Annotated in this window: 54 protein-coding genes (1 of these 54 only partly in view); 27 read left to right on the forward strand and 27 right to left on the reverse strand. The window is 66.5% G+C overall.

Translation table 11 applies throughout. The annotated features are described in order from the left end of the window. Positions 1–75: 75 nt before the first annotated feature. The 3 genes from glnK to RAN53_RS08165 form a co-directional block, all read right to left on the reverse strand. Positions 76–414, reverse strand: coding sequence for a P-II family nitrogen regulator (gene glnK / locus RAN53_RS08155; protein WP_023004277.1), 339 nt, complete (start codon positions 412–414; stop codon positions 76–78). A 145-nt stretch (positions 415–559) separates the two neighbouring features. Continuing rightward, complete coding sequence (locus RAN53_RS08160) at positions 560–1810, reverse strand: ammonium transporter (protein ID WP_305796321.1); 1251 nt, start codon at positions 1808–1810, stop codon at positions 560–562. A 40-nt stretch (positions 1811–1850) separates the two neighbouring features. Further along, positions 1851–2189 carry a P-II family nitrogen regulator gene (locus RAN53_RS08165; RefSeq protein WP_305796322.1) on the reverse strand — a complete coding sequence of 113 codons (339 nt, stop codon included), beginning with the start codon at positions 2187–2189 and terminating at the stop codon, positions 1851–1853. 268 nt (positions 2190–2457) lie between these two features. Here RAN53_RS08165 and RAN53_RS08170 point away from each other — a divergent pair, with 268 nt between their 5' ends. Both RAN53_RS08170 and RAN53_RS08175 read left to right on the forward strand, forming a co-directional pair. Next, positions 2458–2814, forward strand: coding sequence for an accessory factor UbiK family protein (locus RAN53_RS08170; protein ID WP_305796323.1), 357 nt, complete (start codon positions 2458–2460; stop codon positions 2812–2814). A gap of 61 nt (positions 2815–2875) precedes the next feature. Next, entirely contained in the window at positions 2876–4378 is a 1503-nt protein-coding gene (locus RAN53_RS08175; protein ID WP_305796324.1) for a YifB family Mg chelatase-like AAA ATPase, read from the forward strand. Positions 4379–4391: 13 nt separating this feature from the next. Here the strand turns inward: RAN53_RS08175 and RAN53_RS08180 are convergent, their stop codons facing one another. Next, the gene (locus tag RAN53_RS08180) at positions 4392–4898 is read right to left on the reverse strand and encodes a hypothetical protein (RefSeq protein WP_305796325.1); all 507 of its coding nucleotides are present in this window, start codon (positions 4896–4898) and stop codon (positions 4392–4394) included. After that, positions 4895–5878 (reverse strand): alpha/beta hydrolase, encoded by a 984-nt coding sequence (locus tag RAN53_RS08185; RefSeq protein WP_305796326.1) that lies wholly within the window; start codon positions 5876–5878, stop codon positions 4895–4897. Before RAN53_RS08185 ends, RAN53_RS08180 begins: the two co-directional genes overlap by 4 nt. A 232-nt stretch (positions 5879–6110) precedes the next feature. Here RAN53_RS08185 and RAN53_RS08190 point away from each other — a divergent pair, with 232 nt between their 5' ends. Continuing rightward, positions 6111–8285 carry a malate synthase G gene (locus tag RAN53_RS08190; protein ID WP_305796327.1) on the forward strand — a complete coding sequence of 725 codons (2175 nt, stop codon included), beginning with the start codon at positions 6111–6113 and terminating at the stop codon, positions 8283–8285. A 147-nt stretch (positions 8286–8432) separates the two neighbouring features. Next, positions 8433–8846, forward strand: a complete 414-nt coding sequence (locus RAN53_RS08195; protein ID WP_305796328.1) for a PaaI family thioesterase — start codon at positions 8433–8435, stop codon at positions 8844–8846. Between the two features lie 5 nt (positions 8847–8851). On the opposite strand, the gene RAN53_RS08200 is transcribed toward RAN53_RS08195, so the two are convergent. Then, complete coding sequence (locus tag RAN53_RS08200; protein WP_305796329.1) at positions 8852–9226, reverse strand: DUF423 domain-containing protein; 375 nt, start codon at positions 9224–9226, stop codon at positions 8852–8854. 263 nt (positions 9227–9489) lie between these two features. Here RAN53_RS08200 and trmB point away from each other — a divergent pair, with 263 nt between their 5' ends. The 4 genes from trmB to RAN53_RS08220 all read left to right on the forward strand — a co-directional run bounded on the left by trmB (position 9490) and on the right by RAN53_RS08220 (position 13915). Further along, positions 9490–10230: a tRNA (guanosine(46)-N7)-methyltransferase TrmB gene (gene trmB, locus RAN53_RS08205; RefSeq protein WP_305796330.1), complete on the forward strand. Its 741-nt coding sequence runs from the start codon at positions 9490–9492 to the stop codon at positions 10228–10230. A 236-nt stretch (positions 10231–10466) separates the two neighbouring features. Next, complete coding sequence (gene ubiT / locus RAN53_RS08210; RefSeq protein WP_305796331.1) at positions 10467–10961, forward strand: ubiquinone anaerobic biosynthesis accessory factor UbiT; 495 nt, start codon at positions 10467–10469, stop codon at positions 10959–10961. 38 nt (positions 10962–10999) lie between these two features. Continuing rightward, positions 11000–13111 carry an adenosylcobalamin-dependent ribonucleoside-diphosphate reductase gene (locus RAN53_RS08215; RefSeq protein ID WP_305796332.1) on the forward strand — a complete coding sequence of 704 codons (2112 nt, stop codon included), beginning with the start codon at positions 11000–11002 and terminating at the stop codon, positions 13109–13111. A gap of 51 nt (positions 13112–13162) precedes the next feature. Continuing rightward, positions 13163–13915 carry a ribonucleoside-diphosphate reductase gene (locus RAN53_RS08220; protein WP_305796333.1) on the forward strand — a complete coding sequence of 251 codons (753 nt, stop codon included), beginning with the start codon at positions 13163–13165 and terminating at the stop codon, positions 13913–13915. Between the two features lie 19 nt (positions 13916–13934). On the opposite strand, the gene RAN53_RS08225 is transcribed toward RAN53_RS08220, so the two are convergent. The 4 genes from RAN53_RS08225 to RAN53_RS08240 form a co-directional block, all read right to left on the reverse strand. Continuing rightward, positions 13935–15221, reverse strand: a complete 1287-nt coding sequence (locus tag RAN53_RS08225; protein ID WP_305796334.1) for a ferric reductase-like transmembrane domain-containing protein — start codon at positions 15219–15221, stop codon at positions 13935–13937. Between the two features lie 239 nt (positions 15222–15460). After that, positions 15461–17686, reverse strand: coding sequence for a PepSY domain-containing protein (locus RAN53_RS08230; protein ID WP_305796335.1), 2226 nt, complete (start codon positions 17684–17686; stop codon positions 15461–15463). A 28-nt stretch (positions 17687–17714) separates the two neighbouring features. Next, on the reverse strand, positions 17715–18191 hold the full coding sequence (locus RAN53_RS08235; protein WP_305796336.1) for a DUF2271 domain-containing protein: 477 nt from the start codon (positions 18189–18191) through the stop codon (positions 17715–17717). 58 nt (positions 18192–18249) lie between these two features. Beyond that, entirely contained in the window at positions 18250–18651 is a 402-nt protein-coding gene (locus tag RAN53_RS08240) for a PepSY domain-containing protein (protein ID WP_280552931.1), read from the reverse strand. Positions 18652–18817: 166 nt separating this feature from the next. Between RAN53_RS08240 and RAN53_RS08245 the strand changes: the two genes are divergently transcribed. The 3 genes from RAN53_RS08245 (at position 18818) to RAN53_RS08255 (ending at position 21467) form a co-directional block, all read left to right on the forward strand. Continuing rightward, entirely contained in the window at positions 18818–19477 is a 660-nt protein-coding gene (locus RAN53_RS08245) for a response regulator transcription factor (RefSeq protein WP_169956371.1), read from the forward strand. Next, a complete protein-coding gene (locus RAN53_RS08250) occupies positions 19474–20799 on the forward strand; it encodes a sensor histidine kinase (protein ID WP_305796337.1) in 1326 nt (441 codons plus the stop codon). Before RAN53_RS08245 ends, RAN53_RS08250 begins: the two co-directional genes overlap by 4 nt. A gap of 341 nt (positions 20800–21140) precedes the next feature. Then, the gene (locus RAN53_RS08255) at positions 21141–21467 is read left to right on the forward strand and encodes a hypothetical protein (protein ID WP_169956375.1); all 327 of its coding nucleotides are present in this window, start codon (positions 21141–21143) and stop codon (positions 21465–21467) included. Between the two features lie 142 nt (positions 21468–21609). On the opposite strand, the gene RAN53_RS08260 is transcribed toward RAN53_RS08255, so the two are convergent. The 7 genes from RAN53_RS08260 to ytfE all read right to left on the reverse strand — a co-directional run bounded on the left by RAN53_RS08260 (position 21610) and on the right by ytfE (position 27643). After that, positions 21610–22203 (reverse strand): DUF6448 family protein, encoded by a 594-nt coding sequence (locus RAN53_RS08260; protein ID WP_280552933.1) that lies wholly within the window; start codon positions 22201–22203, stop codon positions 21610–21612. A gap of 204 nt (positions 22204–22407) precedes the next feature. Continuing rightward, complete coding sequence (locus tag RAN53_RS08265; protein ID WP_305796338.1) at positions 22408–23541, reverse strand: helix-turn-helix domain-containing protein; 1134 nt, start codon at positions 23539–23541, stop codon at positions 22408–22410. 24 nt (positions 23542–23565) lie between these two features. Beyond that, positions 23566–24303, reverse strand: coding sequence for an anaerobic ribonucleoside-triphosphate reductase activating protein (locus RAN53_RS08270; RefSeq protein ID WP_305796339.1), 738 nt, complete (start codon positions 24301–24303; stop codon positions 23566–23568). An 8-nt stretch (positions 24304–24311) separates the two neighbouring features. Beyond that, complete coding sequence (locus RAN53_RS08275) at positions 24312–25232, reverse strand: U32 family peptidase (RefSeq protein WP_305796340.1); 921 nt, start codon at positions 25230–25232, stop codon at positions 24312–24314. A gap of 8 nt (positions 25233–25240) precedes the next feature. Continuing rightward, positions 25241–26236, reverse strand: a complete 996-nt coding sequence (gene ubiU, locus RAN53_RS08280) for a ubiquinone anaerobic biosynthesis protein UbiU (RefSeq protein WP_305796341.1) — start codon at positions 26234–26236, stop codon at positions 25241–25243. Between the two features lie 68 nt (positions 26237–26304). Then, on the reverse strand, positions 26305–26925 hold the full coding sequence (locus tag RAN53_RS08285; RefSeq protein WP_305796342.1) for a hemerythrin domain-containing protein: 621 nt from the start codon (positions 26923–26925) through the stop codon (positions 26305–26307). A gap of 61 nt (positions 26926–26986) precedes the next feature. Beyond that, positions 26987–27643 (reverse strand): iron-sulfur cluster repair protein YtfE, encoded by a 657-nt coding sequence (gene ytfE / locus RAN53_RS08290; protein ID WP_305796343.1) that lies wholly within the window; start codon positions 27641–27643, stop codon positions 26987–26989. 153 nt (positions 27644–27796) lie between these two features. Between ytfE and norR the strand changes: the two genes are divergently transcribed. Next, a complete protein-coding gene (gene norR, locus RAN53_RS08295; RefSeq protein ID WP_414842973.1) occupies positions 27797–29323 on the forward strand; it encodes a nitric oxide reductase transcriptional regulator NorR in 1527 nt (508 codons plus the stop codon). Positions 29324–29326: 3 nt separating this feature from the next. Here the strand turns inward: norR and RAN53_RS08300 are convergent, their stop codons facing one another. The 4 genes from RAN53_RS08300 to RAN53_RS08315 are packed head-to-tail and all read right to left on the reverse strand — an operon-like array spanning position 29327 to position 34372. Continuing rightward, on the reverse strand, positions 29327–31549 hold the full coding sequence (locus RAN53_RS08300; RefSeq protein WP_305796345.1) for a heavy metal translocating P-type ATPase: 2223 nt from the start codon (positions 31547–31549) through the stop codon (positions 29327–29329). After that, complete coding sequence (locus RAN53_RS08305; RefSeq protein ID WP_305796346.1) at positions 31546–32130, reverse strand: c-type cytochrome; 585 nt, start codon at positions 32128–32130, stop codon at positions 31546–31548. Before RAN53_RS08305 ends, RAN53_RS08300 begins: the two co-directional genes overlap by 4 nt. After that, positions 32127–32747 carry a cbb3-type cytochrome c oxidase subunit II gene (locus tag RAN53_RS08310; protein ID WP_305796347.1) on the reverse strand — a complete coding sequence of 207 codons (621 nt, stop codon included), beginning with the start codon at positions 32745–32747 and terminating at the stop codon, positions 32127–32129. Before RAN53_RS08310 ends, RAN53_RS08305 begins: the two co-directional genes overlap by 4 nt. Further along, positions 32744–34372, reverse strand: coding sequence for a cbb3-type cytochrome c oxidase subunit I (locus tag RAN53_RS08315; protein WP_305796348.1), 1629 nt, complete (start codon positions 34370–34372; stop codon positions 32744–32746). Before RAN53_RS08315 ends, RAN53_RS08310 begins: the two co-directional genes overlap by 4 nt. 176 nt (positions 34373–34548) lie before the next feature. Here RAN53_RS08315 and RAN53_RS08320 point away from each other — a divergent pair, with 176 nt between their 5' ends. Continuing rightward, on the forward strand, positions 34549–35388 hold the full coding sequence (locus RAN53_RS08320; RefSeq protein WP_305796349.1) for a LysR family transcriptional regulator: 840 nt from the start codon (positions 34549–34551) through the stop codon (positions 35386–35388). Between the two features lie 99 nt (positions 35389–35487). Here RAN53_RS08320 and RAN53_RS08325 read toward each other — a convergent pair whose 3' ends face one another. Together RAN53_RS08325 and RAN53_RS08330 are read right to left on the reverse strand one after the other, a co-directional pair. Next, complete coding sequence (locus RAN53_RS08325; RefSeq protein ID WP_305796350.1) at positions 35488–36543, reverse strand: tellurite resistance/C4-dicarboxylate transporter family protein; 1056 nt, start codon at positions 36541–36543, stop codon at positions 35488–35490. Continuing rightward, positions 36543–37739 (reverse strand): trans-sulfuration enzyme family protein, encoded by a 1197-nt coding sequence (locus tag RAN53_RS08330; RefSeq protein WP_305796351.1) that lies wholly within the window; start codon positions 37737–37739, stop codon positions 36543–36545. Before RAN53_RS08330 ends, RAN53_RS08325 begins: the two co-directional genes overlap by 1 nt. Positions 37740–37957: 218 nt before the next feature. Between RAN53_RS08330 and RAN53_RS08335 the strand changes: the two genes are divergently transcribed. From RAN53_RS08335 to RAN53_RS08360, 6 genes are all read left to right on the forward strand, one after another. Next, on the forward strand, positions 37958–38575 hold the full coding sequence (locus tag RAN53_RS08335) for a TetR/AcrR family transcriptional regulator (protein WP_305796352.1): 618 nt from the start codon (positions 37958–37960) through the stop codon (positions 38573–38575). After that, positions 38572–39954: an efflux RND transporter periplasmic adaptor subunit gene (locus RAN53_RS08340; protein ID WP_305796353.1), complete on the forward strand. Its 1383-nt coding sequence runs from the start codon at positions 38572–38574 to the stop codon at positions 39952–39954. Before RAN53_RS08335 ends, RAN53_RS08340 begins: the two co-directional genes overlap by 4 nt. After that, positions 39951–43052 carry an efflux RND transporter permease subunit gene (locus tag RAN53_RS08345; protein WP_305796354.1) on the forward strand — a complete coding sequence of 1034 codons (3102 nt, stop codon included), beginning with the start codon at positions 39951–39953 and terminating at the stop codon, positions 43050–43052. Before RAN53_RS08340 ends, RAN53_RS08345 begins: the two co-directional genes overlap by 4 nt. A 131-nt stretch (positions 43053–43183) precedes the next feature. Further along, positions 43184–43531, forward strand: a complete 348-nt coding sequence (locus RAN53_RS08350; RefSeq protein ID WP_305796355.1) for a hexameric tyrosine-coordinated heme protein — start codon at positions 43184–43186, stop codon at positions 43529–43531. 80 nt (positions 43532–43611) lie between these two features. Beyond that, positions 43612–44319, forward strand: a complete 708-nt coding sequence (locus tag RAN53_RS08355; protein ID WP_305796356.1) for a succinate dehydrogenase iron-sulfur subunit — start codon at positions 43612–43614, stop codon at positions 44317–44319. A 28-nt stretch (positions 44320–44347) separates the two neighbouring features. Next, positions 44348–44806, forward strand: a complete 459-nt coding sequence (locus RAN53_RS08360; RefSeq protein ID WP_305796357.1) for a 2-hydroxyacyl-CoA dehydratase — start codon at positions 44348–44350, stop codon at positions 44804–44806. 69 nt (positions 44807–44875) lie between these two features. Here RAN53_RS08360 and hmpA read toward each other — a convergent pair whose 3' ends face one another. Together hmpA and RAN53_RS08370 are read right to left on the reverse strand one after the other, a co-directional pair. Further along, positions 44876–46045 (reverse strand): NO-inducible flavohemoprotein, encoded by a 1170-nt coding sequence (gene hmpA / locus RAN53_RS08365; protein ID WP_305796358.1) that lies wholly within the window; start codon positions 46043–46045, stop codon positions 44876–44878. A 103-nt stretch (positions 46046–46148) separates the two neighbouring features. Further along, a complete protein-coding gene (locus RAN53_RS08370) occupies positions 46149–46715 on the reverse strand; it encodes a YIP1 family protein (RefSeq protein ID WP_305796359.1) in 567 nt (188 codons plus the stop codon). 121 nt (positions 46716–46836) lie between these two features. Between RAN53_RS08370 and RAN53_RS08375 the strand changes: the two genes are divergently transcribed. Continuing rightward, positions 46837–47250: a MarR family winged helix-turn-helix transcriptional regulator gene (locus tag RAN53_RS08375; protein WP_305796360.1), complete on the forward strand. Its 414-nt coding sequence runs from the start codon at positions 46837–46839 to the stop codon at positions 47248–47250. Positions 47251–47345: 95 nt separating this feature from the next. Next, complete coding sequence (locus RAN53_RS08380) at positions 47346–48503, forward strand: cytochrome P450 (protein ID WP_305796361.1); 1158 nt, start codon at positions 47346–47348, stop codon at positions 48501–48503. A gap of 69 nt (positions 48504–48572) precedes the next feature. Here RAN53_RS08380 and RAN53_RS08385 read toward each other — a convergent pair whose 3' ends face one another. After that, entirely contained in the window at positions 48573–49796 is a 1224-nt protein-coding gene (locus RAN53_RS08385; RefSeq protein ID WP_305796362.1) for a cytochrome D1 domain-containing protein, read from the reverse strand. Beyond that, complete coding sequence (locus tag RAN53_RS08390) at positions 49789–50130, reverse strand: c-type cytochrome (RefSeq protein WP_305796363.1); 342 nt, start codon at positions 50128–50130, stop codon at positions 49789–49791. The genes RAN53_RS08385 and RAN53_RS08390 overlap by 8 nt, the downstream gene beginning before the upstream one ends. Before the next feature lie 358 nt (positions 50131–50488). On the opposite strand from RAN53_RS08390, the gene RAN53_RS08395 reads away from it, so the two are divergent. The 6 genes in view from RAN53_RS08395 to nirJ are tightly spaced (at most 57 nt apart) and all read left to right on the forward strand, a layout consistent with a single transcriptional unit that may run on beyond the window. Further along, positions 50489–52219 (forward strand): nitrite reductase, encoded by a 1731-nt coding sequence (locus tag RAN53_RS08395; protein ID WP_305796364.1) that lies wholly within the window; start codon positions 50489–50491, stop codon positions 52217–52219. A gap of 57 nt (positions 52220–52276) precedes the next feature. Continuing rightward, positions 52277–52771 (forward strand): Lrp/AsnC family transcriptional regulator, encoded by a 495-nt coding sequence (locus tag RAN53_RS08400; protein WP_305796365.1) that lies wholly within the window; start codon positions 52277–52279, stop codon positions 52769–52771. Then, positions 52768–53310, forward strand: a complete 543-nt coding sequence (locus tag RAN53_RS08405) for an AsnC family protein (protein ID WP_305796366.1) — start codon at positions 52768–52770, stop codon at positions 53308–53310. The genes RAN53_RS08400 and RAN53_RS08405 overlap by 4 nt, the downstream gene beginning before the upstream one ends. Next, positions 53307–53765 (forward strand): Lrp/AsnC family transcriptional regulator, encoded by a 459-nt coding sequence (locus RAN53_RS08410; protein ID WP_305796367.1) that lies wholly within the window; start codon positions 53307–53309, stop codon positions 53763–53765. The genes RAN53_RS08405 and RAN53_RS08410 overlap by 4 nt, the downstream gene beginning before the upstream one ends. Continuing rightward, positions 53740–54339: an Lrp/AsnC family transcriptional regulator gene (locus RAN53_RS08415; RefSeq protein ID WP_305796368.1), complete on the forward strand. Its 600-nt coding sequence runs from the start codon at positions 53740–53742 to the stop codon at positions 54337–54339. The genes RAN53_RS08410 and RAN53_RS08415 overlap by 26 nt, the downstream gene beginning before the upstream one ends. 51 nt (positions 54340–54390) lie before the next feature. Beyond that, positions 54391–55188: the 5' portion of a heme d1 biosynthesis radical SAM protein NirJ gene (gene nirJ, locus RAN53_RS08420; protein WP_305796369.1), read on the forward strand. Its footprint extends 420 nt past the window's final position; 798 of the gene's 1218 nt are visible here — the first part of the coding sequence; its start codon is at positions 54391–54393; its stop codon lies beyond the right edge, outside the window.

Raw genomic sequence — 55188 nt, forward strand, 5'->3', positions numbered from 1 at the left:
CGCTTGGCCGCTTGGCCGCTTGGCCGCTTGGCCGCTTGGCCGCTTGGCCGCTTGGCCGCTTGGCCGCTTGGCCGCTTAGACCGCGTCCTTGCCCGTTTCGCCGGTACGGATGCGGATCACCTGCTCGAGAGGTGTCACGAAGATCTTGCCGTCGCCGATCTTGCCGGTGTTGGCCACGCTGGTGATGGCATCGATCACCTTCTCGGCCATTTCGTCGTCCACGGCGACCTCGAGTTTCACCTTGGGCAGGAAGTCCACCACGTACTCGGCACCACGGTAGAGCTCGGTGTGGCCCTTCTGACGGCCGAAGCCCTTGACCTCGGTCACGGTGATGCCCTGCACGCCGATCTCCGAGAGGGACTCCCTCACGTCGTCGAGCTTGAAGGGCTTGATGATGGCGGTCACCAGTTTCATGGTTGGTTCCTCGTCGGTTCTGGGGCGGGCATGCCGCCGGCAATAGGCGGATTGCCTCTAGGATACACCCCGCCGGCGGGGAAGAAAAAAGGCCCCCTTGCGGGGGCCAAGTGGAGCACGCCAGCTCACTCGTTACGCGTTGCCGTCATTTCTTGGCGACGCTGAACTCGGGGTAGGCCTCCATGCCGCATTCGGCCAGGTCGACCCCCTCGTACTCTTCCTCCTCGCTGACGCGGACACCCATCACCGCCTTGAGGATGCCCCAGACGATCAGGCTGGCCAGGAAGACCCAGGCGAAGATGCCGACGATGCCGAGCAGCTGCGCGCCGAAGGTGGCGTCGCCGTTGTTCAGCGGCACGGCCAGCAGGCCCCAGATGCCGACCACGCCGTGCACCGAGATGGCGCCGACCGGGTCATCGATCTTCAGCTTGTCCAGGCCCACGATGGCGGCCACCACGATGACACCACCCACGGCGCCGATCAGCGCGGCGGCCGGGGCCGAGGGCGACAGCGGGTCGGCGGTGATCGCCACCAGGCCGGCCAGGGCACCGTTGAGGGTCATGGTCAGGTCGGCCTTGCGGAACCACAGCTTGGCGATGATCAGGGCGGCGATCACCCCGCCGGCGGCGGCGGCGTTGGTGTTGACCAGCACCTGGGCGACGTTGTTGGCGGAGGAGATGTCGGAGAGCTTCAGCTCCGAGCCGCCGTTGAAGCCGAACCAGCCCATCCACAGGATGAAGGTGCCCAGGGTGGCCAGCGGCAGGTTGGCGCCGGGGATGGCGTAGATGCTGCCGTCCCTGCCGTACTTGCCCTTGCGCGGGCCGAGCACCAGCACGCCGGCCAGGGCCGCGGCCGCGCCGGCCATGTGCACGATGCCGGAGCCGGCATAGTCGGAGAAGCCGGCCTCGGAGAGCCAGCCGCCACCCCAGGTCCAGTAGCCCGAGACCGGGTAGATAAGGCCGGTCATCACCACGGCGAAGGCCAGGAAGGCCCACAGCTTCATGCGCTCGGCCACGGCCCCGGAGACGATGGACATGGCGGTGGCCACGAACACCACCTGGAAGAAGTAGTCGGCGCGCATGGAGTAGTAGGGAGCGTCATCGCCACCTGCCAGCACCGCGTCCATGCCGTTCTCGCCGCCCAGCAGCACGCCCAGGTTGGGCAGGAAGCCGCCGCCGGGGCTGGAGTACATGATGTAGTAGCCCACCAGCAGGTACATGGTGCAGGCGATGGCGAACAGCGCGATGTTCTTGGTGAGGATCTCGGCGGTGTTCTTGGCGCGCACCAGGCCGGCCTCGAGCATGGCGAAGCCGGCGGCCATCCACATCACCAGCACGCCGCAGATCAGGAAGTAGAAGGTGTCGAGCGCATAGCTCAGTTCGGTCAGTTCACTCATGGGACTTTCTCCAGTCGGGGAAGCGGCAGTCGGTCATGGCTCAGACGGCGTCGGCGCCGCGCTCGCCGGTGCGGATACGGATCACGTCCTCGAGGGCCGTGACGAATACCTTGCCATCGCCGATCTTGCCGCTGCCGGCGGCTTCGCAGATGGCGTCGAGCACGCCCTCCAGGCGGCTGTCGTCCACGGCGATCTCGATCTTGACCTTGGGCAGGAAGTCGACGACGTACTCGGCACCGCGATAGAGCTCGGTGTGGCCCTTCTGGCGACCGAAGCCCTTGACCTCGGTGACGGTGATGCCCTGGACGCCGTTGTCGGCGAGGGCCTCGCGGACGTCGTCGAGCTTGAAGGGCTTGATGATGGCGGTGATCAGCTTCATGTCCTGTCTCCTCTGGGGAAGGGAGGCGACCCGATGGGGCAGCTGATCTGCACAATGCGCGCGGCGTGCCAGTGTGGAGAAAAATCCATATATACCAATTTGTTGAGTCAGGCTGTTCGGTCGAGGACGGCACTTCCCACGGTGTACTGTCGGGGCCCATGCACCCCGATGGTGCCGGTGCGCGTCCCGCGTGCCCTGCAAGAGGGCATGCGTCTCATGGATGCCACGCGTATCCTGTAGGTCGTCATCCCCAACCAGGAGAAGCGTCATGGTGACCCACGATAGAATCGGTCGGCTGGCCCAGCAGATCGGCGAACGCCTGCAGGGCGCCTCCCAGGCCCCCGAAGAGGTGCAGAAGGGGATCCAGCAGGTGGTGAGGGGCGCCTTCGACCGTCTCGAACTGGTCTCCCGCGAGGATTTCGACATCCTGATGGACGTGCTGCAGCGCACCCGGTCGCGGGTCGAGGCCCTGGAGAAACAGGTCGCCTCCCTGGAGGCGCTGGTGGAATCTCAGGCCGGCGATGGGACCGCCTCCGCCGCTGCCGACAAGCCGCAGGTCTCTGCGGATGGCGAGGCGCCGACCCCGCCGGAGGAGGACGCCGGGGCTGGCGAGGCGGGGCGCTGACCCGCGCGCTCCCTCGTCGGCTGGACTAGCCTGAGAGCAGTCCATCCGCGAGGGAGCGCCCATGACGCTGGCGATCGTGCACACCCGGGCCGGGCTCGGCCTGGAGGCACCCGAGGTGCAGGTAGAGGTGCACCTCTCCAACGGCCTGCCCAGCATGACGCTGGTCGGGCTGCCGGAGACGGCGGTCAAGGAGAGCCGCGAGCGGGTGCGCAGCGCCCTGGTCAACGCCGGCTTCGAGTATCCGCTGCGGCGTATCACCCTCAACCTGGCTCCCGCCGACCTGCCCAAGGAGGGCGGGCGCTTCGACCTGCCCATCGCCCTGGGGCTGCTGCTCGCCTCGGGGCAGCTGCCACCCGGCTGCCTGGAGAATACCGAGAGCGTCGGCGAGCTGGCGCTGGATGGGGCGTTCAGGCGGGTCGAGGGGGTGCTGCCGCTGGCCCTGGCGGCACGCCGCGCCGGGCGCCGGTTGATCGTGCCGCGGGCCAACGCCGACGAGGCCGCGCTGGCCGGTGAGCTCGAGGTGCTGCCCGCCGACCACCTTATGGAGGTGGTGGCGCACCTGCTGGGTCAGGCCCCCATCGCCCCCCACCGGCTGTCGCGCCCGCCCGAGGCCACCCGGCCGCTGCCTGACCTCGCCGAGGTGCGCGGCCAGTTCCAGGCCCGACGCGCCCTGGAGGTCGCCGCCGCCGGCGCCCATAATCTGCTCTTCGCCGGCCCGCCCGGCACCGGCAAGACCATGCTGGCCAGCCGCCTGCCGGGCATCCTGCCGCCGCTGACCGACGAGGAGGCCCTGGAGGTGGCGGCGGTGCGCTCGGTCAGCGGCCTGCCGCTGCGTGCCGAGTGGGGGCGGCGTCCCTTTCGCTCCCCGCACCATACCGCCAGCGCCGTGGCCCTGGTGGGCGGCGGCGCACGGCCACGCCCCGGGGAGATCTCCCTGGCCCACCACGGCGTGCTGTTCCTCGACGAGTTGCCGGAGTTCCCGCGCCATGTGCTGGAGGTGATGCGCGAGCCCATGGAGTCCGGGCGCATCCATATCGCCCGGGCCAGCCACGAGCGCCGCTATCCTGCACGCTTCATGCTGGTGGCGGCGATGAACCCCTGCCCCTGTGGCCACCTGGGTGACCCGCGCCAGGCCTGTCACTGCACCGCGGCGCAGATCCAGCGCTACCAGGCGCGGCTCTCCGGGCCGCTGCTCGACCGTATCGACCTGCAAGTCGAGGTGCCGGCACTGCCTCCGGAGCAGCTCACCGCCAACCAGCCGGGGGAGGACTCCGCCACGGTGCGCCGGCGAGTGCTCGCCGCCCGTGAGCGGCAGCTGGCGCGAGGGGCGCTCAACGCCCACCTGGCGGGGCGCGAGCTGGAGTCGGCCTGCGGCCTCTCGGCGGCGGATCGCGCCTGGCTGGCGGCGGTGCTTGAGCGGCTCAAGCTTTCGGCGCGGGCCTATCATCGCGTGCTGCGGGTGGCGCTGACCCTGGCCGATCTCGCCGGGGTTTCGCGCCCCGAGCGCGAGCAGCTGATCGAGGCGGTGGGTTACCGCCAGCTCGACCGACTCCTCAAGGGGTGAGCGGCGCCTTTCGCTACAGTGCCGTGGCGTCCAGGGCACCCTGCAGGCTCTGCTCCCAGCGCGCCGCCTCCTCCCCGGGGCGGCGCAGGGTCAGCGTCAGGCGGTAGGGCAGCAGCTCGCGGTCGGAGAGTGACAGGCGCGGGCCGTCGGCCATCAGCCGGCTCTCCAGGCGCCACTGGTTGTCGCCGCCCTCGTTGAGGCTCTCGCCCCAGTCGAGCACCTGGGGGCCGTCGCTGACCGCCAGCAGGGCGCGTACCAGGCTTTCCTCGAAACGTATCTCCTCGATACCGAGACCGGCATTGACCTCGGGGGGTGCCAGCAGCAGCACCTGGTCGCTGGGCGGCTGCGGCAGGGACGGCGCCGTCATCACCAGGGCGGCGGCGCGCTCGCCGAGGTTGAACAGCGCCTGGCGGATGCTGCTGTCGGGGCGCTCGGGTGTGCCGGCGCAGCCGGCGAGCAGGGTCAACGTCAGCGAGGTCAGGGCCAGCAGGGCGCCCAGGCGGGGGAGCGCGGTCTTCATGGTGAGGTATCCTCCACAGCGGTGCTGGGTGCCAGGGCGTCGATAAAGCGGTCCAGGCTCTCGAACAGCGTCTGGCGGATGGGCTCCGCCTCGTTGACCAGGTGGTGGCGCGCCTCGGGATGCAGATGGACCTCGGCGTTGGGAAACTTCTCCTTGAGCACCTCCAGGTTCCACTCCCAGTCCACGGTCAGGTCCTGCTCGCCCTGCAGGATCAGGGTCGGCACCGGGTTGGGAGGCAGCGCCAGCAGCCGCGGCATCCAGCGACGCATGGCGCTGACCCAGTCCACCGCCACGCGGTCGGCCTGCAGCGGGTCCTGGTCGCGCAGGAAGGCGGCGAATTCGGCGTCGGTGGAGTTGTCGCGGAACTTGCGCGGAATGGAGCGCACGAAGGGGCCCACCAGCAGGTGCAGCCAGCTCGACTGGCGCCAGCCCCAGGGCCTCACCAGCGGTGCCAGCAGGGCGAGTCCGGCCCAGTGGCCCGCCTCGCCGCGGGTCAGGGCGTCGGTGGCGAGTATCGCCGCGCCGGTGCTCTGGCCGATGCCCAGCCAGGGGTGCGGGGCCAGCCCCTCGGTTTCCAGGTGGTCCTGGAGGGCGCGCAGGCAGCCGCCATAGTCGTCGAAGTCTGCGATGGAGGCGCGTTGCCCACTGGAGAGGCCGTGCCCGGGAAGGTCCCACAGCACCACGCGCCAGCCGCGTTCCAGCAGTCGCTCCAGCAGGTGGCGATAGAGCCCCAGGTGGTCGAAGTAGCCGTGCACCACGAAGGCCGTGCCGATGGGTTCGGCGGGGCTCCATACCGAGGCCCACAGGCGGAAGTCGCCGGCGTCCAGGAAACCCAGGTGCAGCCCCACGTGTTTGGCGAGCAGGGGCGCCAGGCCGTAGTGGCCCAGATAGCGTTCCAGATGATCGCCGCCGGGCAATTGGTCGCCAGGGTCGATCCAGCGGAAGGGGCCCAGGGCCTGCAGGGGGGTGAAATCGCTCATCGCATTCTCCACGGTGCTCCATCATGCTAGCGGCAAGCGCGAGGTGGCACCATGATTGCCGAACGGGCGGGCGTCGCTGGCTTATCTTTTGGTCGAGTCTCGGCGCCGGCGATGCCATTCTGGCTTTACATGTGGAACGGTTTTCCACAAACTTGAACCCACGCAGTCACCCAACCCTGTTGATGGCAGTCCGGTGTGCACCCGCCGCCTGCCCCGTGCGAGGAGATCCACCATGACCCAACGTGTCACGCGTCACCGCCTCCAGGTGGCCGCCGAACTGGACCGTTTCATCAACGAGCAGGCGCTCCCGGGCACCGGTGTCGACGCCGAGGCCTTCTGGGCCGGCGTGGATGCCCTCTTCCATGATCTGACCCCCAAGAATCACGATCTTCTCGCCGAGCGCGATCGCCTGCAGGAGAAGCTCGATACCTGGCATCGCGAGAACCCCGGCCCGGTGCGTGACATGCCTGGCTACCGCGCCTTCCTCGAGGAGATCGGCTACCTGGCCGCTCCCCCGGCCCATGTCAGGGTGACCACCACCAACGTCGATCGCGAGATCGCCGTCCAGGCCGGCCCGCAGCTGGTGGTGCCGGTCAACAATGCCCGCTATGCGCTGAACGCCGCCAATGCCCGCTGGGGCAGCCTCTACGACGCGCTCTACGGCACCGATGCCATCTCCGAGGAGAACGGCGCCGAGAAGGGCGAAAGCTTCAATCCCAAGCGTGGCGCGAAGGTCATCGCCTACGCCCGCGGTGTCCTGGACCGCGCCGCGCCGCTGGCGACCGGCTCCCACCGCGATGCCGTCAAGTACGCCCTGCGTGATGGCCACCTGGTGGTTACCCTCGAGGGCGGCCGCGAGACCGGCCTCAAGGACGCCGGCAAGCTGGTGGGCTTCAATGGCCCGGCCGAGAGGCCCGATGCCATCCTGCTGAGCAACCATGGCCTGCATCTGGAGATCCAGATCGACCCGAGCAACCCGATCGGCAAGACCGACCCTGCCGGCGTCAAGGACGTGGTGGTCGAGGCCGCGCTGACCACCATCATGGACTGCGAAGACTCCGTGGCCGCGGTGGACGCCGAGGACAAGGTCGGCGTCTACGCCAGCTGGCTGGGCCTGATGAAGGGTGACCTGACCGAGGAGGTCGAGAAGGGTGGCAAGACCTTCACCCGCCGCCTCAACGCCGACCGCACCTGGCAGAACACCGACGGCGGCAGTGTGACCCTGCCGGGCCGCTCGCTGATGTTCGTGCGCAACGTCGGCCACCTGATGACCACCCCGGCGGTGCTCGACGCCGAGGGCAACGAGCTGCCCGAGGGTATCCTCGACGGCATCGTCACCAGCCTGATTGCCCTGCACGACCTGAAGAAGGGCGAGGGCGATCCGCGCAACTCCCGCGAGGGCTCGGTCTATATCGTCAAGCCGAAGATGCACGGACCGAAGGAGGTGGCCTTCGCCAGTGAGCTGTTCGGCCGCGTCGAGGACCTGCTGGGCCTGGCCCGCGATACCCTGAAGATGGGCATCATGGACGAGGAGCGGCGCACCACGGTGAACCTCAAGGCGTGTATCGCCGAGGCCAGCTCGCGTGTGGTGTTCATCAACACCGGCTTCCTCGATCGCACCGGCGACGAGATGCACACCGCCATGGAGGCGGGGCCGATGATCCGCAAGGGCGACATGAAGGGCGCCGCCTGGATCCAGGCCTACGAGAAGAACAACGTCCAGGTCGGCCTGGCCTGTGGCCTGCGCGGCCGCGCCCAGATCGGCAAGGGCATGTGGGCCATGCCCGACCTGATGGCCGGTATGCTCGAGCAGAAGATCGGCCATCCCAAGGCCGGCGCCAACACCGCCTGGGTGCCGTCGCCCACCGCCGCGACCCTGCACGCCCTGCACTACCATCAGGTAGACGTTACCGCCATCCAGCGCGAGCTGGAGGGGCAGGGCGAGCCGGACGTTCTGGATGACCTGCTCAGCGTGCCGGTCGCCGAGAGCGCCGACTGGAGCGACGCGGAGCGCCAGCAGGAGCTCGACAACAACTGCCAGGGCATCCTCGGCTACGTGGTGCGCTGGGTCGAGCACGGCGTGGGCTGCTCCAAGGTGCCGGACATCCATGACGTGGGCCTGATGGAGGATCGCGCCACCCTGCGCATCTCAAGCCAGCACATCGCCAACTGGCTGCATCATGGCGTGGTCGATGCCGCACGGGTCCAGGAGACCCTGGAGCGCATGGCCAAGGTGGTCGACGAGCAGAACGCCGGAGACCCGGAGTACACGCCGATGAGCGCGGACTTCCAGGGCTCCAGCGCCTTCCAGGCCGCCAGCGACCTGATCTTCAAGGGTCGCGTGCAGCCCGCCGGCTACACCGAGCCGCTGCTGCACCACTGGCGCGCCGTGCACAAGGCGAAGTAAGAAAAAAAACGAAAGGCGTCGGGGAGCGCCCCCGCGGTCATGCCGCGGGGGCGCCTTCTTTGGCGGGCTCGACGTTCGGGCACTGTCGGCGTCGGCGCGGGTCGGCTAAGGTGGTGGTTTTCGTCTGCCACAGCAGGGAGGCTTGCCATGCCCGTGATGACCGCCGCCGCCATCGAGGATTTCCTCGACGAGATCTTCCCCCAGCGCATCGGTACCATCGAGGCCGTCGATCATATGAAGGCCACCATGAGCCTGGCCATCGACGACGAGCACCTGCGTCCCGGCGCCAGCGTCTCCGGCCCCACCCTGATGGGCCTGGCCGACGTCTGCCTCTATGTGGCGATCCTCGCCGAGATCGGCCCCGAGCCCATGGCGGTGACCAGCGACCTGCACTGCCGCTTCCTGCGTCGCCCGCGCGGCGACCGCGATATCATCGCCACCGCGCGCATCCTCAAGCTGGGGCGCCGCCTGGCGGTGGGCGAGGTACAGCTGTTCTCCGCTGGCGATGAGCGGCCGGTGGCCCTGGTCACCGCCACCTATGCGTTGCCGGACAGCGACTGAGCGCCTCAGTGGGCGCGCAGTACGGCCCATGCAAGCGCCAGCCAGCCGCCGATCATCAGCACCCCGCCGATGGGCGTGATCATTCCCAGCCCCGTCGCGCCGGTGAGGGCCATGGCGTAGAGCGAGCCGGAGAAGAGCGCGATGCCGGCCGCCCACAGCCCCATGGCCAGCCGCTGGCCGGCGACCGGGCACGAGGCGCGCCAGGCCAGCATCGCCAGCAGTGCCAGGGTGTGCCACGCCTGGTAGCGCACCCCGGTCTCGAAGGCGGCTGCCAGCCGAGGGGCCAGTTGCCCCTCCAGGGCGTGGGCGCCGAAGGCGCCGGCGATCACCATCAGGGCGCCGGAGAGCGCCGCCCCCAGCCACCATCCCCTGTCGTGCATTCTGATCCTCCTTAGCCTTGATTGATCGGTACAGTTGCGTTGGTCGTCGAGAGGCGCCGGGGACATGCCGAAGAGGGGGTCCGAGGACCAGGGAAGGCCGAGGTAGCGTACAGGGAGGTATTCACAGCGCCCCCTCGCAGGCCTGTCGCCGGATCAGCCTCGAGAGTCCGCCTGCTTTGGCCACCTACCGTACCCCGGGCGAGCCTTAGCCGCTACAATACGCGCCCCCGGTTTATCCAAGCCAAGAAGAGTTGCCCCGCGCCATGACCGATCCCCGACACGACGACACGACCACCGGCCCGGAGGGGGCGGACGCCCCGCTGCATCGCCGCGGCATCAAGAGCTATGTGCTGCGCGCCGGACGCATGACCCAGGCCCAGACCCGCGGGCTCGAGGAGGTGTGGCCGCGTCTCGGACTGACCCTGGCCGACGGTCGCCAGGATCTCGAGACGCTGTTCGGTCGCCGCGCGCCCTGCGTGGTGGAGATCGGCTTCGGCATGGGCGCCTCCCTGGTGGAGCAGGCCGAGACCCACCCCGACACCGACTTCATCGGCATCGAGGTGCACGCTCCCGGCGTCGGCAAGCTGCTCGACGAGGCCGACAAGCGCGGCCTGACCAACCTGCGCGTCTACCGCGAGGACGCTCTGGCGGTACTCGAGCGGTGCCTGCCCGAGGCGAGCCTCGACACCCTGCAGCTGTTCTTCCCCGATCCCTGGCCCAAGAAGAAGCACCACAAGCGGCGCATCGTGCAGCCCGCCTTCGTCGAGCTGGTGCGCACCCGGCTGAAGGTCGGCGGCACCTTCCACCTGGCCACCGACTGGGAGGCCTATGCCGAGTGGATGGCCGAGGTGATGGACGCCGCTCCCGGCTTCGCCAACACCGCCGGGCCCGAGACCGCGCCCTACGTGCCGCGTCCGGCGTTCCGTCCGCAGACCAAGTTCGAGGCCCGTGGGGAGAGGCTGGGTCACGGTGTCTGGGATCTCATCTATCGCCGCACCGGGTGATTTTGCCGGCGCTTCATGGGCTTAGGCTGTCAAATGAAAATGGGTCATGATGAATGCCCGCCTGCACCAGATATGGGGCTTGCCGGCGGCATATGGTCTATATATGGTAGTCGGGCCGCGGGTGAACACAGGGCCTGCCACCGACATGATGCATGTCAGTGCAGCCCCGGGAGCACCGGCCTAGGATGAACGGTTCGGCGGCCCTGGCCGCATGGTACCCCCTCAGGAGAGCTGTCATGTCCCTGCCGTTGTTGCCTTTACCGTTACATGCCTTGCCGCGTCCTCCCGCACCCGCCCGTCTGATTCGCGCCCTCGATCCGCGCGTGCCGGTCCGCCTCAAGCGCCGCCTGGTGGAACCGCTGCTCAATCGCACCTTCGCCGAGCCTCTGGCCGAGGGGGAGTTCGACGCCCTGGAAGGGCGCCGCATCACCCTGGCCATCGAGGATATCGGCATGGCGCTGACCCTCACCCTGGAGGGCGAGCGCCTGGCGGTGTGCACCGAGCCCGGCGAGGCCACCATCCGTGGTGGCTGGCGGGAGTTCCTCTGCCTGGCGACCCGCCGCGAGGATCCCGACGCGCTGTTCTTCCAGCGCCGGCTGCTGATCGAGGGCGACACCGAACTGGGCCTGATGGTCAAGAACCTGCTCGACGGTCGCGAGGAGGGCTTGGCCCAGGGCCCCTTCGGCGAACTGCTGGTGCGCCTGGAGCGACTGGCAAGACGTACGAGCTGACTTTTTTCGATTAACGCACTTCTTCCGGAGCCATCCGAATGAGCACTTCCACCAAGGCAGTGAAGTCATCCAACGAGGTGCCCCTGCAGGGGCCGTCCCGTGACATCTGGGACTCCAAGTACCGCCTCAAGGACCGTCACGGCAGGCCCGTGGACCAGGACGTGGCCGCCACCTGGGATCGCGTGGCCCGCGCCCTCGCCGCGGTGGAAGGCAAGCAGGCCGACGCCTGGCTGGCGAAGTTTCGCTGGGCGCTGGAGAACGGCGCCATCCCCGCCGGGCGGATCATGTCCAACGCCGGCGCCGAGGCCTACAAGCCGGCGGTGAGCCTGATCAACTGCACGGTGTCGCGCACCATCCGCGACTCCATGCACGACATCCTCGACTCCGTGGTGGACGCCGGCATGACCCTCAAGGCGGGCTGCGGCATCGGCTACGACTTCTCCACCCTGCGCCACAAGGGCGCCTTCGTGTTCGGCGCCGGGGCCGGCACCAACGGCCCCCTGGCGTTCATGGATATCTACGACAAGATGTGCTTCACGGTGGCCTCCGCGGGCGGTCGCCGCGGCGCCCAGATGGGCACCTTCGACGTCGGCCACCCCGACGTGCGCCAGTTCATCGAGGCCAAGCGCGAGTCGGGCCGCCTGCGCCAGTTCAACCTGAGCCTGCTGATCACCGACGAGTTCATGGAGGCGGTCAGGAACGACAGCGAGTGGCCGCTGGCCTTCCCGCTGCACGCCGGGGAGAAGGATGACGTCCAGGAGAACGAGCTGATCTATCGCGACTGGCCGGTGGTGGAAGAGGGCTACACCGTCGATGCCGAGGGCCGCGTGGCCTGCCGCATCGTCGAGGTGATCCGCGCCCGCGAGCTGTGGGACACCATCATGAAGTCGACCTACGACTACGCCGAACCGGGCTTCATCCTGATCGACCAGGTCAACCGGATGAACAACAACTGGTTCTGCGAGGAGATCCGCGCCACCAACCCCTGCGGCGAGCAGCCGCTGCCGCCCGAGGGTGCCTGCCTGCTGGGCTCGGTGAACCTGACCCGCTTCGTCATCGACCCCTTCGGCAACAAGCCGCGCTTCGACTGGGAGCGCTACCGCCAGGTGGTGGCGATCTTCACCCGCATGCTCGACAACGTGGTGGAGATCAGCGGCCTGCCCCTGGAGGGCCAGCGCCGCGAGATCGAGGCCAAGCGCCGCCACGGCATGGGCTTCCTGGGCCTGGGCTCCACCCTGACCATGCTCAAGATCCCCTATGGCTCGCCGGAGTCGCTGGCCTTCACCGAGGAGGTGAGCCGCAACCTGGCCATCGAGGGCTGGAAGCAGGCACTCGAGCTCTCCCGCGAGAAGGGCATTGCCCCGGCGCTGGCCGAGGACTACGAGATCACGCCCAAGATGATGCGCGAGCGTCCGGAGCTCAAGAAGGATGGCTACGAGACCGGCGACAAGGTGCCCGGCCGCATCCTGCATGCGCGCTATAGCCGCTACATGCAGAAGGTCGCCGAGGTAGAGCCGGAGCTGGTCGCCCAGCTCGCCGAGCACGGCGCGCGTTTCACTCACCACAGCTCCATCGCGCCCACCGGTACCATCTCGCTGTCGCTGGGCAACAACGCCTCCAACGGTATCGAGCCGTCGTTCTCGCACCGCTACTTCCGCAACGTGATCCAGGCCGGCAAGAAGACCAAGGAGCAAGTCGAGGTGGTCTCCTTCGAGCTGGCGGCCTATCGCCACTTCATCGCTGCCGACGCCGTGGAGAGCGACTTGCCGGACTACTTCATCACCGCCGATGCCGTCTCTCCGAAGCAGCACGTGGCGGTGCAGGCCGCCGCCCAGGCGTGGGTCGACTCGGCGATCTCCAAGACGGTGAACGTGCCCACCGAGTTCCCCTTCGAGGAGTTCAAGGACCTCTATCTCGACGCCTACCAGAGCAAGCTCAAGGGCTGCACCACCTTCCGCTTCAACCCGGAGGCCTTCCAGGGCGTGCTGGTGCGCGAGGACGACCTCAAGAACACCACCTACGTGTTCGAGCTGGAGAATGGCGAGAGCGTGGAGCTGGCCGGTGACGAGAAGGTCATCTACGACGGCGAGGAGCACAACGCGGCGAACCTCTATGACGCGCTGAAGGAAGGCACCTATGGCAAGTGGTAATGCCTGCTGTCACGCTAGCGTCAATGTAAAACTTTCCGGAGGAGCCCCCTGATGGCCGTCGAGATCAATTCCAAGATCGTTTCCTACAGTGTCAAGAAGGCGGTGGAAGAGCCGCCGCTGGCCGAGGAGAACCCGCTCACGGTGCGCATCCCCTCGCGCCCCGAGGGCACCCTGGAGGCCGTGTCGGAGAAGATCTCCTACGTCGGCGCCGAGGGCCGCAAGAAGGTCTACCTGCTGGTCTCCTTTATGCCCGTGGAGGGCGTGCTCAACGGCAAGCGGGTGGTGATCGAGCGCCCGGTGGAGTTCTTCTTTCCCTCCGGTCAGCTCTCCAGCGAGCACCAGTGGATCACCGCCACCATGCGCAGCCTGTCGTTGGCCGCCCGCGGCGGCTACGTCACCCAGGCGGTGGCCGACCTGCGCAAGGTGGCCTGGGACAAGGGCCTGGTGCGCTGCGGCATGAACCGCTGGGGCAAGCCGGTGTTTCATGACTCCGAGGTGGCGGCCATCGCCTGGTCGATCCAGCAGATCCTCTACCGTCGCGGCTTCCTCGACCAGGACGGTAACCAGGTGCCGGTGGAGGAGCTGGTGTCTCGCTACGCCCAGCGCCAGGCCAGCGGCCACCTGTGGGTGCCGCCCACCGCGGAGGAGATCGAGCAGGCCGAGCGCAAGGCCGAGGAGGCCGCCCATGCCAAGGGCGACGGCCCCACCGTGGTCGGCCACTGCCCCGAGTGCAACGGCGAACTGATCATGATGGACGGCTGCCCCACCTGCTACTCCGGCTGCGGCTGGTCGAAGTGTGGATAAGCGAGTCCACTTCACTCGTTCAGCGAAACTGGAAACTTTCCTGATGAAAGCGTAATGAAATCGACTGCTGCTTCAGGCCGTTCCGCAAGGCTTTGGCGAGGCCGTGAGGCCCGCAAAACCAGATATCCACTCTGCGGTCATGGAGTTGCAGTTGATTCGCGGTCAATCGTTGCCCCTGCTGGCTGTCGTGGATGTGCAGCAATATGTCCGGAAGTTTGTCTGCCAGTTGTTGCAGGCGAGTCACCATTGGGTCATCCACGGCTCCTGCAGTGCAGTAATGAAGTGTGACTACTGGATGTTGTTGTTCGGTATTGATTAGGCGGTTTTCCAGCGCAGCCAGAAATGGTGTTACACCTATGCCGCCGGCCACCCAGATCTGCTGGGCGTTTTTTCTGCCGCTGGCGGGATCAAAACGACCATAAGGGCCTTCGAGCGTAACTGCCTGGCCACTGCTGAGCCGTTGCGGAATATCGCGGGTGTAGTCTCCCAGTGCCTTGATGTGGAAACTGAGCTGCCCGCTGTCGTTGTCAGCGCTGGACAGACTAAAAGGATGCGCCCCTTCAATCCGGTCGAAGGTCACCAAGGCGAATTGTCCGGCTTGATGCCCTGGCCACCGCCTGCCCATGTCACAGACGACTTCCGTGATGTTGGATGATGTCTGCTTGATGGCCTGAACCAGTCCTTTGTAGCGGCGGGTCCTTCCAATTTGCCCGGTCAGCGATTGCAGGCTTGCGGCGGCACCACCCACAATCAACAGTGCCATCAGCCAGCCGGTGGGTTGTTGCCACCACTTCAGCGGAGCCAACAACACTGCATGGGCTGCCAGTGCCAGATAAATCAGCGGCATCACCCGGTGCAGGTAACGCCAGTAATAGTAGGGCACCAACCGGGTCAGGGTAATGACAACCAGAAACAGCAACAGATACAGGCCGGGTTCGCCCAAGTCTTCAGCGCCATCCTGGAGGCCGTCCAGCAGGCCCGAAAAGTGTGCTTCCTGCAAGCTCCGATCCGAGCCAAACAGCGCTTCGAGACCATCATCCGCCATTTCGGTCAGCCAGTGTGTCAGCGCAAGACTTACGGACAGAATACCGGTCCATTTATGCAGCTGATACATGCTGTCCAGACCACCCAACGGCGACTCCAGCCATCCAGGCCGGGTAGCCAGCACCATGGTGATGGACATGAAATTGATGGCAAGGTATCCACTGAGTGTCAGTAACTGCTCATAGCTCAGCCCCGGGGCCCAGAAGCTGATTTGAGTTGCCAAAAGCAGGCAAAGGGTGATGCTGGTACGTATGTTAGGCATAAAACAAACTCCGGCTTAAGTTTGTTTAAATTCTGAAGCCTTAACCTGACACCAGCCTTAAATGTCTCTATGAATCCAGGCTTCGAAACCGTCACTCCGGCCTGAGGCTGTTCCGAGTGAAGATAACGCAGTCCGGACGACCTGAACTGCCCTCATGGCCTTGCTTACGCCCCGGGACGCAAGCGACCTGGGGCGTCTTTATTGGCGGCCATGCCACCATGGTGGCTCAGGGGCTTAGGTCAATAAACGTCCTCACGATAGCGCCCCTGAGCCTTGAGCGTCGCCACGTCCATGCCCAGCGGTGCGACTATGTCATTCAGCGCCGCCATGACGTTTTTTGCCATATCCCGGCCGCCGCAAACCAAGATCTGCGCGCCCTTCTCGATCAGCCAGCGCAGTTCGGGGCCATTCGCGATGAGCTTGTCCTGTACATAGGCGCGCTCATCGACGCGGGAAAAGGTCGTGTTCAGCTTCGTCAGCCGCCTGTCCTCGAGATAGACGTTCAGTTCGGGCTCATAGAGGAAGTCGGACTGCGGATTGCGGCCGCCCCAATAGAGGTGCATGGCTTGATGCGCCTTGTTGTGGCGGATGAAACCGACCAGCGGTCCGATGCCGGTACCCGCGCCAATCAGCACGATCGGCGCCTTGCCGGAGGCGGGGCGGAAGTTCGGGTTGGGCTGGATAAAGGCGTCGATGGTGCCGCCTATCGGCAGCGCATGAAGGAAGCCTGAACATAGGCCGCTGGGATGCTGGCGCACGCAGATCTCCAGGGTGCCATCTTTTGAGGCCGAGGCCAGCGAATAGAAGCGCGGCACCGGGCTGTTCGGTGGCAGGATGCCGACCAGGTCGCCGGCCTCGAAAGGCGGCAGGCCGGTGCGCCCCAACAGACGACTAAGCAGGCCGCTCCTGCCACCACCTTCAGGCGCCTTGAAGCGCAGCACGGCGGTGGGGGCCTGCACGTCGGCGCCGTAATCCACCCGCTCGGCGAGTTCCAGGGGGGTGGTGCGTGGTCGCACTGGAGTATGGACCAGCGTCAGCTCGATGCCGAGTACCTTGCCCACCGCGTTGCCCCAGCGGGCGAACTCCTGGGTTGACTGTCGGTCGATGGTGTCGAGCGGCAGCAGCTGCGGCCAGCCCTTGGCGGTGAGCGCCGTCTCGACCTTCTTCGCGAACCCGCAGAACTGCGGGAACTGTCGATCACCGAAGCCCAGCACGGCTACCGGGAGCTCCGGGGTCCTGGTGATCTTCTCTAGCCGCGCCAGGAAACGGTTGGCCGAGGCCGGCGCATCGCCATCCCCGTAGGTCGCGGTGAGGATGAACAGCCGTTTCGCGCCGCGATAGCGAGAGGCCAGCCGGTTCATGGGGGCGGTATGCACGCGGTGGCCCTCTCGAACCAGGCTGTCGTGCAGGGTCCTGGCGAAGCCCCAGGTCGTGTTGCTTTCGCTGCCGACCAGGATCACGCTATCCGCGGTGTTCGGCCCGCTGTTGGCGGCGAGTTTCGGCTTGGACCGCTGACGCTTCCACCAGATGATCGGGCCGGTCACAGCCATCACCGGCACCATCAGGGCGGCCAGGCCGAGGATCAGGCCAAGCCACCAGAGGCCCTCACCAGTATGCAGCATATAGATGAATTCATGGAACTTATGAGTGGCGTCATGGGGCAGGTAGGAGAGCCACTCGCCGCTGGCCTGATCGATATATCCGGCACCCTGATCGGTACCCAGGGAGTAGATGTCCGTGGGCTCGTCCGGGTAGGGATAGACCAGCGCTCGCAGGTCGCTTAAGTCTGTTGCCTTCAGGGCCGGCAGGGTATCGATGGCGGCGGGAGGGCCGCCAGCGACCTCTAGAGGGAATTCGGGCTCGGCCTCTACGCCCTCCGGGGCCAGGCCAAAGGTGGTGGCGGAGAGATAGGATCCGGTCAGCCCTGACAGCAGCAGGCCGAGAATCGCCGCCCGACCGAGTTCGATATGCAGCCGCTGGCTAAGTGTGCCGCGCACCGGGCGGAGCAACTGGCGCCATCCGCCTAGGCGAGCGGCCAGCAGCATGGCGCCGGAGATCGCCAGCACGATCATCGCCAGCGCCGTGATGCCCGCCACCGCGCGACCGGGCATATCGAGCAGCAGGGAGCGGTGCAGGTTCTTCACCCAGCGCGAGAACGGCGACGGCTCATAGGGAGCGATGGCCTGTCCGGTGCGCGGATCCACGCGATCGGCTCCCACCTGTCCGTCTTGGGTGTAATAGACGATAAGCGTGCCCGAGGGCGTGCGCTCGATCTGTTCGGCCCCCGGGTAATGCTCCGCTACCCTGCCCGCCAGCTCGGCGACGCTGATCTGCCCGGCGGCGGGCACCGTGGTCCCCGCCCGCTCGAGGGCCGGATCGAGCGATAGGATCGCCCCGGTCACCGTGAGTACGATGACGAACAGCGCCGCGATCAGGCCGGGTAGCGAATGAAGCTGGCGTAGCATGGTATTTGTGCTCCCTGTTCGATCAGAATCAGAAGGTGTAGTGGAACGACTGCACATAGCCACGGCCGGAGACCGACTTGCCTGCACCCTCAGTGGTCAGCGGGACGACGACGTCGGCGCGATTGTCGCGCATGTCCTCGACGGCGGTGTCGACGCGCACCTCATACCCTGCGTCGATCAGCTCATCGGCAATGTCGAGGGTGATATTCAGGGTACGTCCGTTGCCGACGCTGGCACCGGTCAGCCCGTCATATTCGCTGCTGCGTTGGCCGCTGCCCCGCGCCCAGTCGCGCAGGTGCTTGTAGTATTTCGACTTCTCTCCGGCGATCCAGAGTGTGCCCTGGTATTGGCCGTCGGCATCGGTGAGGTAGAGCGCCACATAGGCGCCGTCGCCTCCGTAGTTTTTCAGCTCGGTATTGAAGGTCACCTCCCGCGCCTGGGCGAGGGCCGGTAGCGCGATGGCGGCGGCAAGGCTGAGGGCAAGAGCAAGGGTGAGTCTTTTCATCGTCTGTCTCCGTCACATGTTGGTCTCGGGCAATCTAGTGTCCTTATGAAACAACGCATCACTCGATGCGGACGGACGGCTTGCCGCTGACGATGCCGCTGTCGGGGCCGGTGCGAGACTCCGAGCGCCGGCTGGTAGCTTCGCTGTCGTCGTCGTCATCAGAGCGGTCGTATTCCTTGTCGTCGTAGTCGTATTCGATTTCCAGCTTGCGCAGGCGCAGCGATGCCGGGGCGTACTCCGCCTCGACCTCGTTGCCCTCCTGATCGAGGCCCTTGACCTCGTAGCAGCCGTCATCGACCTTGATGCGGCGTACCTCCCAGCCCTTGGCCTCGAGCTGCTGGCGCAGGGCGTCGCGAGGCTGCCAGTCGGCGACCGGATCACGACAGTCGTCATCGGCTAGGGTCATTCCACTCGCCAGGATGGTGGCCAGCGTGGTGGTGACAAACAGTGGCGTTTTCATGGTTTTCTCCAGATGATGTTCACGTTGTCACTGTAAGCGGATCACCTGACAGGAATCTGACGTGGATACGACTGCTTCGATGTATGGGCGAGTCGGTCCCGTTCAGGTTGCCGTCAGGCAGACCCGTTAGGCTCAGGGTGTCTGTGACCTCAGGAGAAAATGGGATATGCGCATATTACTGATCGAGGATGCGCCCTCTCTGGGCGAGGCGGTGCGCGAACAGATCAGCGAAGATGGCCATGCCGTGGACTGGATGCAGTGCTTGAAGCACGCTGAAGCGAGCGTCGCGACGACCGCCTACGATCTGATTCTGCTTGACTTGATGCTGCCCGATGGCCGAGGACTCGATTTTCTGAGGCGCCGACGCAAGGCAGGCGATACCACGCCGGTGATTATCTTGACCGCACGGGATCAGATATCTGACCGTATTGAAGGGCTGAACGCCGGCGCGGACGACTACCTGGTCAAGCCCTTTGACCTGTCGGAGCTGTCCGCTCGGATCGCCGCCGTGGCGCGGCGTTACAGTGGCAATCCCAATCCGCTGATCCGCGTGGGTGAGTTGGAGATCGATCTGGTCAATCATTCGGTGCTCCGGGCCGGACACGGCGTCGAGCTGACGGCACGGGAATGGGCGCTGCTCGAGTCGCTCGTGCAACATCCCGGAGCGCTGTTGTCCCGGGCTCAACTCGAGGATCACCTGTATGCCTTCGGCGCGGAGATCGAAAGCAACACCGTAGAGGTTCATATCAGCCGCATGCGCAAGAAGTTGGGACATGCCAGCATCGAGACCGTACGTGGCATGGGCTATCGGCTGGGGCGGAGATGAGCCGGCCGATTAGCCTGCAGCGTCGTCTCGGCCTCGGCTTGACCCTCGGGGTGACGCTATTCTGGCTGGTCGCCACCACGGTCACGGCGCTGATCGTCGAACATACCATCGACAGGACCCTCGATAGTTCCCTGGAAGAGACCGCGCAACGCATCCTGTCCCTGGCCGTCGTCGAAATCTACAATCGTGAAGATGCCGGCCTGCTCCAGCAGGTGGCCGCCCTGCGCCCTCACGAGGAGTACATTACCTACCTGGTTCGGGGAATGGATGGCACGCCGTTGCTCGCCTCGCATGACATCGATCCGTCCACTTTCCCGGAGACACCTCAGGCGGGGCTGCGCAGCACGGCAACGCATCGGCTCTACGGCACCACCGCGATCAGCGATACCCTTTTCATCGAGGTCGCCGAGCCGCTTGCCTCTCGACGCCAGGCAAAAGGGCAAGCGATCGTGATGCTGCTCTTGCCCTTGGCGGGTCTGATTCCCCTGAGCCTGATGGGCATCTGGTGGTTCGTGCGTCATGCCTTGAGTGGAGTCAGAGCGTATCGTGATGCGCTCGAGGCGCGCGGAGCAGGGGATCTGTCGCTGGTAGAGGGCAAGCGCCTGCCGGCGGAACTCGTGCCCATCGCCGAGGCGGTGAACCATCTGCTGGAGCGATTGCGCCGTGCGCTGGAGTCCGAACGCAGCTTCACGGCTAACAGCGCCCATGAGCTGCGCACGCCCCTGGCGGCGACCCTGGCCCAGGTGCAGCGTCTGCGCCATGAAGCGCCGCCGGGGCGGCTGCAGGATCGGGCGGCTCGCATCGAGGCGTCGCTGCGCCAGCTTTCGCGGCTGTCGGAGAAGCTGATGCAGCTGGCCAAGGCGGAGGGCAGTGACCTCCTGGCCGAAACACCCCAGGACGTCCGGCCGATCATCGCTCATGTCGTCGACGACTTTCGCCGTGTTTCCGCGGTGCGCCTCGAACTTTCACTGCCCAAGGAAGCGCGAATCCTTTCATCGATCGATCCGGATGCCTTGGCGATTCTGCTGCGTAATCTGATCGAAAATGCCCTGAAGCATGGGCAGGACGATCGGCCCGTCGAGGTCGCCCTGTCGAGCGAAGGCGTGTTGCGGGTGGTCAACGCGGGACCGGTGATTCCGGCGGAGGTGCTCGCTCGGCTGACGGACCGCTTCACCCGGGGCAATACCCGGGCCGGCGGCTCCGGCCTGGGACTCGCCATCGCCCAGGCGATCGCCGAGGGGGCTGGTGTCACCTTGACGCTCCTCGCCCCTGCGTCAGGACGAAAGGATGGTTTCGAGGCGAGTCTGCGGTTACCGCCGTGAGCCTTGACAAGTGTCAAAGGTATGCTGATGGAAACCCGACACCTGATCATCATGCACGACGTCTTCCTTAAGGGCGGCGGTATGGACCTGCTATGGTCGCTTCATGGCTCAAGGAGCGCTCGGCGCTGGCAGTGTCCCGCATGTTCGCAAGCCTATGGCCTGATAGGCAGTCGCGATTCCATCCGGTAGACACTGCGCATGGCGCGAGCCGAAAAAATGCATCGATATTTGGGTTCTTTCAGCGCCGTGTAAGCCTGCCTTGCCAGACTGTTGATGAGCCGGGTGGAACCCTCCGCTCGGCAGTCAAACTTCCTCGATCGATGAGGAAGGAGGATAACATCATGAGCCGTCGTCATATCATTGGTCTCGTTAGCGGTGTAATGCTCCTGGCTGGCGTTGTCGTCCCCGCGGCAGCAGAGCAGGCTTCCTGGGAGACCACGCCCCGAATACCGCAGGTCGCCTTCATGGAGCATCACGACAAGCTTCAGGAGTGGTCCAGGGGGTTGGGCGTCACGCTGCCCCTGGCGGCTGCGCCAGCGCCCGTCGTGAAGGCCACGTCGTCTTCCCCTGAGCCCATGTCCCGGCTACCGCAGAGCGCCGTCACTGAGCACCGCAACAAGCTGCAGGAATGGTCGCGGGGGCTCGGTGTCACGCTGCATGATCTCTGATCGTTCGTGATGGGCCATGGGGAAGGGAAAAATAAGGAGAACTGAAAAAACGCTGAGTGCACCGCTGGCCGTCAGCCGTTAGAGCGCACCGCCCCGGGTCACGAGAGTGGCCCGGGGCGGTGGCGTTTCTGGGGGCTGGCGCTCAGTGATCATGAGCACTGGCGTTGCCCGCGATCACATTGTGTACATCCTCCAGATAGTGGACGTAGTGCACATAGTGATCGACGAACTCTCGTCCCAGCTCGGGGTTATCACCGGCTCGCTGCCTGGCTGCCAGGGTGGTCTCGAAGGCCGAGCGTGTCTCCTGTTCGAACTTCTCGACGAGGCGAGCCAGCAAGGTATCGATCTCGCCCTCTTCCAACGCCCTGTCGGCGAGCTGAACCGCAGGGTCAATCTCACCGGCCGGCTTGATGCCGGTGAAAGGCGCGCCTTCATAGGCGCGGTGAGTTGCTACCAACTTGGCGAAGAACTGCTGGTCAGCCAGCTCCCGGGCATTGTCACCGAGCGCGCGCACCTCCAGGGTCTTGTCGAACATGGACGCGAGCTCTGCCTCATCGTCGGCGGGGATCCACTTGAGAACCGGCGTGATATCGCCCGACTCCAGCGCGAGTCGTGCTTCCGAGATCACCGGGCCGTCCAAGGCATCGCAGTGGGCGAATGCGGGGGTGGCCAGCGGCAGGGCGAGGGCGGAAGTGGTAGCGATGGCCAGAAGGTGTTTGCGAAGTGGCAGGGTCATGGTGTCTTGCTCCGAAATCGTGGATGGGCCAGTCGAGGTACTGCTCGACTGTGCTTCCATATTAGGGAGTGGAGACGCCGGGGTCGTTCGAAGGCCTGAGGTCGAACCTCGTCATAAGTCTTTTTATATCAATATGTTGATGGTTCTTGCGGCGTATTTCGGAAAGTCGAACTTCGAGGCCAGCTCGATGAGCGCGTCGGGCGGTCATGAGCGGGCGCGATAGGCGCTGGGGGTCATCCCGGTGGCCTTCTTGAACGCCGTATTGAACACCGACTTGGAGTTGAAGCCCGAGTCATACATCACCTGCAGGATGGTGGTGCCGGCTTCGGTGGTTTTCAGCTGACGGCGGGCTTCCGCGATGCGGAAGTCGCAGACGAACTCGAAGAAGTTCTTCTCGAGCCCCTGATTGATGGTTCGTGACAGTTCGCGGGTGGGCATGCCGAGTTGCCGGGCCAGTTGCTCCACCGTCAGGTTGGCGTCTAGATAGGGCTTGGCTTCGGCCATGTGGATCTCGAGTCGACGGAGCAGTGCGGCATCGACGCCTCTGTCTGACGAATTCCGGTCCTCCTCTCCTTGGGCGAGGAGGGCTTCTTCGGCACTCAGCCCCGAGAAGATGGCGGGCTGGCGAAGGGCGTTGATGATCAGGTAGTTGATGAACAGGAAGCCGGTTATTGCGCCGATGGTGGAGACCCATAGGGCGCTGGCGCTGCTCTTGAAGACATGGGCGGAGAGACAGTAGAACAGGCTGAGGGTCCAGACACAGGCATAGCCGATCAGCAGCGTGCGTAGCCAGGCCAGCTGCTTGTTCTCCAGATTGGAGAAGAGCCGGCGTAGCGTGGTACCAAACCGGCCGAGGGCGCGAATGGTGGCCCAGAGATAGCCCAGGAAGACCAGGTGGATGACGGCAGCCAGCAGGGGAGAGGTGAGTACGCTTGGATGGTCGCGACTCTGCAGGATCTGCAGCTTCACCTCGCCGGACTGCAGGTAGTACTCCATCAGGAAGATCGCCGATACGACCCAGAACAGTAGGGTGTGCAGGGCGTGCCGGGGCAGCAGGCGAAAGTCACGATACATCAGCGATTGGGCGTAGAGGTAGAGCAGGCTTGCCTGGAGCAGACCGATCAGGCTGCCCAGATAGGCCAGGTTAGGGTGCTGAATAGCCAGGCCGGTGGAATAAAGGAAAACCTCGCTCAGACTGGCCGCGAATGCCAGGACGCTGGCCGCCAGCAGGCGGTTGCTGGTCAGCCGGAACGTCTCGGGCAACAGCAGGAAGGCAGCCAGACCCAGCGACTGAATGATGCTGGTGGCCAGCAGCAGATCGACCAGCGTCAGATACATGATGGCTCGCCTTGATGTTTCGCGTCAGCCCCGCAGCTCGACGGCGTCGAAGTGGTGCCTAAGCCGCCTGACCAGGGTCTCCAGCGCCTCCCGGGGTGGGGCGTCCTCGACGGGGTCGCGGTAGGCGGGATCCAGGCAGCGCTCCAGGCGGGCGAGCTGGATGGCGTAGCGGCGCACGCCGCAGTCGGACAGGGTCATGGCCAACCGCTCGAGATCGTCGAGGCTGAAGTCGCGCCAGTGCAGCGTGGTGCGACACTCGAAGGGCACCCCGGCCTCCAGCAGCAGCGAGAGGCTAAGGGCGTGCTGGCGCCAGATGCCGGTTCGCCCACTGACGCGGTCGAAGTCGGCGCCGCGCCCCTTGGTGTCCAGGGCCACCCAGTCGAGCCGCGGCAGCAGCCGCTCCAGGCGCTCCGGGTAGGGGCCGGCGGTGTGCAGCCCCACCGCCAGGCCGAGTGACCGGCAGGCGTCGGCGGCGGCCGGTAGATCGGGATGCAGGGTGGGCTCGCCGCCGCTGAACACCAGGGCATCGAGCTCATCCAGCCGGGTGGCCAGCAGCCCCTCGATGGCCTGCCATTCGCCTGGAACAGCGCGCCGTGCCGGCCCCATGCTGCTCGCCGTCTCGCAGTAGCCGCACGCCAGCGGACAGCCCTGCAGGTAGACCACCGCCGCCCGACGCCCCGGGAAGGCGAGGTCGTCCCGGGCGTCGAAGCCGGCGATGGGCAGACGGATCGCGGCGCCGGGCTCGGGGGCCAGGGGAATCACCGTGGCGTTCACCCCAGGCTGGCGGCCCGGCTGTGATCCATACCGGGGCGGCCGTGCCAGTAGCCGTCGCAGATCTCGACGTCGACCAGGCTGAGCGGATCGGGGGTGGGCAGCTCGCCGCGGCGGGCGGCATCGAAGGCCGCGACCACCTCCGCCATGCGCTCGGGGCGCGGGCTAAGGCGGGCGATGCCGACGCCCATTCCGGCCATGTCCGGCACCTCGTGGCGCAGGTCCTGACAGGCGCCGGAGAGGGTCTGGATGCCGTTCAGGGTGAACACCTGCTGGTCTTCCTGGGAGCGCAGGGCCAGGCCCTCCGGATGTTTCTGGCAGACGAACTGGCAGCGGTCCTTGGGCTTCTGGTAGCGCCGCGCGGTGAAGCAGCGCGACGACCAGGCCAGCGGCAGGTGGCCATAGGCGAACACCTCGCAGGGGGCCTCGATCCCCTGCTCGCGGCAGTCCTCCAGCAGGCGGGCGAGGTCGTCCCGGGACATCTCCACCGGCGCCTGCCAGCGCTGCATGCCGGCGCGGGAGAGCACGGCAAGGGTGGCCGGGTTGTAGAGGTTGAGAGCGGCACCGGCCACGAAGGGCTGGCCCGCCGCCGAGAGGCGTTGCAGGGCGCTCTGGTCGTTGGCCTCGACCAGGAACTCGCCGTTGTCGCACAGCTTGCGCAGGTCGCGCAGGTCGGCCTCGGACTCGATCAGGGTCTGGCTCGAGAGCACCACCTGCTTGCCGCTCTGGGTCAGCTCGCGGCCGATGCCCATCCAGTCGTCGAGCTTCATGTCGCGGCGCCGCGAGCAGACCGACTCGCCGAGGTGGACGATCTCCACCGGCCAGTCGGCGGCCTCGCGATAGAAGTCGGCGTAGTGCTCGCGGGTCCAGTAGAAGAGCACCGGGCCGAGCGACAGCTGGAGCGTGGGGGTAGCGGACATGGGCTCTCCTATTTCCAGCGGCGCTCGTAGGCGCCTAGGGTGGTGGTGCTGCCTTCGGAGACCTCGCCGAGGCCGGTCATCCAGGCGGGCTCGGGTTGGAAGCGGCCCGGGGCGCGCTCCAGGCGGTCCAGGGCCTGGCGCCAGATGCCGGCGACCTTCGATACATAGGCCGGGCTGCGCTGGCGCCCCTCGATCTTGACCGCCGCGATGCCCAGCTCCGCAAGCTCCGGCAACAGCTCCAGGGTGTTGAGGCTGGTGGGCTCCTCGATGGCGTGGTAGGTCTCGCCGCTCACCTCGAAGCGTCCCTTGCACAGGGTGGGGTAGCCGGCGTTCTCGCCCTCGCCGTAGCGGTCGATCAGCACGCCGTTCAGGCGCGACTCGAGACCCTTCGGGGTCTCCTCCCAGCGCACATGGGCCGCCGGGGAGCAGACGCCGCGGGTGTTGGGCGACTCGCCGGTCAGGTAGGAGGAGAGGTAGCAGCGCCCCTCGGCCATGATGCACAGACTGCCGAAGGCGAATACCTCGAGCTCCACCGGGCTCTTCTTCGCCAGGTCGCGTACCTGGGTCATGGAGAGCACCCGGGGCAACACGGCGCGCTTGATGCCGAACTGGTCGTGGTAGAAGCGCAGCGCCTCATGGCTGGTGGCCGAGCCCTGCACCGAGAGGTGGCGGGCGAGATCCGGGTGGTGGTGGGCGGCATAATCGAGCAGCCCCATGTCGGCCATGATCAGGGCGTCGACGCCGAGATCCGCTGCCTGGTCCACGGCGCGGGTCCACATCGCCCAGCCGTCCGGCTGCGGATAGGTATTGATGGCGCAGAAGACCCGTTTGCCGCGGGCGTGGGCGTAGTCGATGCCCTCCCTGGCGCGCTTGTCGGTGAAGTTGAGGCCGGCGAACTGGCGGGCGTTGGTGGTGTTCTGAAAGCCGAAATAGACGGCATCGGCCCCTTCATCCACGGCGCGCTTGAGGGCGGGCAGGTTGCCGGCGGGGCAGACGAGCTCCATGGTGAGCCTCCTGTGGTGGGAATTCCGACCATGCTAGTCGACTATCCCGCGCGGCCTTTTGACTCGGGTCATAAGGAGGCGTAGTGGGGTCTGGCGTCACAGAGCGGGCAGAAGTCGGCCTGCTCGCCGTGCCCCAGGCGCAGGCCGATGTGGTGATCGGCGATCTGTCGGTAGAGCCGCTGGAAGCCGGGGCTGCCCTCTGCAGGGCTTGCCAGGGAGAGATGAGGTGCCAGGCTGTCCAGCTCATCGGCATGGATGCAGTGCTCGATCAGGGGATAGACGTGCCGGTCCTCGCTGTAGAGGTGATGGCGGTAGAGCTCGCTGAAGGCGAGGGCGAGGTTGAGTCGGTTCAGGTCGAGCTCGGCCTGAGGTGCATCGCTGGCCTGGCGATGGAAGGTCGCCTCGAGCTCCTTTCCGTTACGGGTGATTCGCCGGTGCTCCTCGCTAAGCACGGCAAGCAGCTCGGTGCTCTGCGTATCGCAGCCGGCCAGGCGGGCGAAGAGGGCATCCTCGACCGGGTGGTGCCACTCCTCGGGCTGATGGGTCAGATAGTGGCAGAGCCTGGCCAATAGGCGGTAGTCGGGGATCTCGTCGCAGGTAGCGATATGCAGCTGGCGGTCAAGGATGCAGAGCAGCGCCGCATAGCGCTGATGGTCGGCATGCAGGCGTTCCAGAATGATGGCTTTCATGATGGCCTCCCGGGTGCGCCGCCGAGACTGACGACGACGCACCATCGCGTGTGCGGCCGGTCTAGCCGGCGCGTTCGAAGAGCAGGTTGTTCTCCAGGTGGATGTGCTGCATCAGGTCGTCGCGGAACTCCCGAAGCCCGGTGTAGAGTGCGCGCCAGGTGGTACAGGCGCCCCTGGGCGGGGTGATGTTATCGGTCAGCGTGGCCAGCTGTTCCAGGTGCTCGCCGTGGTCATCGTGCTCATGGCGCATCATCGCGATAGGGCCCTGGACCTGGGCGCCCATACCTCGGCGCAGCATCGGGAAGAGGACCTGTTCCTCCTTCTGCATATGGCTCTCCATCTCCTGGTAGAGGGTGGTGAGCAGGTCGGCCAGGCCGATGGGGCAGGTGTCTCGCTCGCCATGGACCTGTTCGACGCGGCGGGCCATACGTACCAGCTCGGGTAGCTGCTGACGATGGACATCGTGGTAGCGGGTCAGGATATGCTCGATCAGTTCGTCGTTGCTGGCCGACTGCCAGTCGCGAGCGTCGCTTTCGCCGGCGGGTAGTGCCTCGAGCTTATCCACCAGCGCTTCGGGTGCCAGGCCGATTCGCTCGGCGGCCTCGCGCAGGCTGATGCGGCCTCCGCAGCAGAAGTCGATATTGTGATCGCGAAACACTCGCGTGGCGCCGGGCAGGGTCAGGGCGGTGCGGCCGACGGTCTGTTCGATCAGGCTCATGGCTGGAGCTCCTTGGTCAGATAGGTGACGGTCTATATAGAGCAAGCGGCATGCCAGTTTCCAACGGCCTGTTTTATAAGGCGTTGATGTCAAGATGGTGAAAAGTACCAGAATCGATTAGGGTGGATAGGACCCTTAAAGGTGAATATCACCATGCTCGACGAGACCCTGCTGGCCGACCTGGTCGCCGACCTGCCCAGTGCGGTTCGGCTACAGCGTCTGGTGTGCACCCTGCGCGAGGGCTTTCGCTGTGGTGCGGTCTGCCTGCTGCGCCTGGAGGAAGGCTGCCTGGTGCCGCTGGCCCTGGATGGCCTGGTGCGAGAGGCCCTGGGGCGTCGCTTCGAGGTGGCCCAGCATCCCCGTCTGGCCACCATCCTCGCCAGTCGCCGTACCACCCTCTTTCCCCCCGATGCCAACCTCCCGGACCCCTATGATGGCCTGGTGGAGCAGCAGCCCGGCCAGCCCCTGCATGTCCACGACTGCATGGGCATCAGCCTGCATGTGGAGGGCGAGCCCTGGGGAGCACTGACCCTGGATGCACTGGAGGCGGGAACCTTCGACGCTGCCGACCGTGCCGCCCTGGAGCGCTATGCGCTGCTGGTCGAGGCCGCGGTAAGGGTCAGCCGTCTGGAGCGCGATCTGCGCGCCCTGCGCATGGCTCGGCAGGAGAGTGGTCTGCCACTGGCGGCCGCCGAGGCACGGGATATCCTCGGTCATAGTGAGGAACTGCAGCGGCTGCTGCGTGAACTCGATGTCGTAGCGGGAGCGGATCTTTCGGTACTGCTCAGCGGCGAGACCGGTGTCGGCAAGGAGCTGTTTGCCCGCCGCCTGCATCGCCGCTCGGCACGACACGCCGCACCGCTGGTGCAGGTGAACTGTGCGGCGCTTCCCGAGTCATTGGCCGAGAGTGAGCTGTTCGGCCATGTGAAGGGGGCCTTCTCCGGCGCCAGCGCCGAGCGCGCCGGCCGCTTCGAAGTGGCCGACGGCGGTACTCTGTTCCTCGACGAAGTGGGCGAGCTGCCGCTGACGGTGCAGGCGAAGCTGCTGCGCGCGATTCAGGAGGGAGAGGTGCAGCGCCTGGGGGAGGATGTTCCGAGGCGTGTCGATGTGCGCATCATCGCCGCCACCAATCGGCTTCTGGCCGAGGCGGTGCGTGCCGGCAGCTTTCGTGCCGACCTCTATCATCGACTGTCGGTCTATCCGGTGACCATTCCGCCGCTGCGTGCCAGGGGCAGTGATGTGCTGGTGCTTGCCGGTCACTTCCTGGAGATCAACCGCACTCGGCTCGGGGTGCGCAGCCTGCGCCTCTCCCCGGAGGCGGAGGGGCTGCTGCTGGCCTATGCCTGGCCGGGTAACGTGCGTGAACTTGAGCATGTGATCAGCCGCGCGGCGATCAAGGCCTTGAGCCATGGCGCACGGCGCGACGAGATCATTACCCTGGAGCCGGCATGGCTCGACCTGCCTATCCCCGAGGGGAGGGGGGACAGCATGCCGCAGAGATCGGACAACCCGGCGCCGACCGCCGCCTCGAGCCTGCGTGAACAGGTGGAGATGACCCAGCGTCGAGCGATTCGCAAGGCACTGGAGGCTTGCGATGGGCGCTGGGCGGCGGCGGCCCGTCGCCTCGAGCTGGACCCCAGCAACCTGCACAAGCTGGCCAGGCGGTTGGGGCTGAAGTAAGTTTCAGTTCTCCGACGGCCGGCGCTCATTGCGTATGCGCAGGCTATTGGCGAGTACGCATAGGCTGCTGAGCGTCATCGCCACGGCGGCGATGACCGGAGCGACCCAGCCGGCGACCGCCAGCGGAATCGCCAGGGCGTTGTAGCCGACCGCCCAGCCCAGGTTGCCGCGCATCAGCCGGCGCGCACGCCGGGCCAGTCGCAGGGTGTCGGGAATGCGGGCCAGGCCGTCAGGCAGTGACACCGCGGCGGCCTGGCTCGCCGTGGAACTGGCCTCCCCAGCGGCGATGCCGAGGCGCGCGCCGGCCAGCGCCAGCCCGTCGTTGACGCCGTCGCCGACGAAGGCGACCCCCTGATGGCGCTCCAGAGAGGCCACGAAGCGCGACTTCTGCTCGGGCGAGCGGTTCGCCAGGACGCACTCGGCCGGAATACCCAGGGCGTGGGCAATCTCGCCGCAGGCTCGGGGGGTGTCACCGCTGAGCAGATAGAGGGGGTAACCCGCCGCCTGCAGGTGCTTTACCGTGGCCCTGGCTTCTGGCCGCAGCGTTTCCCGGAACAGCAGCCGCCCCAGGTAGCGGCCGTCCCGCGCCAGGTGGAGCACCATGCCGTCGTCTTCACAGGCGGAGGCGGGCACCGCGACGCCGTGCTCGCGCAGCCAGTCGTGCCGCCCCGCCAGCGTCAGCGTCGCCCCTCGGTACCAGGCAATGCCGCCGCCGGGGCGGATATCGCGCCGGCCCTCGGCGGCGAGCGGCGAGGCGGTCGCGGCGGCCACGAGCCCCTCGGCGATCGGGTGGGCGACGCCGTACAGGGCGTCGGCCGCCAGCTGCCTCAGTGCCGCCGCCGATGTCGCCTCGGTCGGCTCGATCGACGCCAGCGAAGGGGTGCCGGTGGTCAGCGTGCCGGTCTTGTCGAAGACGACGACCTCGGTCGCCGCGGCGGCCTCCAGGGCGGCGGGGTCCCGAAACAGGATGCCCAGCGCCACGAGGCGAGCATGGCCCAGCACCACCACCAGCGGAATCGCCAGGCTTAATGCACAGGGGCAGGCGATGATCAGCACCGCCAGGCCGTCGACGACGAGCCGGTCCGGCGCCCGACCCTGGGCGATGCCCAGCCCTATGGTCATGGCCGCGCTCATCAGAATCAGCGGCAGCAGCCAGCGGGCGAGGCGGTCGGCGAGTCGCTGCATGGCGCTCTTGCGGCTGAGCAGGGCGCGCACCGAGCGGGCGATGGCGTCCAGGCGGCGCTCGCCGACGCCGGCGGTCACGCACAGCTCGAGCTCGCCGACGACCAGGCGACAGCCGGCCTCCAGCCGGTCGCCGGGGCCGACGGGACAGGGTGCGGTTTCGCCGCTGAGCGACGAGACGTCCATCTCGCCGGTGCCGGCCACGACGCGCCCGTCCAGCGCCAGCTCCTCGCCGGCCTGTAGACGCAGGCGCTGCCCCGGGGCGATCGCGCGGGTCGCCGCGGGACGCCAGGCGCCGTTCTGCCATATCCGCACTTCCTCGGGCGTCAGGTTAAGGTAGCCGCGGATGATCGCCGAGGCGCGGCGGCGCACGCCGCTGTCGATCAGGCGCGCCAGCAGCTGGAAGGTGATCAGCATCACCGCGGCGTCGAAGTAGACGTCGGGCGAGCCGTGGATAAGGTGCCATATCGAGACCAGGCTCGCCGCCATCACCGCCGCGCCGATCAGGCTGTCGAGCCCGGGCACGCCGGCCCGCAGGGTGCGCCAGCCGATGCGGTAGAAGTGGGTGCCCGAATAGAGAAGCACCGGCGCGGCCATCGCTCCCGCGGCAATGGCCAGGGGCCAGGTGACGCCGGGCTCGACCAGGCCCAGGGGAGCGAGATAGATCAGCAGCGACGGCATCATGCTCCACATGCCGAAGAAGACGGCGACCGCCAGGCGCCACTGCAGCGAGCGCCGCACGGGGTCGATGTCGGCGTCCGCGCCTTCTGCCGCGTCGGGGTCGCGTAGCCGATAGCCGAGCCTGGCCACGACGCGCTGCAGTCGGGTGAACGAGGTCGAGGATGCCTCCCAGCGCAGCACGGCGGAGTCGGCGGTGAAGTTGACGGCGGCCTCGATCACGCCGGGCTGGCGGCGGAGTCTAGCCTCCACCGCGGCGGCGCAGCCGGCGCAGTGCATGCCCTCGACCACCAGCACCCGCTCGATTTTGGTGGCTGACGACTCGTGCGCCCCGTCGGCGGCGGTGTTCGATACGGTGACGTTCACTCGGGCAGGGTGAAGCTATCGCCGAGCGCCTCCACGCTCCAGGCGTCGTGATCGCCGAAGCGCTCCCGGTGCTCCTTCACCCGCGCCGGCTCGATCGCCGCGGCGTCGTTGCCCCAGGCGCCGCGGGCATAGCTGAGCACCGCGGCCAGCTCCTCGGCGGAGAGCTTGTCGCCGAAGGCCGGCATGTTGCCCTGGTAGTCGTCGCCGCCCACCGTGATCGGGCCGCTCAGGCCGTCGTTGACGATGGCTACCGGCAGGGCGGGGTCGTTCAGCAGCCAGCGGCTGCCGACCAGCGGGGGAAAGGTGCCGGCCACGCCCTGGCCGGTCGGCTGATGGCAGGCGGCGCACTGGGCGGTGAAGAGCTTCTCGCCGTTCACACCACTACCGGCTGGCTCCTGCACCACGGCGGTGCGACTGTCGCCACCGGTGAGAGGGGCGCCGATGTTCCAGGCGTAGTAGCCGACGCCCCACACCAGCAACACGCCGATCCAGAGTATCACCAGGCGCGGTACCGGCCGCTGCCCCTCGCTGGGCTCGGGGTTTTCGCGCCGCTGGGCGCGCTGGGTATCGCGGGAACTCATTGGCCTTCTCCTTGCGCCTGCGCCGTCTCCGTCTGGGGCAGAGTCGAGGCGGGGTAGGTGCGGTCCAGGGCCAGCAGATAGGAGGTCAGCTCCAGCGCCTCACGGGTCGCCACCACAGTGCCCGACTCGGGACCGTAGGGTTCGGGAATCTTGACCACATGGTCCCCCTCGGCGGGGGTGTCGACCACACGGAACAGGAAGCGGTAGGCGGGCATGATGCTGCCCTCGACCACCGCACGAGGGTTGTAGAGGTGCAGCAGGTGCCAGTCCACGCTGGGCTGGCGCGCTCCGATATTGAGCAGGTCGGGCCCGGTACGCATGGTGCCCATCAGGTGGGGTTGATCGTAGGCGTAGTCGCCGGGCACCGAGGGCCGCCCCCAGCCGCGTTCGCCGTCGGCGACGGAGAAGCCGGGGTCGCGGGGCTGCTGGCTGTGGCAGTAGACGCAGCCGTTGGCGATGTAGAGATCCCGGCCGCGCTGCTGCGCGGTGGTGTAGGGCTCGAGCTGTTCGGGAACGGCCTCGGAAGACAGCTGCACATAGGGCATGGCCACCAGGGTGAGCATGGCCAGCAGCAGGATGAGTGCCGCCCCTACCATGATCGCTAAGGCACGCTTCATTGCTGGACCTCCACGTTGCTGCGCTGGCGTTCACCGGCGCGGAACAGCGTCGGCTGGCGCCGCTCCTTGCCGCGGCGGGTGAGCATGGCCACGAAGTGCACGGCGAATATCAGGTGACCCAGGGCCATCATGGCGCCGCCCAGGGTGCGCGCCTCCAGGTAGGGCAGGGTGAGGCGCACGATGTCCATGAACGGCGTGTCGGCGTCGAGCAGGGACAGGCCCTGTAGCCAGCCGCCCACCGACAGTGCCACGACGTAGATCAGGATGCCGATCGAGACCAGCCAGAAGTGCAGGGTGATGAGGGGCCGCCAGGGCCACTCCCAGTTCAGCAGGCGCGGCATGATGAAGTAGATGGCGCCGAACAGGATCATGCTGAGGAAGGCGTACATCCCCAGGTGGGCGTGACCCACGGTGTAGTGGGTGAAGTGGGTGATGACGTTGACACTGCGCAGCGCCTCCATGGAGCCCTGCAGCGACGAGACCGTGTACATCAGTGCGCCGATCCAGACGAAACGCAGGGTGGGCGAGCGCCGCAGCATGCCGAAGTGCCCCCACATGGTGCCGTGGTGGTTGATGGCGACGGTGATCACCGGTATTGACATCATCACGCTGTGGACGATGGAGAGTGTGACCAGCCAGGTTGGCACCGGCCCGCCCACCAGGTGATGGATGCCTACCTGGCTATAGAACAGCGCCAGCGACCAGAAGCCGAGCAGCGACAGCTGATAGGAGATGATCGGCCGACCCAGGATCTTGGGAATCATGTAGTAGGCGATGCCGACCCCGATGGGCGTCACCCAGAGCCCCAGCACGTTATGGGCGAACCACCAGTTGACGGTGGCACCGGACGCGCCGGGGAAGAGGCCGGGCAGGTTGGCCAGCAGGAAGAGGATGGGAAACCATACCAGCGCTGCCAGCAGGTACCAGCTGGTGACATAGAGGTGTGAGACGCGCCGATTGGCCGCCGTCAGCACCAGAGGAATGGCACACAGGCCGCCGCCGATCACGAACAGGATGTCGACCTGCCAGGGAAATTCCAGCCACTCCTCTCCGTCGGAAAGTCCCAGATTGATCGCTACCAGGCCAAGGAGCATGCCGAGGTTCCAGATGCCTGCTCCCGTCAGGGCGTATCTGCCGCCCACCAGCGCCGTCCTGAACAGGCGGGGGATCAGGAAGATGGCGGTTCCGACACCCGCCATGGAGGCCCAGCCGTAGGCCACGGCATTGAGATGCATGGGACGCACCCGGCCGAAGGTGAGCCATTCGCTGTCGGCCAGCAGTTCGGGCCAGTGGAACTTGGCGGAGGTCAGCAGGCCATAGCCCGAGCCTACCAGCAGCCACAGCACCGCCGAGCCGAGCCAGGCCATCGTCGCGCGGCGCGAAGAGAGATCCGCCTCTGCTCGCGCTTTCAGTTCGTCAGCGCTGATGTTGTCGTCAATCGCTTCTGGGGTTATGGCTCGAGCCGGATCCTCCCCGTGCCCCTCTTCACCCTCGAGAAAGATGGTTCTGGCGGCGAGTCGGCCGTGACTGAACTGGTTGGTGGCGATGGACCAGATCAACAGCAGCAGGCCCACTGCCGATACCACGAATGTGATGATGAGCAGGATAGCAATGGTGGGGGTCATGGAGTGCCTTCGATAATGTCTGCCTGCACCGTCGTTGCAGGTTGGCCGGACAGGGATCGTTTTGTCGGGAGTTAGGCGGGACGGTGTGATTAACGCTCAATCTAGCTTGATGATATGTTGATGTATAATGAATAAGAAGGCGATTTATTATCAATATTATTGATTAATGGGGGCGCATGGATATCGAACTGGCCAGGACATTCCTGGAGATTCTGCGCTACGGCAGCTTCAGTGGGGCGGCGGAATCACTGCATGTTACGCAGACGACGGTCACCATGCGGATGCGAAAACTGGAAGAGCGTCTCGGCTGCCGGCTACTGGAGCGCAATCGTGGTGGGGTTGCGATGACTGCCGACGGCGAGCGCTTTGCCGAGCATGCTGCACGGCTGGTGCAGGTGTGGGAGGCCGCACAGCGCGAGCTGCCGTTACCTCAGGGTATTCGGCGAATGCTCTCGCTGGGAGGGGAGACCAGCCTGTGGGACCCTCTGCTGACAGGCTGGCTGAATGCCCTCCGGGAGTCACTGCCTCAACTGGCGGTACGCATCGAGGTCGGTGCCCGTCACGAGCTTCAGGAGAAGCTTACCCAAGGCATGCTGGATGCGGCTCTGGTGCATCAGGTGGACTACTGGCCCAGCATGCAGGTCGAACTCCTTCAAGAGGAGAAGTTGGTGATGGTGCGCACACCGGGAGCCGATACCACCAGCCCCTATCTTTATGTGGATTGGGGAGAGCTTTTCCGTCGTGAGCATGATGCGGCTCTACCTCAGGTTGCCAGCCCGGTGATCGAGGTGAATCTGGGACCGCTGGCTCTGCACTATCTCCTCAGCCATTCGGGAATGGGCTACTTCCGGCTGGGCGTCATTCGCTCCTACCTCGAGCAGGGAGTCCTGGAGCGGGTCCCGGGCATGCCGGAGTTTTCCTATCCCGTCTATCTTGTCCATCCACGCGAGCGCAGGCCGGCGGGGCTCGATGAGGCGATCAAGCTTCTGTATCGGCAAGTGGACAATCTGGCCTGACTGGAGTCGCCAGGTGCGGGTTGGTGTTGGACGAAGGCCATGGGATCGGAATCGGCACGTTGCTCTACGGGTGCACTGCTCGGAAGATACGAGTGGCCGTCACGACCGCGGTGACCGGGCCAGCCGCCAGAAGTGATGAAACATGGCCGCACTGGTGGCACTCCAGGCCAGCAGGACCAGCCAGATCATCAATTCGGGAATAGGCATCAGAAACGGTGCTTCCAGGGCCGCCGAGAGTCGCAGCGTGCCGGTGGTGTACATGGCCAGCGGGAAGACCATGCTCCACAGCTGTGGCTCGTAGACGAGGCGGTGGCGGCGGATCAGGTGGCGCCAAAGCATCAGCCCCACCAGCAGGGGAAACCACCAGCTGGCGGTGGCCCAGAAGAACACGGTGAAACCGAGCAGGAACGGCTTGAAGTCGGCGATGACTCCACCCTCGCCGGCGCGCAGGATCAGCGTCGAGCCAGCCAGGGTGGCGATGGCGACCGCGCCCATGTTGATCCAGTAGGGTGGCGTCAGGCTCTTTACTGTCACCTCCAGGAAGGTCAGGCGATAGAAGATCAGCGTGATGATCGCCAGATAGAGCATGCAGCCGATCAGAAACATGCAGAGAGCGAAGAACAGGCGAAGGTCGGAGGGTCCGCTCCAGGGCAGCAGCGCGGTGAGGATCGATACCGAATGGGTGCTGACAGCCGCGAGCAGCCAGGCACCGTTGATGCCGCTGGCGAGGTTGGGCTTCTCCTCGCGGGTAGTTACGGCGATAAAGAACAGGTACATGATCAGGCCCCACAGCGTCAGGCCTACCCACCAGAACTCGGCGGCGATACGGTCCTCACCCGCCACCAGGTGGAACTGGGTACCGAGGATGCAGGTACCGGCGACGATGGTGAAGAAACCGGGCCCGCGGGCGTGGTCGATCATGTCGTCTGCCAGGCGCCTGGGGTAGCGCACCAGGCGAATGATCGTCAGCCCCCACAGTGCCGTGTAGGCGAGAAGATTGGCGGCCAGCAGTGCCAGGGAGAGGAGTCTCATCCCCAGCAGGTGACAGGCGATGGAGGTGGCGCCGGTCGCCATCGTGATCGCGAAGTACCCCGGGAAGAGCCCGGCCGCGGCGCGATCCAGCAGCATGGCACTGCGCCTGAGCAGGGCCGGCATCAGCTCGTCGGCTCCGGATCCAGCGCCTGGTGCAGGTCGGCAAGCAGGTCCTCGGCATCTTCCAGGCCGACAGAGAGTCGCAGCATGCCCTCGGTGATGCCGCGTCGCGCGCGCTCCTCGCTGGAGAGATCCGCATGGGAGGTGGTGCAGGGCTGGGTCACCAGGCTCTCGGCACCACCGAGGCTGGGGGCCAGGGCAAAGAGTGCCAGCCGGTCGGCGACGGCGGTGGCGGCATCGCGCCCGCCGGCAATCTCCAGGGTGATCATGCCGCCGAAGCCACGCATCTGTCGCCTTGCCAGCGAATGCCCGGGGTGTGAGGGCAGGCCGGGATAGAGCACCCGGTCGATGGCGGGGTGATCCAGAAGCGCCTCGGCGATGGCCTGGGCGGAAGCCTCATGGCGCTGCATGCGCAGCGGCAGGGTACGCAGGCTTCGCGACAGCAGCGATGCCATCTGGGGGGAAAGGGCACTACCCAGGTTCTGGCGCCATCGCCACATCGGTTCGAGCAGTCTGGCCGGCCCCATGGCGGCGCCGGCGGTAAGGTCGCTGTGTCCGCCCAGGTACTTGGTGGCGCTGTGCACCACGATATCGGCGCCCAACGCCAGCGATTGCTGGTTGATGGGGGTAGCGAAGGTGGCATCCACCGCCACCAGGGCACCGTGGCGGCGGGCCTGCTCGGCCACCGCCGGGATATCGATCAAATTCAGCCTCGGATTGGTCGGTGTTTCCAGATAGACCAGTCCCGTGCCCGACGCCAGCAGACGCTCCAGCGTGTCGGGGTCATGCCCTTCCGGCATGAAGTGCGTCTCGATGCCCAGTTCGGGAAGCTGCTGCTCGAGCAGGCCCAGGGTGCCGCCATACACCTCGCCCAGGCAGACGATGCCGCGCCGACCATGACTCAGCAACAGGGTGCTGATGGCGGCCATGCCGGATGAGAAGGCCCAGGCCGCCTCGGCCCCCTCCAGCGCGGCCAGTGTCTCCTCCAGGGCAAAGAGAGTGGGATTGAGGCCATAGCGGGAGTAGAGGGGGGCGCGACGGCGCCCCTCGGTCACCTCCAGCAGGGCGGCGGTGTCCGGATAGGCGAAGGTGGTGGTGTCATAGATCGGCATATGGGGGCTGCCGAAGGCATCACGCTGCTGCTGGCCATGGATGGCCCGGGTGGCGGGCCCGAGGTGGGACGAGCGAGTCTGTGACATCCTGGTTCTCCGACGAGTCTTTGCTGAATCTAGCCCTGTTTTCCCATGATATCCATTTGCTTTCAATAAGTTAGGGTTTCTGGGGAGGGCTGTGCCCATGATATTCAGTGACTTTCCCGCATAAATTGATCGTGGTCAGAGGTGTGACAACGAGGCCTGGCAGAGCGGCAGGCGACTGTCTAAGGTAGTAATCAATTACTATCTTTTGAGATTCCAACATGCCCCAACGTCAGCACCTCCCCGCCGACGAGCGCCGTGAGCGCACCGTGGAAACGGTGATCGAGCTGTGCGGCAGTGAAGAGCCCGCCACCCTGACCACCGGGCGCATCGCCCGGCGCATGGGGGTTACCCAGGGAGCGCTGTTTCGCCACTTCCCCAACAAGGAGGCGATCTGGGAGGCCGCGGTGGCCTGGATCGCCGAGCGGGTCATGGCGCGGGTCGCTAGCGCTGCCGAGGGCGTCGAGGACCCCCTGGCGGCACTGGAGGCGATGTTTCTGGCTCATGTGATCTTTATCGGTGAACACCCCGGGGTTCCGCGACTGCTGATGGGCCAGTTGCAGTATCCGCGGCCTACCGCTGCCAGCCGTCTGGTGCGAGGCCTGATGGAGCGCTACCGCGCCCGCCTGCTGGAGCTGCTCGAGAAGGCCAGGCAGCAGGGTCAGTTGCGCCCCGGGCTCGATCTGGATGCTGCGACGGTCCAGTTTATCGGCTGTGTACAGGGACTGGTGTTGCAGTCGCTGATCGCCGATGACGTGGCCGGTATCGTCGACCGGGCACCGGCGGCCTTCGATCTCTATCAATACGGCATTCGCGGTGAGGCGGGAGGTGATACATGAGGTCCTGGGTACGGCGATTGGGAAGGGGGGTGGCGGTGCTGGTCGGCGTCGTCGTGGGGGTGGCGCTGCTGATGTTCTTCGTGGCCAATCGCCAGGCTCCCGAGCGCCAGGAAACGGCGGTATCCGCCACCCCGGTCAGGACCGTCGAGGTCCGTCCCCTGGATTTTCGCCTGGAGGCACGTGGTCACGGCGTGGCGCGTCCCGCCGAGACCTGGCAGGCGGTTGCCAACGTGGCGGGGCGCGTGGTGGAGCGTCATCCTGAGCTTGCGAGCGGTACCCTGCTGTCCGAGGGCACGCTGCTGGTGGCGCTGGACCCTAGCCGCTATGAGCTGGCCATTGCCGAGGCGGAGGCGGAGCTTTCAAGCCTGGACGGCGAACTGTCGCAGATCGAGGCCGAGGAGAAGAACACCGGCCGCCTGCTGGCGCTGGAGCAGCAGGCGCTTGCCCTGGCCGAGCAGGAGCTGTCACGCATCGAGCGTCTGGCGGCCAGCGGCTCGGTCTCCATCTCGCGGCGTGACGAGCAGCGACGCAGCACCGTGGGGCAACGTCGGGCGGTGGCCTCTCTGGAGAACACTCTGGCACTGATGCCCGCGCGGCGCGAGGTGCTCCAGGCCCAGCGTGAACGGGCCGAGGTGCGCCTGGCCCAGGCCCGGAAGGACCTGTCGGATACCCGCTTCGAGGCGCCCTATGACCTGCGCCTGAACGACGTCGAGGTGGAGCTGCACCAGTTCGTGGGCAGCGGGCAGCGACTGTTCCAGGCCGAGAGCCTGGCCGCCGCCGAGGTGGAGGCGCATATTCCCATCGGCATGATGCGTCGTCTGCTGGGGGCGGTTCTGCCCGAAGAACCCTTCGGCCAGGGTCTGGATCTGGGCGAACGGCTGGATTTCTCGGCGGTTGATGCCGAGCTGCTTCTGGTCGGTGCCGAGGGCGTTGGCTGGTCGGGTGAACTGGTGCGAGTGGCCAGCGGGCTGGACCCGGCCACGCGAACGGTGCGTGCCGTGGTGCGGGTCGATCACCCCTACCGAGGTGCCCGGCCGCCGGATCGCCCACCGCTGCAGCGTGACATGTACGTAAGGGTGCGGCTTACCGCGTCGAGCCCTGAACCACGGTTGGCGATACCGGCCGGTGCGGTGCATCAGGGCGAAGTGTGGCTGGTGGATGCCGATCAACGTCTCGAGCGGCGGGTGGTGAGCGTGGCCTTCGAGCAGGGGGATCTGGCGGTGATTTCAGCCGGCCTCGCCCCCGGCGAGAGTGTGGTGGTCGATGACCTGTCCACGGCAATTGCCGGGATGGCCGTCGCCGGGCAGCGTGACCGGAACCTGGAGGCGCAAATTGCCGGCCAGGCGCTGGGCGAAGAACATGAGGAAGCGCAGCCATGATCCGCTGGTTTGCCGCTCACCCCACCGCCGCCAATCTGCTGCTGGTGCTGCTGCTCGCCGCCGGACTCTTTGCGGCCCCAACGCTCAAGCGCGAGACATTCCCCGATTATCGCCCGGTGGAGGTGAGCGTCGAGGTGGTCTACCGCGGAGCCAGCGCGGCCGACGTGGAGGATGCCGTGTGCCGGCGCCTGCATGAGGCGGTCAAGGGGGTGGAGTACCTCGACGAGTTTGTCTGCGTGGCCCAGGACAATCTGGCCAGTGCCACCGCCACCATGCAGGCCGGCGGCGATTCCCTGCGTTTTCTCAGCGAGATCGACACCGAGGTCGCTGCCATCAGCGAGTTTCCGGCCCGGGCAGACCCGCCGGTGGTGCGCGAACTGCATCGCAGCGACCTGGTGGCGGCAGTCGCGGTCTCTTCCGATATGCCTACCTCGCAGCTCGAGGAGTACGCCTTGCGCCTGGAGGAGCGCATCATGGCCCTGCCCGGTGTGGCCAAGGTGGCGATTCACGGCATGTCTCAGCGCCAGTGGCAAGTGGAGGTGCCCGGCGAGGTGCTCGGCCAGCACGGCCTCTCGGCCCGCGAGCTGGCGCGGCGCATCTCGGCCCAGAGCCTCGACCTGCCGCTGGGCACCCTGGAGACCCCCGGGCGCGATATCCTGCTGCGCTTTACCGACCAGCGCCGCTCGCTTGCCGAGCTTGCGCGCCTGGTGGTGGTCTCCGACCCGGCCGGCGGTGAGCTGACGCTGGGCGATATCGCCACCCTCAGCGAAACCGGTGAGCGCGATGAGGAGAAGATTGTCTTCAACGGCGAGCCGTCGCTGGTGCTGGAAGTAAGCAAGAGCCTGCGCGATGACGCCCTGACGGTAAAGGAGGAGCTTGAAGCGCTGATCGAAGCGGAGCGTCGCCGCTTCGAGGGTGGCGTAACGCTGACCCTGACCCAGGACATGACCGGCATCGTCCGCGACCGTCTGCAGATGCTGGTGGCCAACGGCCTGATGGGGCTTGCGCTGGTGGTGCTGGTGATGAGCCTGTTCTTTCGGCCACGCCTGGCACTGTGGGCGGTGCTGGGGTTGCCCGCCGCCTTCATGGGCGCCTTCCTGGTGATGGGACTCAGCGGGCTCACCCTGAACATGATCACCCTGGTGGGACTGCTGATGGCCATCGGCATCGTCATGGACGACGCCATCGTCATCACCGACAGCATCGCCGCCCACGCGGGGGAGAGTGCCTCGCCGCTGGCAGCGGTGGTATCCGGGACCCGTCAGGTGCTGCCCGGGGTGCTGTCGTCGTTTCTGACCACCGCCTCGGTCTTCGTGCCGCTCTCCTTCCTGGCCGGCGAGATGGGCGCGGTGCTCGAGGTCCTGCCGGTGGTGTTGATCGCCGCCCTGGGGGCGAGCCTGGTCGAGGCGTTCTGGATCCTGCCTCATCATCTCAAGGGGAGCGTGACGCATCTGCAGCAGGGCCATGATTCCCGGTTTCGCAGCGCCTTCGATCGTGGCTTCGAGCACTTCCGCGAGGGCGTGGGAAGGCTGGCCGACCGGGCGATCCGCTTCCGCCATGGGGTGCTCGGCGCGATGCTCGCCGTGATGCTGGGGTCGGTCGGTTTCATGGCCGGTGGCCACCTTGGCAGCGAGGCGATGCCCGATATCGACGGCGACGTGCTGGAGGCGCGCATCCTGATGCCCCAGGGCACGCCGCTCGAGCGCACCGAGGCGGTGGCCGGGCGGGTGGCATCGGCCATGAGTGAGCTCGATGTCCGCTATTCGCCCGAACAGCCCGACGGCGCGACGCTGGTCGAGGCGATGCAGGTGCGCTTCAACCATAACCTCAGCGCGCGTGAGGCAGGGCCCCATGTGGCCACGGTCAGCGTCGACCTGCTCACCGCCGAGAGGCGTACCCTGACCCTGGATGCCTTGACTGCCGCCTGGCGCGAAGCGATCGGCGAAATTGCGGGTGTGCAGCGCCTGATCATCCAGGAGCCGGGCTTCGGCCCCGCCGGGGTGCCGATAGAGGTGCGCCTGAGCGGCGAGGATCTCGATGCCATGAAGGCGGCGGCGCTGGAGCTGACCGAACGCCTGGAGGGCTACTCGGCGGTCTATAACGTCATGGATGATCAGCGACTGGGCAAGCCCCAGCGCGCCTACGCCATGGCGCCTGGGGCCCATGGGCTCGGGCTGACCGCCGAGGAGGTGGCCGGCCAGCTGCGTGCGGCACTGCTCGGCGAGATTGCCGATACCCAGCGTATCGGCGAGCAGGAGATAGAGGTGCTGGTGCGCCAGGCCGAGGCCGACCGCGATGGCCTCGATGATCTGGCCGACCAGACCCTGCTGCTGCCCGACGGCAGCCGGGTGCCACTCTCGGTGGTCACCGACGTGGCCGAGCGCCGCGAGTGGGCGCGCATCACCCGCATCGATGGTCGGCGCACGGCCACCGTGGAGGCCAACGTCGATGCCCGCCGGGCCAGCGCCCAGGCCATCGTCGACGACCTGGTGGATGGTGGCTGGCTGGCCGACTTCGAGGCGCGCCACCCCGAGGTAGCCGTCACCTTCGAGGGGCAGGTGGCCAGCTCCGCGGAGACCGGCGGCTCCATCGCGCGTGGCCTGTTGATCGGTCTGGTGGGAATCTTCGTGATCCTCTCCTTCCAGTTCCGCAGCTATATGGAGCCGCTGATTGTCATGCTCTCCATTCCGCTGGCCTTTATCGGGGCCATCTGGGGACACGTGCTGATGGGCTACTACCTCTCCATGCCCTCGCTGATCGGTGCCGCCTCGCTGGCCGGTATCGTGGTCAACAATGCCATCCTGCTGATCCACTTCATCAAGACGCACCGCGAGCGCGGCCTGGACGCGGTGGCGGCCGCCGGTCAGGCCAGCCGCGACCGGCTGCGTGCCATCCTGATCTCCTCCACGACCACCATCGCCGGCCTGGCGCCGCTGCTGGCCGAGACCAGCACCCAGGCCGATGCCATCAAGCCACTGGTGATCGCCGTGGTGTTCGGCCTGCTCAGCGCGACCCTGCTGGTGCTGCTGGTGATCCCGGCGCTCTACGTGCTGTTCGATGACTGGGGCTGGAGCCGCGAACCTCCCGCGGATGCTTAGCGACGTGGAACGGGGCCCGCCGGCCCCACCTTGACGGGGCCGGCCCCTTGGCTAACCTTGAATATGTATCTTTAATGCATTTTAGTGACGGGTCCGGGAGGCTCGTTCTTCTTGAGAAGTCGGAGGCCATCATGTCGACTCATCGTTCTGTGTTTCTCTCGTCAGGCAAGGTTGCAAGTGCGCTGATGCTGACTGTCCCGCTGTTGCTGGGTAGTGCCGCCATGGCCGATGACCATGAAGCGATGGATTCCACTGTTTCCTGGCTGCCGAGCCTGATCACTGAAACGCCCCAGGAGGGGTTTGCGCTGGCGGTGACGCTCTCACAGAAAGGAGTGGCGACCACCCAGCCGGACGCCGCGGTGCGCAAGGCGCAGCGCCCCGAATATGCGGAGGATGCCGACAGCCTTATCGCGGCGTCTCACGTCATCGCGACTCACTTCCAGACCGTCGCTGCGGCCAATGACTACTGGCGAGAGTGAGTCGGACGACGCGGCAGGCAGGTCGTGCCTGCAGGGCGGCATGATCCACGCAGAAGGGCAATCAGGAGCGGAGGTCGGTCATGATCAAGGTAAGGCTCTATCGCTACCATCCCGAGGAGGATGACCTGCCGCGGATGGAACGCCTGGAAGTCGAGGAGCGTTTCCGCAAGACCATGGTGCTCGACGTGCTCGAGCACCTGAAGCAGCGTGATGCCACTCTGGCCTATCGGCGCTCCTGTCGGGAAGGCGTATGCGGCTCCGATGGCATGAACATCAATGGCAAGAATGGCCTGGCCTGTATCACGCCGGTAGAGGAGGTACTAGACCGAGACGGCACCCTGACCCTGCGGCCGCTGCCGGGCATGCCGGTGATTCGAGACCTGGTGGTCGACCAGACGCTGTTCTTTCGCCAGTTCGAGAAGATCCGACCCTGGCTGATCAGCGATGCCCCGCCCACCGCCCGCGAGCGGCTGCAGAGCCCCGATGAGCGCGAGAAGCTCGACGGCCTCTATGAGTGCATCCTCTGCGCCTGCTGCAGTTCGGCCTGCCCTTCCTGGTGGTGGAACCCGGACAAGTACATCGGCCCGGCTGGCCTGATTCAGGCCTACCGCTTCCTGATCGACAGCCGTGATACCGCCACCGATGAGCGCCTGGCCGCGCTCGACGACCCCTTCAGCGTCTTTCGCTGCCGGCAGATCGCCAACTGCACCTGGGTGTGTCCCAAGGGGCTCAATCCGATGCGCGCCATCGGTCATATCAAGGCGATGCTGCTGACGCGTGGCAGCTGACAACCCATCTATCTACGGGAGCCTGGTCATGGCTTTTCGACAGGTGCAGGACCTGCTGGAGTGGATCCACGACTTCCATCGGCAACTGGGTGCCCAGTACACACGCCTGGCCGAGACGGCCCCGGATGAACGCATAAAAATGGCGCTGGTATTTCTGGCTGATCGTGAGAATCGCTTGCGTGATGGCATGGCAGCCTATCTGGAGGATGCCGACGACGGCCTCCTGACCACTTGGCTTATCGATAGCCAGGAGTTCGGGCACCCAAGCGTGCTGGGGCGCATCCCGCCTTGTCTCGGTTGCCATGATGTTCAGGATGTATTGGCCAACGTGATGACAGCGCACCAGACGCTGAAGGATATGTATCGGTTGCGCAGTGAGCTGGCGTCGATTCCCGAGGAGGCCGAGCTTTTTCGCCAGCTGGCCGAGCAGCAGGAGGCCGAGGCCAGACTGCAGACCCGAGACCTTGCACGCCTCGATATATACTGATTCTGCTTCTTTCTGATAACGACGCCCCGGCCAGACCGGGGCGTCTCTGTTATGGGGGTGGGGCCGGCTTCAGGCGGCGTCGAGCGGGCGGGACGGCCCGAAATGCTCGTAGTGGCGACGCTCGTCGGGCACGCCCAGCTCGGCCAGCGCTCGGTCCATGGCGGTCATGAAGCCCTGGGGGCCCACGAAGTAGCAGCGGGCATCCTCGGGCAGCAGGCTGGCGAGCAGCTCGCGGTCGATTCGGCCGGTATGGTCGGCCTCATCGCCGCGCTCGTGCACGCTCACCGCACGGAGCCGCTGAGGGTGCTCAGCGGCCAGGGCCGCTACCTCGTCACGGAAGGCGTGGTGCTCGGCATCCAGGGCGGCATGCAGATAGACCACTCGTCGCCCCTCGGCCAGGGCATGGCGGGCCATGGGGAGCATCGGCGTCTGGCCGACGCCACCGCTGGCCAGCAGCAGGGGCTCGTCACCGTCTTCCAGGGTCAGGTCGCCGGCCGGCGGCAGCAGCGCCAGGGTGTCGCCGACGCTCATGGCGTCGTGCAGGTGACGGCTGGCTCGGCCCTGGGGCTCGCGCTTGACCGAGATCCGGTAGCTCCGGCCGTTGGGCAGGGCCGACAGGCTGTAGTGCCGATAGACCGGCTCGCCATCGATGGTGAGCTTGACGCCGATGAACTGGCCGGGCTCATGGTCGGCGACCGGGCCGTCGTCCACCGGCTCGAGCACGAAGGAGCGGATCACCGCACTCTCCTGGTGCGTCGCCGCGACCCGGAACTCGCGGGGGCCACCCCAGCCGCCGGGTATGCTCTCGAACTCGCGGTAGCGGTGCGCCTCCAGCTCGATGAGCAGCCCGGCCAGCTCCTCGTAGACGCCCTCCCAGGCGGCGGCGATCTCCGGCGTCACGGCGTCGCCCAGCACCTCGCCGATGGCGGCCATCAGGCATTCGCCAACGAGGGGGTAGTGCTCTGGGCGGATGTCCAGGGAGACATGCTTGCCGACCACCGTGGCCAGGGTCTCGCGCACCTTCTCGCGATCGTGGCGCAACTGCACATAGGCCAGCACGGCGCCGGCCAGTGCCCGCGGCTGGCCGCCGTCAGCCTGGTGTGCCTGGTTGAACAGCGGCTTTACCTGCGGATAGCGCTCGAACAGCAGCGGGTAGAAGCGCTGGGTGATGGCGTCGAGGTGTTCGGCCACTACCGGGGCGGTGGCGGCGATCAGCTGTTCCTGTTCCTGGGTCAGCATCGAGGGGCTCCGAGTCGGGGATGTTTATAAAGTGCATGTAAATTACATGTTCATCCCCGTCGATGCCAGCCCCGCGACGCTGCACCGCATCAAGGGTCGCGGCTCAATAGGCCCAGACGATGGCCATCAACAGGCCCCAGGCCAGTACCCCGGCCGCCATAATGGTGTAGGCCGCCGACATGGTGGTGACGTCGTTTTCGCTGCGTTCGCACAGCGCCTGGAGGCCGTGGTAGACCAGGCTGCATGAGATGCCCAGGGCCACCAGTACCGCCAGGCTGTTGAGCAGCAGGCTGGGGATCAGCAGCACGATCGCCGAGGACCACAGCGGCAGTGGTGCCAGCGCGGCCAGCAGGTAGGCGTCGTGATAGTCGATCGACAGTTCGCGAGTGCCATTGACGACGGCATGAATCAGCCAGCCCATCACGAAGAAGGTGAGCAACTCGGCCAGGAACAGGATGGTGGTGATGAAGCGCCACTCCCGGTCGGCGAAGCCCATGACGAAGCCGTCACCGTAGTGAGTGCCGGCATAGTAGAGCAGCACCGGCGGCAGCAGCGACATGGGCAGCACCAGGCCCCAGGCAAGCACCGGGATCGAAGGCTTGCGTTGCTGCAGGCTCTTCCAGCCCGCCTGGCGGGTAAAGGGCAGTCGGATCACGGTCAGCGGGTTCATTGCGGCATCCTCGTCGGTGGGGAAGTATCATTCTATGATATTGTTGCTTAACGTTTAGGCAGCAACCCACCTACTGTCAAGCGGCGGAGATAGTGTCCATGTACATGCCGGGTACTCTTCCATGAGCGATGACGCCCTGACCAAGCAGGACTTTCAGCGCCTTTCTCACTTTCGCTACCAGCTGCGCTGCTTCCTGCGGCAGAGCGAGGATATCTGTCGCGAGCACGGCCTGACGCCGCTGCAGTACCAGCTGCTGCTTCATCTGCTGGGGTTCGAGAGGCGGGAGTGGGCGTCCATCGGCGAGCTGGCCGAGCGGCTCCAGGCCAAGCACCACGGCACGGTGGCGCTGGTCGATCGCTGTGAGCAGCTGGGCCTGGTGGAGCGCCGCGCGAGCCGTGGCGACCGCCGGCGTATCGAGGTGCACCTGCTGGACCGTGGCGCCGAGCTGGCCCGGCGCATTGCCGAGCTGCACCAGCCGGAGCTTCGCCACCTGCAGGAAGAGTTCTGCCTTCCCGGCTGGCCCGAATTCCACTAGGCCAGTCAGGGGCCGCTGACTTGCGTCAATGCAGCCTTCGAGGGCGCATGCTCTCATGGCGACAAAGACTCTCTTATTTTCTTTCAGGAGATGACATGAGCGATACGCGCCAGCAGGACTGGGACCCGCGCGCCGAGAATGTGCTGAACGACCAGATCAGCGCCTATGACGAGATGCGCCACCGTTGCCCGGTGGCCTTCAGCGACTATCTGCAGTGGTCGCTGTTTCGCCATGCCGACGTGATGCGCGTGCTCGAGGACCACGAGACCTTCAGCAACGTGGCCAGCCGCCACCTGTCGGTGCCCAACGCCATGGATCCGCCCGAGCATACCCGCTTCCGGCGGATCATCGAGCCCTATTTCGGCCCCGAGGCCATGGCCGAGTTCGCCCCCCGGTGCCGCGCCATCGCCGAAGGGGTCGTGGCTCGGCTGCCCGCCGACGGTGAGATGGAGGCGATGGCCGAGATGGGCCAGGATTTCGCCCTGGAGATCCAGTGCGCCTTCATGGGCTGGCCCACCGCACTTCACGAGCCACTGCGTGCCTGGGTGAAGCGTCAGCAGGCCGCCACTCTGGCCCAGGACCGAGAGGCGCTGGGCGAGCTGGCGCTGGAATTCGATGGCGTGATCCGTGAGCAACTGGCCAGCCGCCGCGCGGCCGGCGATGACGCCCCCGATGACGTCACCACTCGCATCATGAACGAGACCGTCGAGGGGCGCGCGCTCGCCGACGAAGAGATCGTCAGCATCCTGCGCAACTGGACGGTGGGTGAACTCGGCACCATCTCGGCGAGCATCGGTATCCTGATGCGCTATCTGGCGGCCGATCCGGAACTCCAGGGGCGACTGCGCGCCGAGCGGAAGCTGCTGCCGGCGGCCATCGACGAGGTCCTGCGTCTCGATGCCCCGCTGATGTCCAACCGGCGCATCGCTACCTGCCCGGTGGAGATCGGTGGCCGTCGACTCGAGGCGGGTGAGCGTCTGACGATCCTGTGGGGCTCGGTCAACCGCGACGAGGCGGTGTTCGGTGACCCCGATGAGGTGCGCCTGGATCGCGACCCGCAGGACAACCTGCTGTATGGCGCCGGTGTCCACGTCTGCCCCGGGGCGCCGCTGGCGCGCATGGAGCTCAAGGACTTCATGGACGCGCTGCTCGACGCCACCGTCGACATCACCCTGCTGCCGGGCCGCCCCGCGGTTCGCGCCCTCTACCCCGCCGGCGGCTACTCCGAGGTGCCGTTGCACGTGCGGCGCTAGTCGCAGGCCAGGCCATGATGAAGGAAGGCGCCCCGCGGGGCGCCTTCCTTGCTTCCGGTGGCCGGGTCATCAGAGCCCGATACGGTGCGCTCGGTCGGTAAAGAAGATGCCGCTGGGCGACTCGCTGTCGAGACGCGTGATCTCTTCCAGGGTACGGGTGTCGTAGACCACTACCCGATCACTGTCCCGGGCCGAGACCCAGGCCTGCTCCCCCTTGGGGGTGAACTCCATGTGCAGAACCGCCTCGCCGGGCGTGAGGGTGGCGACGACCTCGCGGGATTCGGTATCGATCACCTGCACCACGTCGTTGTCGGGGTGGGCGAAGTTCACCCAGATCTGACGCTCGTCCGGGCGCCGCATCACGAAGATCGGCTGGCCATGGACCGGGATGCGGTCGACCAGTGACCAGTCGTCGCTGTCGGCGACCAGCACCTCGTGGCGGCCCACCGCCGGCAGCCAGGCCTCGTCGCCGGCCAGGGTCCAGCCCTCCAGGTGGGGCATCTTGTAGACCGGCAGGCGCTCCTCCCCGCGGCCGTAGTCGGGGAGGATGCGCCGCACGCCTGCCTCCGGGTGCCACAGGTCGAGCAGCGCCAGTCCATCCTCGCCGAACAGCCCGGCGATGTAGTAGCGCCCGTTGGGGCCGATCAGGGCATCGTAGGGCTGCTTGCCGATATCGGTGAATCGCGTCACCTCGGGGGTGTCGCCGCGCATCTCGATCAGGTGAATCTCGCCGGCCTCGAACAGGCTGTAGACGAAGCGGTTACCGGGGGCGTCCACCAGGCCCACCACCTTGGAGCGCTGCGCCTCGCCTTTCTCGTCGACCCAGGTGGCAGGGATGTCCGCCACCTCCTCCAGGGTCTCGCTGTCGAAGAGCTTCACGCCGCCCGGCTCGTAGTTGGCCACCGCCACCAGGGCGCCGTCCTGGGAGACGGCGCCGCCGATGCTGTTGCCGGACTGCATCACCCGGTGAGTGATCTCGCCGGTGAGCAGGTCAACCCGGCTCAGGCCGCCATCGCGACCGAACACGAAGGCGTAGCGGGCGTCGCGGGAGAACTTAATCGAGGCGTGGGAGAGATCCCCCAGCCCCTCCACCCGGTCGAGGATGCGGCGTTCGCTGGTGTCCACCACCGCCAGGCTGCCGGTGGCGCGCTCCACCACCACGCCGAGGTCACCGGTGCCGCGCAGCTCGGCGGTCGGAGTCGCCTGACAGCCGGCCAGCAGGGCGAGTAGCGAGACGGCGGCGAGGGGTTTGCGAAGTGCTGGGGGCATCATGGGCATGACGTCGTCACTCATCCAGGGGGTTGTCGTTCTGCAGGTGGTCGGCGAGCCACAGGGCCTCCTGTTCGGTGAGCAGGCCCTCCCAGCCGGGCATGGCGGTGCCCTTGACGCCGTGGAGGATCAGCGCGGCCAGGCCGCCTTGGCTGTAGGCGTTCATGCGTGACCGGGGCAGTTCAGGCCCCAGGCCGCCGCGCAGGGTCATGCCGTGGCAGGAGCCGCAGTCCTGATAGAGCAGCGTCTCGAGCTCGGCCTCGCGTTCGGCGGAGAGTGGCGCCTCGGCCTGGGCGGCGAGCGGCAGCACCCAGGCCATGGCCAGCAGCGAGAGGCGTAGGGTGAGGGGCGGCAACATGGCGACTCCTGAGGTAAGCGTTGGGGAGAGTGTCCCTGCCCGGGCGTCGGCGCGTATTGATTGGCGTCAACGAAAGTCTCCTATGCCTGTGCTTATCAGCAAAGCCCGGAGGGCTCAATTTCCCTTTGTGGGTAGCCGTTCCGTGCTTTGATACAGGTCAATGTCTCCCCGGATAGCCGGCCTGAGAGCATTAAAGGAGCATGAATTATGCGCGTTATTGGGCCACTCTCTGCGCAGGAAGGTCATCGGCCCAGCGATGCCGGCTGGCCTCCGGCGAAGTGCACCATTGAGAAGTACAACAATGACTCGCCCATGTCCTGGCGACAGCGCACTCAAGGATCATGACAGAGGTGGAACGATGATGAAGAAAGACTGGTACCTCAAGCCCCTGGCCGTGGCGGTCACCACCGTCGCGCTGGGCCTCACCGCGGCTCACGCCCAGGATGGCAAGAAGGATCTCGACGAGACCCAGGCCGCCTATCAGGGCACCGAGTCTGCGGTGGATCCGGGCTCGGCGAAGGTGGTTCGCACCCCCGGCGCGCCGGACCTGACCGACGCGGAGTTCGAGCAGGCCAAGGAGATCTACTTCCAGCGCTGCGCCGGCTGTCACGGCGTGCTGCGCAAGGGCGCCACCGGCAAGCCATTGACCACCGATATCACCCAGGAACGTGGTATCGAGTACCTCAAGGCGTTCATCCACTACGGCTCTCCGGCCGGCATGCCCAACTGGGGCACCTCGGGCGACCTGACCGAGGATGAAGTGGAGATGATGGCCAAGTACATCATGCACGAGCCGCCGCAGCCTCCTGAATTCGGCATGGCCGACATGAAGGATACCTGGGAGGTGCGGGTCGCCCCCGAGGATCGCCCCACCGAGAAGATGAACGACCTGGACATCGAGAACCTGTTCTCGGTCACCCTGCGTGACGCCGGCCAGATCGCCCTGATCGACGGTGCCTCCAAGGAGATCGTCAAGGTCCTCGACACCGGCTATGCCGTGCACATCTCACGCATGTCCGCCTCCGGCCGCTACCTCTTCGTCATCGGTCGCGACGCCAAGATCGACATGATCGACCTGTGGATGGAAGACCCGAGCATCGTCGCCACCATCAAGATCGGCATGGAGGCACGCTCCGTCGAGACCTCCAAGTTCGAAGGCTACGAGGACGACCTGGCCATCGCCGGCGCCTACTGGCCGCCCCAGTACGTGATCATGGACGGCCAGACCCTGGAGCCGAAGAAGATCGTGGCGACCCGCGGCATGACCGTCGGCGAGCAGGAGTACCACCCGGAGCCCCGCGTGGCGGCCATCGTGGCCTCCCACCAGCACCCGGAGTTCATCGTCAACATCAAGGAGACCGGCAAGGTCCGTCTGGTGAACTACGAGAACCTGGACGCGCTCTCCACCGTCGAGATCGACACCTCGCGCTTCCTGCACGACGGCGGCTGGGACGCCTCGGGCCGCTACTTCCTCACCGCGGCCAACGAGTCCAACCAGATCGTGGTCATCGACGCCCAGGAGCGTGAGCTCGAGGCCATCGTCGACGTGGGCAAGATCCCGCACCCGGGCCGCGGCGCCAACTTCGTCGACCCCGAGCATGGACCGGTGTGGGCCACCAGCCACCTGGGCGATGCCACCATCCAGCTGATCGGCACCGACCCGGAAGGGCATCCGGACAGCGCCTGGCAGGTGGTGCGTACCCTGGAAGGTCAGGGCGGCGGCTCGCTGTTCATCAAGACCCACCCGGAGTCCGATAACCTCTACGTCGACACCGCGCTCAACCCCAACGAGGCGATCAGCCAGAGCGTGGCGGTCTACGACATCAACGACCTGGAGGCGGGCTATGAGGTGCTGCCGATCGCCGAGTGGGCCGACGTGGGCGAAGGACCCAAGCGCGTGGTGCAGCCGGAGTACAACCAGGCCGGCGACGAGGTGTGGTTCTCCGTCTGGAACACCATGGATGACACCTCCGCCATCGTGGTGGTCGACGACGAGACCCGCGAGCTGAAGCACGTGATCAAGGACGAGCGGCTGGTCACCCCGACCGGCAAGTTCAACGTGATCAACACCCAGAAAGACATCTACTGATCGGGACCCGGCGGCGGGCGCACGCCCGCCGCCACCCGCCGCAAGTGAGCTGTGCCGATGCATTGCCAAGCCCCGATTCACCAAGCCCTCGATGCGCTGGACCGTCGCCTGATCGACAGCTACCAGCGCGGCCTGCCGGTCTGCAACCGCCCCTTCCACACAGTGGCCGAGCGCCTGGGCACCAGTGAGGCCGAGGTGATCTCACGTCTCGAGCGCCTGCAGGAAATGGGCGTGCTGAGCCGGGTGGGGCCGGTGTTCGACCATGCCCGGGCCGGCGCCAGCCTGCTCGCCGCCGTGGCCGTGCCCGAGGCCGAGCGCGATGCCTTCGCAGAGCTCATCAACGCCGCTCCCGGCGTCAACCACAACTATGCCCGCGAACACGACTTCAACCTGTGGTTCGTGATGACCGCACCGGACGAGCCCGAGCTCGAGGCGCGGCTCGACGCCCTGGAGGCACGCCTGGGCGTGCCGATCCTGCGCCTGCCGATGCTCGAGGGCTACCATATCGACTTGTCGTTCCCCATTCCCTGGGCCGAGCTGGAGCGCGCATGAAGACCACCGACGACCTGGAGTTCGCCGCCACCGGCGCCGCCCGCCATGCGCCCTCGGCCGAGGCCGAGCGCCGCCTGCGCGGCCTGCTCGAACAGGGGCTGCCGCTTGTCCCGCGTCCCTGGCGCACCCTGGCCGAACAGGCCGGCATGGCCGAGGACCAAGTGATGGCCTGCGTACACCGCTGGCAGGCCGACGGCATGATCAAGCGCCTGGGACTGGTGGTGAAGCACCGTCGCCTGGGCATCCAGGCCAACGCCATGGTGGTATGGAACGTGCCCGACGAGCGGGTCGCCGAGGTGGGCCGACGCCTGGCCCACGAGACCGCCGTGACACTCTGCTACCGTCGCCCCCGGCGGCTGCCCGACTGGCCCTACAACCTGTTCTGCATGATCCACGGCGCCCGCCGCGAGCGGGTCGAGGCGGAACTTGCCGCCATCGTCGAGCGCCTGGGCCTGGGTGACCTGGAGCACCGCGTGCTGTTCAGCACCCATGCCTATCGTCAGTGCGGTGGCCGCTACGTGCGCGAGGGGGCGGCATGACCCTCGATGACCTGGACGCCGTCGATCGTCGCCTGATCAACCGCCTGCAGGATGGCCTGCCGCTGGTGGCACGCCCCTTCGCGGCGGTGGCCGAGGGGCTGGATATCGCCGAGGGTGACCTGCTCTACCGCCTGGAGCGGCTGCGCGAGGGCGGGGTGCTCAGCCGTTTCGGCCCCATGTACCACGCCGAGCGCCTGGGCGGCGGCCTGACCCTGGCCGCGCTTGCGGTGCCCGAGTCCGACTATGATGAGATTGTCGCGACGGTCAATGCCTTCCCCGAGGTGGCCCACAACTATCGTCGCGAGCACGAGCTCAACATGTGGTTCGTGCTGGCCACCGAGACGCCGCAGGGTATCGCCGAGACCATCGCCGGGATCGAGGCGGCCACCGGCCTGCCGGTCTACAACATGCCCAAGGAGGAGGAGTTCCATGTCCGTCTCCACCTGCCCGTCTAGGCCGGCGCCGCGCCGCGAAGCCGTCGAGGCTGCAGTCCCGACGCCGGATGCCGGGGGACTCGATGCCGCCGATCGTGCCATCGTGCTGGCCACCCAGGCCGGCCTGCCGCTGGTGCCTGACCCCTGGGGCGCGGTGGGCCGCGAGGTGGGCATGAGCGGTGCCGAGGTGCTCGAGCGCATGCAGGCCATGCAGGAAAGCGGGGTGATCCGCCGGGTCGCCGCGGTGCCCAACCACTACCGGCTCGGCTACGTGGCCAACGGCATGACGGTATGGGACGTCGACGACGCCCAGATCGACCGCCTGGGCCGCGAGGTGGCCGCCATCGAGGGCGTCAGCCACTGCTATCGTCGCCCGCGCCACCTGCCGCACTGGCCCTACAACCTGTTCGCCATGCTGCATGGCCGCAACCGCGAGGAGGTCGAGCGCCAGGCCGCGGTGCTGCGCCAGCGCCTGGGCGAGGCGTGTCGTGATCACCGCATCCTCTACAGTACGCGCATCCTCAAGAAGACCGGGCTGCGCCTGGCCGGCAGCCGGCCGAGCACTGCGCCCACGGACACCCAACGTCGGGGCTGAGTCGCGCCCGCCGCGGCGGCTCAGCACAGCAAATCCCAGCAGGAGAACGCCATGTTCCGCGTCACCCGCTATATCAAGACATTGATGGAGCCGGGTCCCATCCCCCCGGCACGCAAGCCGCCCGGGCCGGTGGTGATCTGGAACCTGATCCGTCGCTGCAACCTGACCTGCAAGCACTGCTACACCACCTCGGCGGATATCGACTTCGCCGGTGAGCTCTCCAACGCCGAGGCCCACGCGGTGCTCGACGACCTCGCCGCCTTCCGGGTGCCGGCGCTGATCCTCTCCGGGGGCGAGCCGCTGATGCGGCCCGATATCTTCGAGCTGTCGCGCCGCTCCCGGGAGCTGGGGATCTACACCGGGCTCTCCACCAACGGGACCCTGATCACCGAGGAGAATATCGACGAGATAGCCGACGTGGGCTACGACTACGTGGGCATCAGCATCGATGGCCTCGAGGAGACCCACGACGTCATCCGCCAGCGGAAGGGGGCCTTCCGCGAGTCCATGCATGCGGTAAAGCTGTGCAAGGAGCGCGGCATCAAGGTCGGCCTGCGCTTCACCCTGACCCGCGAGAACTACGAGCAGCTCGGCGATATCCTGGCCCTGCTCGACGAGCATGACGTCGACAAGTTCTACCTCTCGCACCTCAACTACGGTGGCCGTGGCCGGCGCCACAGCAAGCAGGACGCCTGGTACCGCATGACCCGCGACGCCATGACCCGGCTGTTCGACCACTGCCGCGACGAACTCGAGCGCGGCGTGGAGCGCGAGTACGTCACCGGCAACAACGACGCCGATGGCCCCTTCCTGCTGATGTGGGCCCGGGAGCACTTCCCCGAGCAGGCC

Source organism: Halomonas sp. SSL-5 (assembly GCF_030708455.1).
Lineage (GTDB): Bacteria > Pseudomonadota > Gammaproteobacteria > Pseudomonadales > Halomonadaceae > Halomonas.

Bases quoted from the DNA above. Each gene is read 5' to 3' on its own strand.
- glnK (WP_023004277.1), bottom strand. From the start codon at position 414: ATGAAACTGGTGACCGCCATCATCAAGCCCTTCAAGCTCGACGACGTG.
- RAN53_RS08160 (WP_305796321.1), bottom strand. From the start codon at position 1,810: ATGAGTGAACTGACCGAACTGAGCTATGCGCTCGACACCTTCTACTTC.
- RAN53_RS08165 (WP_305796322.1), bottom strand. From the start codon at position 2,189: ATGAAGCTGATCACCGCCATCATCAAGCCCTTCAAGCTCGACGACGTC.
- RAN53_RS08170 (WP_305796323.1), top strand. From the start codon at position 2,458: ATGGTGACCCACGATAGAATCGGTCGGCTGGCCCAGCAGATCGGCGAA.
- RAN53_RS08175 (WP_305796324.1), top strand. From the start codon at position 2,876: ATGACGCTGGCGATCGTGCACACCCGGGCCGGGCTCGGCCTGGAGGCA.
- RAN53_RS08180 (WP_305796325.1), bottom strand. From the start codon at position 4,898: ATGAAGACCGCGCTCCCCCGCCTGGGCGCCCTGCTGGCCCTGACCTCG.
- RAN53_RS08185 (WP_305796326.1), bottom strand. From the start codon at position 5,878: ATGAGCGATTTCACCCCCCTGCAGGCCCTGGGCCCCTTCCGCTGGATC.
- RAN53_RS08190 (WP_305796327.1), top strand. From the start codon at position 6,111: ATGACCCAACGTGTCACGCGTCACCGCCTCCAGGTGGCCGCCGAACTG.
- RAN53_RS08195 (WP_305796328.1), top strand. From the start codon at position 8,433: ATGCCCGTGATGACCGCCGCCGCCATCGAGGATTTCCTCGACGAGATC.
- RAN53_RS08200 (WP_305796329.1), bottom strand. From the start codon at position 9,226: ATGCACGACAGGGGATGGTGGCTGGGGGCGGCGCTCTCCGGCGCCCTG.
- trmB (WP_305796330.1), top strand. From the start codon at position 9,490: ATGACCGATCCCCGACACGACGACACGACCACCGGCCCGGAGGGGGCG.
- ubiT (WP_305796331.1), top strand. From the start codon at position 10,467: ATGTCCCTGCCGTTGTTGCCTTTACCGTTACATGCCTTGCCGCGTCCT.
- RAN53_RS08215 (WP_305796332.1), top strand. From the start codon at position 11,000: ATGAGCACTTCCACCAAGGCAGTGAAGTCATCCAACGAGGTGCCCCTG.
- RAN53_RS08220 (WP_305796333.1), top strand. From the start codon at position 13,163: ATGGCCGTCGAGATCAATTCCAAGATCGTTTCCTACAGTGTCAAGAAG.
- RAN53_RS08225 (WP_305796334.1), bottom strand. From the start codon at position 15,221: ATGCCTAACATACGTACCAGCATCACCCTTTGCCTGCTTTTGGCAACT.
- RAN53_RS08230 (WP_305796335.1), bottom strand. From the start codon at position 17,686: ATGCTACGCCAGCTTCATTCGCTACCCGGCCTGATCGCGGCGCTGTTC.
- RAN53_RS08235 (WP_305796336.1), bottom strand. From the start codon at position 18,191: ATGAAAAGACTCACCCTTGCTCTTGCCCTCAGCCTTGCCGCCGCCATC.
- RAN53_RS08240 (WP_280552931.1), bottom strand. From the start codon at position 18,651: ATGAAAACGCCACTGTTTGTCACCACCACGCTGGCCACCATCCTGGCG.
- RAN53_RS08245 (WP_169956371.1), top strand. From the start codon at position 18,818: ATGCGCATATTACTGATCGAGGATGCGCCCTCTCTGGGCGAGGCGGTG.
- RAN53_RS08250 (WP_305796337.1), top strand. From the start codon at position 19,474: ATGAGCCGGCCGATTAGCCTGCAGCGTCGTCTCGGCCTCGGCTTGACC.
- RAN53_RS08255 (WP_169956375.1), top strand. From the start codon at position 21,141: ATGAGCCGTCGTCATATCATTGGTCTCGTTAGCGGTGTAATGCTCCTG.
- RAN53_RS08260 (WP_280552933.1), bottom strand. From the start codon at position 22,203: ATGACCCTGCCACTTCGCAAACACCTTCTGGCCATCGCTACCACTTCC.
- RAN53_RS08265 (WP_305796338.1), bottom strand. From the start codon at position 23,541: ATGTATCTGACGCTGGTCGATCTGCTGCTGGCCACCAGCATCATTCAG.
- RAN53_RS08275 (WP_305796340.1), bottom strand. From the start codon at position 25,232: ATGTCCGCTACCCCCACGCTCCAGCTGTCGCTCGGCCCGGTGCTCTTC.
- ubiU (WP_305796341.1), bottom strand. From the start codon at position 26,236: ATGGAGCTCGTCTGCCCCGCCGGCAACCTGCCCGCCCTCAAGCGCGCC.
- RAN53_RS08285 (WP_305796342.1), bottom strand. From the start codon at position 26,925: ATGAAAGCCATCATTCTGGAACGCCTGCATGCCGACCATCAGCGCTAT.
- ytfE (WP_305796343.1), bottom strand. From the start codon at position 27,643: ATGAGCCTGATCGAACAGACCGTCGGCCGCACCGCCCTGACCCTGCCC.
- norR (WP_414842973.1), top strand. From the start codon at position 27,797: ATGCTCGACGAGACCCTGCTGGCCGACCTGGTCGCCGACCTGCCCAGT.
- RAN53_RS08305 (WP_305796346.1), bottom strand. From the start codon at position 32,130: ATGAGTTCCCGCGATACCCAGCGCGCCCAGCGGCGCGAAAACCCCGAG.
- RAN53_RS08310 (WP_305796347.1), bottom strand. From the start codon at position 32,747: ATGAAGCGTGCCTTAGCGATCATGGTAGGGGCGGCACTCATCCTGCTG.
- RAN53_RS08315 (WP_305796348.1), bottom strand. From the start codon at position 34,372: ATGACCCCCACCATTGCTATCCTGCTCATCATCACATTCGTGGTATCG.
- RAN53_RS08320 (WP_305796349.1), top strand. From the start codon at position 34,549: ATGGATATCGAACTGGCCAGGACATTCCTGGAGATTCTGCGCTACGGC.
- RAN53_RS08325 (WP_305796350.1), bottom strand. From the start codon at position 36,543: ATGCCGGCCCTGCTCAGGCGCAGTGCCATGCTGCTGGATCGCGCCGCG.
- RAN53_RS08330 (WP_305796351.1), bottom strand. From the start codon at position 37,739: ATGTCACAGACTCGCTCGTCCCACCTCGGGCCCGCCACCCGGGCCATC.
- RAN53_RS08335 (WP_305796352.1), top strand. From the start codon at position 37,958: ATGCCCCAACGTCAGCACCTCCCCGCCGACGAGCGCCGTGAGCGCACC.
- RAN53_RS08340 (WP_305796353.1), top strand. From the start codon at position 38,572: ATGAGGTCCTGGGTACGGCGATTGGGAAGGGGGGTGGCGGTGCTGGTC.
- RAN53_RS08345 (WP_305796354.1), top strand. From the start codon at position 39,951: ATGATCCGCTGGTTTGCCGCTCACCCCACCGCCGCCAATCTGCTGCTG.
- RAN53_RS08350 (WP_305796355.1), top strand. From the start codon at position 43,184: ATGTCGACTCATCGTTCTGTGTTTCTCTCGTCAGGCAAGGTTGCAAGT.
- RAN53_RS08355 (WP_305796356.1), top strand. From the start codon at position 43,612: ATGATCAAGGTAAGGCTCTATCGCTACCATCCCGAGGAGGATGACCTG.
- RAN53_RS08360 (WP_305796357.1), top strand. From the start codon at position 44,348: ATGGCTTTTCGACAGGTGCAGGACCTGCTGGAGTGGATCCACGACTTC.
- hmpA (WP_305796358.1), bottom strand. From the start codon at position 46,045: ATGCTGACCCAGGAACAGGAACAGCTGATCGCCGCCACCGCCCCGGTA.
- RAN53_RS08370 (WP_305796359.1), bottom strand. From the start codon at position 46,715: ATGAACCCGCTGACCGTGATCCGACTGCCCTTTACCCGCCAGGCGGGC.
- RAN53_RS08375 (WP_305796360.1), top strand. From the start codon at position 46,837: ATGAGCGATGACGCCCTGACCAAGCAGGACTTTCAGCGCCTTTCTCAC.
- RAN53_RS08380 (WP_305796361.1), top strand. From the start codon at position 47,346: ATGAGCGATACGCGCCAGCAGGACTGGGACCCGCGCGCCGAGAATGTG.
- RAN53_RS08385 (WP_305796362.1), bottom strand. From the start codon at position 49,796: ATGAGTGACGACGTCATGCCCATGATGCCCCCAGCACTTCGCAAACCC.
- RAN53_RS08390 (WP_305796363.1), bottom strand. From the start codon at position 50,130: ATGTTGCCGCCCCTCACCCTACGCCTCTCGCTGCTGGCCATGGCCTGG.
- RAN53_RS08395 (WP_305796364.1), top strand. From the start codon at position 50,489: ATGATGAAGAAAGACTGGTACCTCAAGCCCCTGGCCGTGGCGGTCACC.
- RAN53_RS08400 (WP_305796365.1), top strand. From the start codon at position 52,277: ATGCATTGCCAAGCCCCGATTCACCAAGCCCTCGATGCGCTGGACCGT.
- RAN53_RS08405 (WP_305796366.1), top strand. From the start codon at position 52,768: ATGAAGACCACCGACGACCTGGAGTTCGCCGCCACCGGCGCCGCCCGC.
- RAN53_RS08410 (WP_305796367.1), top strand. From the start codon at position 53,307: ATGACCCTCGATGACCTGGACGCCGTCGATCGTCGCCTGATCAACCGC.
- RAN53_RS08415 (WP_305796368.1), top strand. From the start codon at position 53,740: ATGTCCGTCTCCACCTGCCCGTCTAGGCCGGCGCCGCGCCGCGAAGCC.